47 protein-coding genes and 2 pseudogenes (1 of these 49 running past the window's edge) are annotated in these 57,671 nt (G+C 65.2%); 22 read left to right on the top strand and 27 right to left on the bottom strand.

Annotated features, from left to right (window positions below; translation table 11 throughout):
• The 13 genes from ABD705_RS13345 to ABD705_RS16120 all read right to left on the bottom strand — a co-directional run.
• Nucleotides 1-10 carry the 5' end (the start) of a LeuD/DmdB family oxidoreductase small subunit gene (locus ABD705_RS13345; protein WP_344784392.1) on the bottom strand. The gene continues 512 nt to the left of window position 1, outside the view, so 10 of the gene's 522 nt are visible here — the first part of the coding sequence; it begins with the start codon at nt 8-10; its stop codon lies beyond the left edge, outside the window.
• A complete protein-coding gene (locus tag ABD705_RS13340) occupies nt 7-1,287 on the bottom strand; it encodes an aconitase family protein (RefSeq protein ID WP_344784390.1) in 1,281 nt (426 codons plus the stop codon). The genes ABD705_RS13345 and ABD705_RS13340 overlap by 4 nt, the downstream gene beginning before the upstream one ends.
• Nucleotides 1,288-1,315: 28 nt before the next feature.
• Nucleotides 1,316-2,578: a 3-isopropylmalate dehydratase large subunit gene (locus tag ABD705_RS13335; protein WP_344784388.1), complete on the bottom strand. Its 1,263-nt coding sequence runs from the start codon at nt 2,576-2,578 to the stop codon at nt 1,316-1,318.
• Entirely contained in the window at nt 2,578-3,093 is a 516-nt protein-coding gene (locus ABD705_RS13330) for a LeuD/DmdB family oxidoreductase small subunit (RefSeq protein ID WP_344784386.1), read from the bottom strand. Before ABD705_RS13330 ends, ABD705_RS13335 begins: the two co-directional genes overlap by 1 nt.
• Nucleotides 3,090-4,169, bottom strand: a complete 1,080-nt coding sequence (locus tag ABD705_RS13325; RefSeq protein ID WP_344784384.1) for an ornithine cyclodeaminase family protein — start codon at nt 4,167-4,169, stop codon at nt 3,090-3,092. The genes ABD705_RS13330 and ABD705_RS13325 overlap by 4 nt, the downstream gene beginning before the upstream one ends.
• A 40-nt stretch (nt 4,170-4,209) precedes the next feature.
• Nucleotides 4,210-5,247 carry an aminopeptidase P family N-terminal domain-containing protein gene (locus tag ABD705_RS13320; RefSeq protein WP_344784382.1) on the bottom strand — a complete coding sequence of 346 codons (1,038 nt, stop codon included), beginning with the start codon at nt 5,245-5,247 and terminating at the stop codon, nt 4,210-4,212.
• Nucleotides 5,244-6,395: a M24 family metallopeptidase gene (locus ABD705_RS13315; RefSeq protein WP_344784380.1), complete on the bottom strand. Its 1,152-nt coding sequence runs from the start codon at nt 6,393-6,395 to the stop codon at nt 5,244-5,246. The genes ABD705_RS13320 and ABD705_RS13315 overlap by 4 nt, the downstream gene beginning before the upstream one ends.
• Before the next feature lie 211 nt (nt 6,396-6,606).
• Nucleotides 6,607-7,680: a carbon-nitrogen hydrolase family protein gene (locus ABD705_RS13310; protein WP_344784378.1), complete on the bottom strand. Its 1,074-nt coding sequence runs from the start codon at nt 7,678-7,680 to the stop codon at nt 6,607-6,609.
• A 40-nt stretch (nt 7,681-7,720) separates the two neighbouring features.
• Complete coding sequence (locus tag ABD705_RS13305; RefSeq protein WP_344784376.1) at nt 7,721-8,497, bottom strand: ABC transporter ATP-binding protein; 777 nt, start codon at nt 8,495-8,497, stop codon at nt 7,721-7,723.
• 1 nt (nt 8,498) lies between these two features.
• Nucleotides 8,499-9,341: an ABC transporter permease gene (locus ABD705_RS13300; protein ID WP_344784374.1), complete on the bottom strand. Its 843-nt coding sequence runs from the start codon at nt 9,339-9,341 to the stop codon at nt 8,499-8,501.
• Nucleotides 9,342-9,366: 25 nt separating this feature from the next.
• Complete coding sequence (locus ABD705_RS13295) at nt 9,367-9,819, bottom strand: MarR family winged helix-turn-helix transcriptional regulator (RefSeq protein WP_344784372.1); 453 nt, start codon at nt 9,817-9,819, stop codon at nt 9,367-9,369.
• A gap of 53 nt (nt 9,820-9,872) precedes the next feature.
• Entirely contained in the window at nt 9,873-11,006 is a 1,134-nt protein-coding gene (locus ABD705_RS13290; RefSeq protein ID WP_344784370.1) for an ABC transporter substrate-binding protein, read from the bottom strand.
• Nucleotides 11,007-11,092: 86 nt separating this feature from the next.
• The gene (locus ABD705_RS16120; RefSeq protein WP_425562086.1) at nt 11,093-11,578 is read right to left on the bottom strand and encodes a nitroreductase family deazaflavin-dependent oxidoreductase; all 486 of its coding nucleotides are present in this window, start codon (nt 11,576-11,578) and stop codon (nt 11,093-11,095) included.
• A 233-nt stretch (nt 11,579-11,811) separates the two neighbouring features.
• Between ABD705_RS16120 and ABD705_RS13285 the strand changes: the two genes are divergently transcribed.
• Both ABD705_RS13285 and ABD705_RS13280 read left to right on the top strand, forming a co-directional pair.
• The gene (locus tag ABD705_RS13285) at nt 11,812-12,540 is read left to right on the top strand and encodes an SDR family NAD(P)-dependent oxidoreductase (RefSeq protein ID WP_344784368.1); all 729 of its coding nucleotides are present in this window, start codon (nt 11,812-11,814) and stop codon (nt 12,538-12,540) included.
• A 47-nt stretch (nt 12,541-12,587) separates the two neighbouring features.
• Nucleotides 12,588-12,944, top strand: a complete 357-nt coding sequence (locus tag ABD705_RS13280) for a RidA family protein (protein WP_344784366.1) — start codon at nt 12,588-12,590, stop codon at nt 12,942-12,944.
• A 256-nt stretch (nt 12,945-13,200) separates the two neighbouring features.
• Here the strand turns inward: ABD705_RS13280 and ABD705_RS13275 are convergent, their stop codons facing one another.
• From ABD705_RS13275 to ABD705_RS13250, 6 genes are all read right to left on the bottom strand, one after another.
• Complete coding sequence (locus tag ABD705_RS13275; RefSeq protein ID WP_344784364.1) at nt 13,201-14,427, bottom strand: glucuronyl esterase domain-containing protein; 1,227 nt, start codon at nt 14,425-14,427, stop codon at nt 13,201-13,203.
• Nucleotides 14,420-16,744: an arylsulfatase gene (locus ABD705_RS13270; protein WP_344784362.1), complete on the bottom strand. Its 2,325-nt coding sequence runs from the start codon at nt 16,742-16,744 to the stop codon at nt 14,420-14,422. Before ABD705_RS13270 ends, ABD705_RS13275 begins: the two co-directional genes overlap by 8 nt.
• 46 nt (nt 16,745-16,790) lie before the next feature.
• Entirely contained in the window at nt 16,791-17,819 is a 1,029-nt protein-coding gene (locus ABD705_RS13265) for an L-idonate 5-dehydrogenase (RefSeq protein ID WP_344784360.1), read from the bottom strand.
• A 19-nt stretch (nt 17,820-17,838) separates the two neighbouring features.
• A complete protein-coding gene (locus ABD705_RS13260; protein WP_344784358.1) occupies nt 17,839-18,615 on the bottom strand; it encodes an SDR family oxidoreductase in 777 nt (258 codons plus the stop codon).
• Between the two features lie 72 nt (nt 18,616-18,687).
• Entirely contained in the window at nt 18,688-19,233 is a 546-nt protein-coding gene (locus ABD705_RS13255; protein WP_344784356.1) for a gluconokinase, read from the bottom strand.
• A 135-nt stretch (nt 19,234-19,368) separates the two neighbouring features.
• Nucleotides 19,369-20,133 carry a FadR/GntR family transcriptional regulator gene (locus ABD705_RS13250; protein ID WP_344784354.1) on the bottom strand — a complete coding sequence of 255 codons (765 nt, stop codon included), beginning with the start codon at nt 20,131-20,133 and terminating at the stop codon, nt 19,369-19,371.
• A gap of 228 nt (nt 20,134-20,361) precedes the next feature.
• Between ABD705_RS13250 and ABD705_RS13245 the strand changes: the two genes are divergently transcribed.
• From ABD705_RS13245 to ABD705_RS13230, 4 genes are all read left to right on the top strand, one after another.
• Nucleotides 20,362-21,225: a carbohydrate ABC transporter permease gene (locus ABD705_RS13245; protein ID WP_344784352.1), complete on the top strand. Its 864-nt coding sequence runs from the start codon at nt 20,362-20,364 to the stop codon at nt 21,223-21,225.
• A 32-nt stretch (nt 21,226-21,257) separates the two neighbouring features.
• A complete protein-coding gene (locus ABD705_RS13240) occupies nt 21,258-22,043 on the top strand; it encodes a carbohydrate ABC transporter permease (RefSeq protein WP_344784350.1) in 786 nt (261 codons plus the stop codon).
• Nucleotides 22,044-22,093: 50 nt separating this feature from the next.
• Nucleotides 22,094-23,350 carry an ABC transporter substrate-binding protein gene (locus ABD705_RS13235; RefSeq protein WP_344784348.1) on the top strand — a complete coding sequence of 419 codons (1,257 nt, stop codon included), beginning with the start codon at nt 22,094-22,096 and terminating at the stop codon, nt 23,348-23,350.
• A 69-nt stretch (nt 23,351-23,419) separates the two neighbouring features.
• On the top strand, nt 23,420-24,478 hold the full coding sequence (locus ABD705_RS13230) for a D-2-hydroxyacid dehydrogenase (protein WP_344784346.1): 1,059 nt from the start codon (nt 23,420-23,422) through the stop codon (nt 24,476-24,478).
• A 423-nt stretch (nt 24,479-24,901) separates the two neighbouring features.
• Here the strand turns inward: ABD705_RS13230 and ABD705_RS13225 are convergent, their stop codons facing one another.
• Complete coding sequence (locus ABD705_RS13225) at nt 24,902-25,813, bottom strand: LysR family transcriptional regulator (RefSeq protein ID WP_344784344.1); 912 nt, start codon at nt 25,811-25,813, stop codon at nt 24,902-24,904.
• A gap of 98 nt (nt 25,814-25,911) precedes the next feature.
• Between ABD705_RS13225 and ABD705_RS13220 the strand changes: the two genes are divergently transcribed.
• The 9 genes and pseudogenes from ABD705_RS13220 to ABD705_RS13180 all read left to right on the top strand — a co-directional run.
• Entirely contained in the window at nt 25,912-26,946 is a 1,035-nt protein-coding gene (locus ABD705_RS13220) for an MBL fold metallo-hydrolase (protein WP_344784342.1), read from the top strand.
• Between the two features lie 230 nt (nt 26,947-27,176).
• Nucleotides 27,177-28,988, top strand: a complete 1,812-nt coding sequence (locus ABD705_RS13215) for an ABC transporter permease (protein ID WP_344784340.1) — start codon at nt 27,177-27,179, stop codon at nt 28,986-28,988.
• On the top strand, nt 28,989-30,089 hold the full coding sequence (locus ABD705_RS13210; RefSeq protein ID WP_344784338.1) for an ABC transporter ATP-binding protein: 1,101 nt from the start codon (nt 28,989-28,991) through the stop codon (nt 30,087-30,089).
• Between the two features lie 17 nt (nt 30,090-30,106).
• On the top strand, nt 30,107-31,210 hold the full coding sequence (locus ABD705_RS13205; protein WP_344784336.1) for an ABC transporter substrate-binding protein: 1,104 nt from the start codon (nt 30,107-30,109) through the stop codon (nt 31,208-31,210).
• A 7-nt stretch (nt 31,211-31,217) separates the two neighbouring features.
• Complete coding sequence (locus ABD705_RS13200) at nt 31,218-32,612, top strand: amidase (protein ID WP_344784726.1); 1,395 nt, start codon at nt 31,218-31,220, stop codon at nt 32,610-32,612.
• A 484-nt stretch (nt 32,613-33,096) separates the two neighbouring features.
• Nucleotides 33,097-33,396: pseudogene (locus ABD705_RS13195) on the top strand (transposase); the annotation flags it as partial.
• 134 nt (nt 33,397-33,530) lie between these two features.
• A complete protein-coding gene (locus ABD705_RS13190; RefSeq protein ID WP_344784332.1) occupies nt 33,531-33,920 on the top strand; it encodes an IS3 family transposase in 390 nt (129 codons plus the stop codon).
• A gap of 219 nt (nt 33,921-34,139) precedes the next feature.
• A complete protein-coding gene (locus ABD705_RS13185; RefSeq protein WP_344784330.1) occupies nt 34,140-35,210 on the top strand; it encodes an IS110 family RNA-guided transposase in 1,071 nt (356 codons plus the stop codon).
• A gap of 16 nt (nt 35,211-35,226) precedes the next feature.
• A pseudogene (locus ABD705_RS13180) lies at nt 35,227-35,460 on the top strand (IS3 family transposase); the annotation flags it as partial.
• 126 nt (nt 35,461-35,586) lie between these two features.
• Here the strand turns inward: ABD705_RS13180 and ABD705_RS13175 are convergent.
• From ABD705_RS13175 to ABD705_RS13165, 3 genes are all read right to left on the bottom strand, one after another.
• Complete coding sequence (locus ABD705_RS13175) at nt 35,587-37,281, bottom strand: APC family permease (protein WP_344784328.1); 1,695 nt, start codon at nt 37,279-37,281, stop codon at nt 35,587-35,589.
• Between the two features lie 270 nt (nt 37,282-37,551).
• On the bottom strand, nt 37,552-37,977 hold the full coding sequence (locus tag ABD705_RS13170) for a hypothetical protein (RefSeq protein ID WP_344784326.1): 426 nt from the start codon (nt 37,975-37,977) through the stop codon (nt 37,552-37,554).
• Between the two features lie 216 nt (nt 37,978-38,193).
• On the bottom strand, nt 38,194-38,850 hold the full coding sequence (locus ABD705_RS13165) for a fasciclin domain-containing protein (protein WP_344784324.1): 657 nt from the start codon (nt 38,848-38,850) through the stop codon (nt 38,194-38,196).
• A 144-nt stretch (nt 38,851-38,994) separates the two neighbouring features.
• Between ABD705_RS13165 and ABD705_RS13160 the strand changes: the two genes are divergently transcribed.
• The 3 genes from ABD705_RS13160 to ABD705_RS13150 are packed head-to-tail and all read left to right on the top strand — an operon-like array spanning nt 38,995 to nt 42,092.
• Nucleotides 38,995-40,707, top strand: a complete 1,713-nt coding sequence (locus ABD705_RS13160) for a cytochrome c biogenesis protein CcdA (protein WP_344784322.1) — start codon at nt 38,995-38,997, stop codon at nt 40,705-40,707.
• 30 nt (nt 40,708-40,737) lie between these two features.
• On the top strand, nt 40,738-41,340 hold the full coding sequence (gene sigK, locus ABD705_RS13155; protein ID WP_344784320.1) for an ECF RNA polymerase sigma factor SigK: 603 nt from the start codon (nt 40,738-40,740) through the stop codon (nt 41,338-41,340).
• Complete coding sequence (locus tag ABD705_RS13150) at nt 41,337-42,092, top strand: anti-sigma factor (protein ID WP_344784318.1); 756 nt, start codon at nt 41,337-41,339, stop codon at nt 42,090-42,092. Before sigK ends, ABD705_RS13150 begins: the two co-directional genes overlap by 4 nt.
• A 21-nt stretch (nt 42,093-42,113) precedes the next feature.
• Here the strand turns inward: ABD705_RS13150 and ABD705_RS13145 are convergent, their stop codons facing one another.
• Nucleotides 42,114-45,284, bottom strand: coding sequence for an MFS transporter (locus tag ABD705_RS13145; protein WP_344784316.1), 3,171 nt, complete (start codon nt 45,282-45,284; stop codon nt 42,114-42,116).
• 115 nt (nt 45,285-45,399) lie between these two features.
• Between ABD705_RS13145 and ABD705_RS13140 the strand changes: the two genes are divergently transcribed.
• Nucleotides 45,400-46,386 carry a hypothetical protein gene (locus ABD705_RS13140; protein ID WP_344784314.1) on the top strand — a complete coding sequence of 329 codons (987 nt, stop codon included), beginning with the start codon at nt 45,400-45,402 and terminating at the stop codon, nt 46,384-46,386.
• 35 nt (nt 46,387-46,421) lie between these two features.
• On the opposite strand, the gene ABD705_RS13135 is transcribed toward ABD705_RS13140, so the two are convergent.
• On the bottom strand, nt 46,422-50,252 hold the full coding sequence (locus ABD705_RS13135; protein ID WP_344784312.1) for an adenylate/guanylate cyclase domain-containing protein: 3,831 nt from the start codon (nt 50,250-50,252) through the stop codon (nt 46,422-46,424).
• Nucleotides 50,253-50,308: 56 nt separating this feature from the next.
• Between ABD705_RS13135 and ABD705_RS13130 the strand changes: the two genes are divergently transcribed.
• Nucleotides 50,309-53,155, top strand: coding sequence for a helix-turn-helix transcriptional regulator (locus tag ABD705_RS13130; protein ID WP_344784310.1), 2,847 nt, complete (start codon nt 50,309-50,311; stop codon nt 53,153-53,155).
• A gap of 254 nt (nt 53,156-53,409) precedes the next feature.
• Here ABD705_RS13130 and ABD705_RS13125 read toward each other — a convergent pair whose 3' ends face one another.
• On the bottom strand, nt 53,410-55,110 hold the full coding sequence (locus ABD705_RS13125) for an MFS transporter (protein ID WP_344784308.1): 1,701 nt from the start codon (nt 55,108-55,110) through the stop codon (nt 53,410-53,412).
• 356 nt (nt 55,111-55,466) lie between these two features.
• A complete protein-coding gene (locus ABD705_RS13120) occupies nt 55,467-55,694 on the bottom strand; it encodes a hypothetical protein (protein WP_344784306.1) in 228 nt (75 codons plus the stop codon).
• 263 nt (nt 55,695-55,957) lie between these two features.
• Here ABD705_RS13120 and ABD705_RS13115 point away from each other — a divergent pair, with 263 nt between their 5' ends.
• Together ABD705_RS13115 and ABD705_RS13110 are read left to right on the top strand one after the other, a co-directional pair.
• Nucleotides 55,958-56,356: a hypothetical protein gene (locus ABD705_RS13115; RefSeq protein ID WP_344784304.1), complete on the top strand. Its 399-nt coding sequence runs from the start codon at nt 55,958-55,960 to the stop codon at nt 56,354-56,356.
• On the top strand, nt 56,353-57,084 hold the full coding sequence (locus ABD705_RS13110; protein ID WP_344784302.1) for an RES family NAD+ phosphorylase: 732 nt from the start codon (nt 56,353-56,355) through the stop codon (nt 57,082-57,084). Before ABD705_RS13115 ends, ABD705_RS13110 begins: the two co-directional genes overlap by 4 nt.
• Nucleotides 57,085-57,671: the final 587 nt, after the last annotated feature.

The following is a 57,671-nucleotide window of genomic DNA, read 5'->3' as shown; positions in this document are numbered from 1 at the left end:
CGCTCATCATGCCTCTTTCTCCTTGACAGCGTTTTCGACGATGTTGCGCGGATCCGCGATGGTGCCCACGAGCGCGGATGCGGCGACCGTGTGCGCAGCGGCGAGATACATCGACGAGTGCGTGCTGCCATTGCGGCCTGGGAAGTTGCGGGCGTGGGTCGAGATCATCGCCTCACCCGCTGACATCGCGCCCATGTTGACCATCTGGTTCGAGCCCGTGCTGGGAGGGAACCAGGTGCCGCCGGCCTCGTGCAGTTCGGCGACCAGGCCTAGCTCAAGAACCTGGCGGAACACCTCGCGGCTGCCTGGAACGAGGTTCAGCTTCACGTCAGGATGGATGTGGCGGCCACGCAGCACCTCCGCTGCGAGCACGAAGTCCTTGACGCGCCCGCCGCTGTGGCCCCCGAGCTCAGCCCACTGGACGGGAGTACCGGCCAGTTCGTCGACGCCGTGGACGTTTCCGACGGTGGGCGGGGCCGCGACCTGCGGTGCCACGGCGCCAACATCGAACCGACGGATGTCTGAGGCGGGGTCGCCGTCACCGTTGACCAGTCCGTCCAGGCTGCCGCCGGGCAACGACTGCACGAAACTACGGGTTACCGCATCAGGTTCGATATAGCCGCACTTCGCGCCGAGATCCACGCATAGCACCGGGAACAGCCATCGGTCCCAGAAGTCCAGATTCTTGATGAACGGGCCGGTGAACTCCAGTGCCTTGTAGATGACGGACCCCTCGCCGAGCTCCTTCACCAGCCAGAGTGCCACATCGCGGGGTGTAACACCCGGCTGCAGCTGTCCCGAAAGTTCAATTTGGACGAGCTCGGGCACCCGAAACCAGGCTTTGCCAAACGGCATCACAGTGCCCGCGTGCGAGTCGTTGCCCAGTGCCACTGCCAGCGCCCCAACTGCTCCGTGCACGGGGGTGTGGCTATCCGAGCCGACCACGATCTGGCCGGGAAGGGCCAGTCCGGACTGCATCAGAACGTTGTGAATGTTCCCGTTACCACAATCGAACAGCCGAGTGCCACGCCGCTTACTCCATGCGCGGTTCCAGTTCAAAACATCAGCCTGATGTTCGGTTGGCGGCGAAAAGTGGTGGTCGAACACAGTCACCACTCGATCCGGGTACGGCAGCTCCGTGCCGATTCGTTCCTCATACACCTTGCTCGTCAGGTAGGCGCTGAGGTCGTGCATGACGAGCCGGTCGACATCTGCGACCACGACATCGCCCGCAGCGACTGACTCCTTGCCGCTGGCGCGCGCCAGGATCTTCTCAACGAGGTTCATTGGATCGCTTCCTTGTTCTTGAGGCTGCTCATCCGAGGACCAACCGTGGATCAGTGATCACACCACTGACTGCGGATGCCGCGGCAACAGCGGGACTTGACAGGTAGATGCCGGAGTCGTAGCTGCCCATTCGCCCACGGAAGTTGCGGTTGGCAGTCGACAGTGTGACCTCGCCATCTGCCATGGCCCCGCCGCTGCCGGCGCATGCGCCACATCCCGGGTTGGTCAACATCGCGCCCGCCTCGATGAGCGTTGTCACGATGCCATCCGTTGCGGCTCTGGCCATGATGTCGGCAGATGCCGGCGTCACGACGAGTCGAACGCCCGGTGCGACCTTCTTTCCCTTCAGGAATTGCGCCGCGATGGCGAGATCGTCGTATTTCGCATTGGCGCAGGAGCCGATGAATACTTGATCGACCTTGGTGCCGGCGACCTCACTGATCGGCACGACATTGTCGACCGTGTGCGGCACGGCGATCTGCGGCTCTAGAACAGTGCCATCGAGATCGACACGCAGGTCGTAGTCGGCATCGAGGTCAGGGAGAATCGGTGCGACCGTGTCCAGATCGACCCCATGTGCGGCGAGGTAGCGGTGGGTCTCGGCATCCGGCGGCACGAACGCGTTCTTGGCTCCCATCTCCATGGCGAGGTTGCACAGTGTCATGCGTTCCGAGACAGAGAGCGATTCAACCCAGGAGCCGTGGAACTCGACCGAATAATAAGTCGCCCCATCCGCGGTGAGGTCCCCGATCAGCTTCAGCATGACGTCCTTCGGGTAGACGCCCTCCGGTAGCGGGCCGGCCACCTCGATTCGCATCGACTTGGGCACCTTCATCCACAGCTTTCCAGTCACCCAGGCCGCGGTGATCTCGCTGAAGCCGACGCCGGTGCCTAGGGCGCCAAGCGCCCCGTAGATGGTTGAGTGCGAATCGGTCCCGATGATCAGGTTCCCTGGCTTGACCAGGCCGTGCTCCATCAGCACGATATGTGCGATGCCGGCGTTGACATCGAAGAAGTTCTTGATACCCATTCGATCAGCGAATTGGCGGGACAGTCGATGATCCCCGGCGATCTTCGCCGTGGCCGCGGGCGAGATGTGGTCCATCACCATGGCGATGCGGTCCGGATGACACAGGTCGGGCCACCCCATCCGCTCAAGAGTCTTGATACAACGCCAAGTTGCGGTGTGACTCATGTAGAGGTCAGGGTACGCGTCCACGATCTGGCCCGGAACCAACCCGGTTTCACCCGAAGCGCGCTCCAGCGCCTTGACCGCGAATGTTTTGCTCATCAGCTCTTCTCCTTGGCGAACTTGCTCATCAGGTGGGCCACGAGGCCACCTGCTTCGAGGATCTCTTTGAGCACATCGGGGAACGGGGCGAAGGGATGAGCCACGCCACCGACGGTAACCGTCCCCGCCGTGTAGTCGACCCAGACCTCGTCGCCCTCGGTGATCGCATCGACCGCAGCGGGGCACTCAACTGCGACCAAACCCGTGTTGATCGCATTGCGGAAGAACACCCGTGAGTACGACCGGGCGACGACGGCCTTCACCCCGGCACCGATGAGGCAAGTGGCAGCCTGTTCACGTGCGCTGCCGCATCCGAAGTTCTTGCCGGCGACAACGACCGGGCTCTGGTACAGCCGGGCCTGGATGTCGGGCCCCAGCGGCTCGAACGCGTGCTTCGCCAGCTCTTCCGGGTCGATGCTGATCAGGTAGCGGCCGGGGATGATGACGTCGGTGTTGATACTGTCGCCGAAGACGATGCTGCGGCCACCCAGTCTGTTCTCGGCGATGGTGGTCATGGCGTCGTCTCCTCGAGGAACCAGTCGGTGGGAATGACATGCCCGAGGTCGCGTTCCTCAGCGAGCTCGAGAATCCGCGCGCCCACCGCGGCGAATTGGATGCCCATGCCGGTGTTGTTCGCGAAGATTGTGATGTCGTCTTCGCTGGCGCGGGCTGGTTGCGGGTCGACCAGGATGTCGCCGAGTTCTTGAATGTCGTCCCAGCTCTTCAGACCGCGTTCGACGGGTCCGAGAATGTCGAACTGACTGTCGTGGTGTACCTGCTCGCGCGAGAACACGACGATGCGGTCGGCGCGGTCGAAGGCGGTGTCATCGAGCTCACGGCGTGTTGCCGTGCCATCCGGGCTGGTGATGCATGAGACGTGCGTCCCGGGCTCGATCCAGCTGCCGTCGAACACGGCATCCATTGCCGCGGTCGCCGCGGTGATGATGCCGCAGCCGACCACCGCCTGCTTTGGGTCATCGACGGCGATCACATTGCGGCCGGACTTTGCCGCCCAGTCAGCCGCGAACTGCTCTCGTCGCTGCCGGGTCGGGCTGAATACTCGGATCTCCTCGATCTCGGGGCGGACCAGCAACAGCGTCTCCAAGTGGGCGGCCGCTTGCCAGCCTGCACCGAACATGCCGGCGACTGTGACATCCTTGCGCGCCATCTCGCGGATTCCCAGCGAGGTGGTCGCACCCACCCGGTACTTCTGGATGACGGAATCGTGGATGATCGCCAACGGGGCGAGTTCGGTCAGACTGAACAGTGTCACCAGACCGACGTACTTGCCGCCTGGTGCGACCGGGAGCAGGCGACGGCGGCTTTCCCCCGTCGGCAGTGTCTCAACCCCGACCATGTCAGAGGTGATGCGCGTACCCCACACTCCGCTTGAGATGTTGCCTCCCTCCTGCGACTTGAATCGGAACCGGAACCCGGGATGATGTTCGTCTTCCACCGGGAAATAGGTGTGATTGCGCGGGCGGTTGCCACCGCGATTCTGCGCGAGTTCACGATAGGCGACCTCTAGTACGTCGATGACGTCTTGAGGACTGAGTAGTTGTTCAACGTCCGCGTTCGACAGGATTCTCATCTTCGACCTCCTTGGGTTGTAGGCACACAGGCAAAGCGGGTCACAGGGTCAGCGGATCAGCACCGGTCGCAGTGACGAGAACGGTGTCGGTCAAGACGCTGCGGACTCCTACCTCGTCCACAACCTCGATGACGAGTGCGGCGACTTCGCCGTCGGCAGGACCCCGGGTGGGCGGTGGTTGCAGCTCACCGCCTGTGGCGAAGTCCGCCTGGCTGATCCACCGGACGCTGACAACGGCATCCGAATTGACCTCACCGTGCGCATCGAGCGCATCAAGCGCCACCCTCTCCACATCCGCCCAGACCGCGTCGGAACGCAAAAGCGTCAGCGCGGCCGCTTGAGCCTGCTGGAGTGCCACGGCCAACGTGGCGTGGCCGAAGGTACGGCCGATCTGGAGCCATCCTTGGCGGTACTGTCCGGATGCCTCCATGGTGACATGCTCGCCGTCCTCAGCGATGCGCAACAAGATGTCAGCGAAGCCACCGCCCCGCGCGACCTTCTCCAATGCAGCGACGCGCTCCCGTGCATTCAGGCCCGAGGCCGCGGCGGTTTCGAGCGCATGGCGAAGAACCTCCGCGCCCCGCGTCAACAAGGCCACCTCCGTTGTCGAAGGGATTTTGCGTTGGTCGCGCACAATGGCCCCGAGTGACGCGATCTTCCAGTCCGGCGCGGCCACAGCGATCTCGTCGACGATTGCCGTCGGCCACAGCTCCGCGTCGATCAGTCCGATTGTGCCGGGGTCGCGGCCGTCGACATACGCGGCGACAAGCGCACCGATCGTGCGGCCGCTGCGCAGATCTGTCAACGTCGAGTTGCGCGTCATCCAGGGGAAGACTCGCGGCGAGATTTTGGTCAACAGCGTGAGATCACCCTCAGCGGGGATCGCGAGCACACCCTCGTTCCAGTAGATGACGAGGTTTGTGAGATAGCCGATATCGTCACCACGCGAGACGTCGTTGTACACGAGCGCAAGGTCCACCCCCTCGTCGACGATCCGCGCCTGCGCCCCCTGAGCGCGTTGCAGCCATTCGTCCTCGCTGGTTTCGTCATGGTCGAATACCACCAGCCCACGCTTCATGACAGGCTCCCTTCGTCGGAGGAGAACAATCGACGCTCGGTCTCTACCAGCCGTCGGGCGCCATCGGCCGTGACGACGACCTGGTCACCGAACACGTGATACCCGGCGATCGGAGTGTATGTGTTCGGGTGGATGATGAACGTCGCACCCTCGGGGATCACGGTGTGGTTGCCTTCAATGATCGGAAATTCATCCAGGTGCAGACCGAGTCCGTGGCCGCGGACGCGGGTCCACTTGTCCGAGCAGTACTCCCCGTAGCCGTGTTTGCGGAACACATCGTTCTCAGCGGTGGCCACCTCGTGGGCAGTGACACCAGGACGGACGGCTGCGACGCCCGCCTCGGCGGCCTCGTGGAACAACTCGAAGGACCGTTGCTGCGCATCAGAGGGCGGGCCTACCGTGACCGAGCGGCAGATCTGCAACCAGTATCCGCCGGTCTGCGGCGTCAACTCGGTTCGGACCATATCACCGACCTCGACACGCCGCCTGCTGGGGGGTGTCATCCCCAGGACCTCATCCTTACCGGAGGCAATCAACATGAAGTTGTCTTCCGCGCCGAGACGCTTGATCTCGCTTTCGACCGTCGCGACGATCTCATACTCGGCGAGGCCTGGTTCGAGTACGTCGACGAATGCCTTCCAAGCGGCGTCACAGACATGCGCTGCATCCTGCATCCTCCGCAGCTCCCACGGACTCTTCACCATGCGCACCGCATCGAACAACTTCGTAGCCGAGATCAGTTCGGCACCTGTGACGGCGCCACGGATCGCCCGCTCGAATCCGAGGGGAAGCAACTCGAGATGGCCAACACCGATCCTGCGAGCGCCGCTTCCACGCAGCGCGTCAGCAAGCGCGGCCGCATCCGGCAGCGCGATCACATCCGCTCGCGAGACCCATCCTGACTGTCGCAGCGGCGTCACATCGGCGAGCCTGGTGGAAAATGCGCGGATGTCGTCCGCGGTCACCAGCACGAATGCAGCGGCTGCGCCGATAGTCGTATCGGTGAGATATCGCACGTTCTCACGCCGCCACGCGGGGGCATATGCCAAGAGCGCGTCCAGACCCCGTTCAGCCATAGCTGTACGCAGCTTTGCATGACGGAAGTCGACTTCGGCGACATCCTCTATCGAGAGAACCTTGTCGCTCACGTCAACACCAGCCTTCTTCATGCCGCTCGGCAGACATCGCTTCTGCGGTGCGCTGCAATGCTCGGAACAGTAGGTTTGAATACATACTATGGGGTCCTGACTTTCTGGTCACTTATATGTATAGCGAGAAAACTCGGCTCTGTCATCCTCCGGGGTGCCATTCATCTCGACGACGCAAGCTGTGATCGCTGCAAAGGTGTCGAGGGCGATCTCATGTACCTCTCAAAGGAGGTGCCGAAATGCCGATGCCGGCCTCGTCGAGGCCTTCTTGTTCGTCACCTATCCGCTCCGGACTGTGCACGCGATGCTCGATGTCTCCGATGACGTCGTACAGTTTGCGGTCAGTTCGGTCCACGCGAAGCGAGAACACGTCAGGGCGGTTGTAGTGGCCTGCGACATCTGCAACGAATTTCGCGCGCACTGCAGTTTTCAGATCGGCCTCTGCCAACACGATCTGCTCTCCCCCGTCGTCACTCGCCTGCGCCATCACCTCTGCGGTGGGGGACACGATCACCGATCCTCCTGTTGCATTGGGCGACCGCAAGAATGCGGCGTGCTCATCGGTGATGTCCAGCGCTGATATCGTCGCTTCGTCGACCACGCCGCAGGCTGCGACGACGAACGTCTTCGCCATCTGCGCAAACGCGATTGCGGCGTTCTGTACCCGCGCGCGGATCGGCTGACCAGTTGGTCCGAACGTTGGCGGCCAGCTCATTCCGTGGACTTGCGTTCCTTCGGCGATGAGTGCGAACACCGCGAGCGGATTCGAGTTCTCGCCGCAGATCAGCGAACTGACCTGTCCGTACCGACTCGGACGCGCGCCAAAGGTGGCCGCACTCCCGGGGCCGTGTACCAGTCTCTCGGTCACCGTCGGAACCAGCTTCTGATGCTTTCCGAGGTATTCGCCGTCCGGTCCGAAGTAGACCTGCGTGTTGTATAGAGTTCCGGTCCTTCCGGGCGTCCGCTCGCACACGCCAACGACGACAAACGCACCGGCCGCCCGCGCCGCCTCAGCAATCGCCGCTAGATGCGGCCCGGGTACTTCTACGGCATTCGCGAAGAGTTCCACGCTGAGCCCGGTCGCTTCCGGACTCATGGCGGGGTGGTACTGGTACCAGATCGGGTGTGCAGGAATAAACCCCTCGGGGAACACGATGAACTCGGCGCCCGCTTTGCCTGCCTCTCGGATCAGTTCCGCCGCACGGGCGACCGAGGCCTGACGGTCCAAGAACACCGACGCGGCCTGGATCGCGGCCAGTCTGATCACCGGATACGAGTCGCCCATGGTTTCCTCAGCCGAATTCCGCATGCTGATGAGAGTTTCATCACGCGACGCTCCCGCCTTCCATCTCCAGGAATTCGCCGGTGATCCTTTTCTCTAGCGCGAACAGCTCGTCGTCATCAGGGTTCCGCATGTGCGGAACGTCGACGTCGAGTTCCAAGTGCACTCGTGCCGGGCGAGTCGTGATCATCAGCACTTTCGTGGACAAGAACACCGCCTCGCGGATGTTGTGGGTGACGAAGAGGATCGTCTTTCCGGTCTCGGCCCAAATTCGCACGAACTCTTGCCGCAGTCGCCGTGCCGAGAACTCGTCAAGTGCTGAGAACGGCTCGTCCGCCAAGAGCAGATCGGGCTCAATCGCCAGCCCGCGCGCCAGTGAAACTCGCTGTTGCATTCCACCCGACAGCTGCAACGGGAAGTAGTCGGCGAACTCATCAAGTCCGACGAGCTTCAGATACTTCTCGGTCCGCTCACGGATCTCGGCGGCATGCAGATGCATCTCTTGCAACGGCAATGCGACGTTCTGTCGGACCGTCTGCCAGGGCAGGAGTCTGGGCTGCTGGAAGACGACCGAGATCTTGACATCTGATCGGGTCTGTGTCGTGACCTCGATACCAGCGAGTGTCACGCTGCCGTTCGTGGCGTTGTCGAGTCCGTTGATGATATTCAGCAGTGTCGACTTGCCGCATCCGGACGGGCCCAGAATCGACAGGAGCGCGCCCTCCTCCACCTTTGTGTTCAGGCCCGATAGCACTTCGAGCGGTGCGGCCCCCGCCCGCGGGAAACTCTTTTTCAAGCCTGCGATCTCCAAATACGCCATCTCAGACTCCTCCCTGCGCTTGAGATACCGGTCGCCACCGGGTCAGATAGGCCTCCACTGGTTTGAGGATGCCGTACTCGATGATCAACAGCGTGATCGTGAACAGCAGGGTCCAGGCCATCACTTGCACCATGCTGAAGTTCCCGAACCAGTAGTTCAGTGTGTAGCCGACGCCGCTGGACAGGCCGAGCAGTTCCACGACCGTGACGATCTTCCACGAAAGGCCGAGTCCATACCGGAATGCCGCGAGTATGTACGGAATGAGCTGAGGAAGAACCACGCGCAGCACGATGGATCGTCGAGAGAAGCGGAACGATCTGGCCATATGGATGAGGTCTCGGTCGATCGCCTTCGTACCCTGCCACATGTTGATCGCGATTGCGGGCAGCACACCGACGCCCACCGCGATGATGGCGGCCCAGTCATTCAGGCCGAACCACAGGAGGCACAGCATCGCGTACACGATCGCGGGAACGGTGAACAGCGAAAGCACCCACACGTCCAGCAGTTCCTCACCCAAGCGAGACAGGCCCATAATGATGCCCGCGATGATGCCGCTGGTCACGCCGAGTGCCATACCCAGCAGCACTCGCACAATCGTGATGTACAGCTGGTAGTAGGTGTTGCCTTCACCGAGGTTCTTGCCCAGCTGTACGACGACGTCGATCGGGCTGGGCAGCACCGACGACTTCATCACCATAGATACGAGTTGCCAGACCACCAGCAGGACGATCATGGAGAGCACTCGGTTGCGCGTGCCGCGCACGAAGCGCGCACGCCGTTCCTTGGCCATCGTCGTGTTGTCGACGACGACCGCATCCCCATTCCGGGTGCCCGCTCCCATCGAAATATCTGACATGCGTGTATCCCTAAATCGCTTTCTCGCTGGTTCCGGGCTTGTAGAAGTCGGTTGCCCGCCAATAGAGGCGCTCTAGCACGTCGTAGATGGCGTCGCACTCCTCGGTTCCGGCTTCGATCGCGGCGATGCCGGCTGGTGTGGCTTCCAATACGACTGTGCGCCGATCTTCAACGCCGGCTTGCGTTCGAAGAAGATCTCGTTTGACGAGGGCGAAGACACCTTCTGAGACAGCTGCCATGGTCAGATTTGCCCGTGCTGCCAACTGGCTCATCGACGAGTAACCAGAGGCGACTCGAGAGATGGTGCGATATTGCCGAAACGTCAGCGGCACCTCAAGCCGTTGAAGGATGATGCTGTGGATCCGGCTCAGCCTGGCCGGAAGTGCCAGGAGGACATCCTGTCCGCGATGAGCGCCCCGCTCTATGCCCGTGGTGCTATCCATCACACCATCAACCTTCTTCACGGTCTGCCTCCCATTCTGTCGAGCCAATGTGCCAAGCCAGCGCGATCTTCACGTCACTGATCGAAGGGAAGATAGTCAAGGGAGAACAGCGCCGGGTCCACGGACTTCGGGAAGGAAGGATCCAGGTACGGTGTGATTGCTTCCATCAGCTTCTTCATGCCGTCCACCTGCGCCGGGCCGTACGACGTCACAAGAGAATGCGTATAGGCATTCTGGAAGGCCGCTCCCTTGCCGTCCTGTCCGACCGCCTTCGCATACTCCGTCCACACATCAGGCTTGGTGGTGATCTCGACCAGGGCGTCATGCAGAGCGCTCGTGAAGGCTCGCACCTCGCCGCAATGCGACGACGCGTAAGACTCCGTTGTGACCGGCGCAAGATACACACCGGCGAACCCGAACTGGTCAGGGAAGTCCTTCCCCAGGTCGGTGATCATCCGGTACTTGCCGGAAGCGCGCTGAAGAGCACTACCGTCAGCGCCCAGCACAGCGACATCGAGCTGGTTGTTATCCATCAAGCCAAGGAGTGCAGCATCCGGTGCGACGTGCACCTTGCCGTCTGCATCGCTGAATAGGTTGAAACCATAAGCCTTTTCGGTATAGGCCTGCACGATCGAGCCGATGGCCCCATTGGTCGGCGAGAATGACCCGACTCGTTTGCCCTTCAGATCCTTGAGGTCGTGATAGGGCGAATCCTTCTTCACGAATACACCGTTATTGGCAGTGGCGAGCGCGCCGATGACGATCACGTCGGCACCGGTTGCTCGAGCCTGGACCATCGTGGTCAGCCCGCCAAATCCCAGGTCGACCGCCTTCTGCACGATCGCCGGCGCCGTCGCCGTCGGGTTCTGGAACGACTTTACGTCGAGGTCCAGGTTGTACTTGGTGTCAAGCCCGGCGCTCTTGACATACTTGACCACGAAGTCCTGCATTCCGGGACCGGTGGCGATCGTTGCTTTCGTCACTTTGCCGGGCATCGGGCAGTCGCCAGACGCGGACGCCCCTGGCGACGCTGCCCCCTGCTGGCCGGATGGCGTATCGGCGCCGCTGGAACACGCAGCAAGGCCCGATACTGCCAGCAAAGTGATCCCGATCGCGGCGATCGACCTGTTGAGTCTCATCAGTAGTCCAATCTGTCGTTTTGCCGGTGATGGGATCACCGATCTGCTTCTTTGCAACACCCGGATCATCTTCGATCCATCGCCCGACTCAAAAGCTGTTAGGGCCCTTGAAAGTCAACGAGCTATAGCATGTCTAATCGATACTCCATGACCTGTCAAGCGTCGGTGACGCAGCCACCCGGACCCCCGCCGGCCACCGGTTGCGTGTCGGCCGCTGCCGGGCCGCTGAGCAGCTCAGCACGCGCCGCATCGCTCGCTCCGCCCGGCGGTGCGGGGGCAATCCGAGTCAACCTCAACACCGGGATGGTGCGAGTCGTTCGCGTCTCGTATCGCCGAAACCGAGAACTTTTCGCCAGGAACCGGGCCCATGCTACGTTCCGGGCCTCGGCATGCAGCTCGGTTGCTCGTACCGGGATCGCGCCTTCACCAGGCGCCTCTATGACTACTTCGGGATGGGCGATCGCGTTGAAGTACCACGCCGGGCTTCTATCCGAACCAGCCTTCGCTGCGGATACGAGCCACCCGTCATCACCCTGGCGAATTCCGGTTACCGGCGTCACGTGCGTCGCGCCGGTTCGGGCACCCACAGTGTGAATGAGCAGGAGGCTGGCTCCACGACCGCGTACCTGCCCGTCGTTCATCCGGAACTCATGGATGATCGCGCCATCCCTGGCCTGGCGCGATTCCTGGCTGATGGTTCGCGGACTCTCCTGAGCTGCTGGGCGAGGGTCATCATCGGGTCGTCTCATAAAGCTGCCTCCTTACGCCCTTGCGCCATGCGCGATGCATTAGGTAGGGTACCAAACTAGTAGGGTACCGAACTAGAGTCCCTCAAGATCGAGCCGACATGGAGATCTCAAAGAGGAGAGTTGCGATGGCATTCGATTTCACCGGCAAGGTGATCGTGATCACTGGAGGAGCGAGCGGCATCGGTGCCGCTACTGCCAGGGCAACGGCGGCTTCCGGCGCGCGCGTTGCGGTGCTCGATGTGAACGATGAGCTGGGCCAAGCTGTCGCCGACGAGCACGAGAACATTACCTTCTATCACGCAGACGTCGCGGACCACGACGAAACGACGACGGCGATCGCAAAGATCGTGGATCGGACGGGTCGTCTCGATGGCCTGGTGTGCTGCGCAATCGTGCAACCGTTGATCCCGGTGATCGACATGACACCGGACCGACTGCGAAGGGTGCTCGCGATCAACGTCGAAGGCGTCTTCTGGGCCTGCAAGGCTGCGGCGCCGGTGATGATGCGTCAGCAGAGTGGATCAATAGTGCTCTTCGTCTCCGGAACGGCAGAGATGGGCAAGCCGAATTCGTCCCCCTATACCGCATCCAAGGGTGCAGTCGCGGGTTTTGCACACACGTTCGCGAAGGAGGTTCAACCATACGGCGTCCGGGTCAACATGCTGCGGCCAGGAATCATCGACACACCGCAGTTCCGCGGCTCGAACCCGGATGCCGATTACACGACGCTCGACAAGCCAGAAGATGTCGTCGGGCCTGCGATGTTCCTGCTGTCCGACTTCGCGACCATGACGAACTCACTCTTGACCAGAGAAGGATCAGTTCCCAAATCACCGGCACAGGTTACTGTATGAGCTCGCGTCGTGGAATCTCCACTGTCTTGCAGTCGGACACTATCCGGATGCCCACACCACTGACGACTGCATACAGCGTGCCGCCCGGTACGAGAATCGTCTTCTTCAGTGGGCTCACCGCCAAAGATTCCGACTCTCAAACCGTCGCGAAGGGTGACGCCACGGGGCAGACCGAGCACATCCTGAACGCCATCGACGAGACGCTGCGCCAAGCCGGCGGGAGCCTTGACGATGTCATCAAACTGACGATCTACCTTCAAAAGCGTGAGGATGCGCCAGCTGTCGGGCAAGTGCGCGCTCGGCGTTTCGTGACCGGCCCACCGCCGGCGTCGACAATGATCATCGCGCAGCTGATGTCCGATGATCAGCTCGTGGAGATTGAAGCGGTCGCAGCTCTCTCTTGACGGCAGCTGTCGGTGAGGCTCGCCGGACCAGAAGTCGCCCGGAGTTGCAACCTCGCCAAAGGCTGGTTCGCGTCCGCAGTCCGACGCGCACAAGCCGCAGGCCCGTTCTTGCCGCGGGTCACTCCCCACGATCTTCGTCACACGGTGGCCGGCCCCTGCTTCTCGGGACGGTCCGCGGCGCGGCGCAACGTTAGGAACAGGGTCAAGACGGATCGGTAGCTCCCCCGTCGAGATCGGTCCTTCGTCCCCCTACCCCCTACGCGAGCACGTTTTCATCAGCGAAGTCGAGGAAGTGAGACCAGTCGTCGGCGATCACATCGTGTTCACCGAATCGCAAATGATAAGAGAGACGACCACCGACTCTCCTCCCAACCGCCGGCTCGTGCAGGTTGGCCACGACACAAGGGAGGACGTCCGTCCCAGGCACGTGCAATTGAGTAAGCAAAGTGCCGGAACCGCCGAACAGGGAAAAGATCGGACTGGCGTGCAAAGTGCTCAGATACTCTCCACGGGGGTCGGCATGGAAGTCCAGTGTCGCACTGGCCACATGGACCGGGCGCGGGGCGATGGCAGCGAGGAGGAGATGCTGGTCGACGGGTAGCTGATCGACGTCTGTTGCGAATTGGCGGAAGCCCCCCGCAAACCAGTGCGGGAACGCGTCGGTGATCATGGCGATGGTCTCGCCGGCGCTGTGGCGGAACAGCGATGCTCCCGCGCAGCCGGACTCGTTGCTGACGACGGCTGCGAAGCGCTGATCTTGGGCGGCAGCCCACAGCGCCGCCTTGCCAAGCCTGGAGTGTCCATGCGCGATGGCTGCGGCAGCGTCGACGGTCGGCATCGTCTCGAGTACGTCCAGGATGCGCGACAGGCCCCATGCCCACGCGCCGATGGCGCCCCAGGATCGTGAATCGGGCCGTTCGAGCTCAGCCTCGCCGTGGAAGAGCCCGCGGACGCCGCCACTGGCGTGACCGGGGAGATCCGCCTCCAGCTCGCAATAGTGCATCGTGGCGATCGCGTAGCCGCGTTCGAGGATCATTGACAGGGGCCAGCGCCGTTCGTCCGTGCCCCTCTCGGCGATTTCGGGCATCGGGGCCTGAGACAGCGCGATCGCCGCGTCCGCGCTGACGGAGTGGTTGCCGTTGAAGTTCAGCCCGACGAAGACCGGCGCGGGATCGGACGCAGTCGCCTCGCGGGGTACGTAGAGGAGCAGAGATACGTGCCGCGTGCCGAGCGGACCGGTGAGGGTGACGGTCCACTCGGTTCGCTCTGCAAGACCGTCCAGCGCTGCGGCGTCGCGAGAGATCCGCCGGATGTTCGCGACCCCACCGCCCTCGGGGGTTCGTCCGTACACATGGTCGCGGAACAGTTCGAGCAGTTGCGGCCGTCGGTGCGATGACCACGCCTCCGGCGTGTGCGGCACCTCGTCGGGCCCCCAAAGATCAGGAAGACGCGCGTGTTTTAACGGTCGCGGAGAGTCACTCATAGATGCGGCTCACCTCAGCCTCGACGTTGATGATCGTCTCAGGGTCGTAGCCCGCCTTCTTGCCGGGAAGATACGTGACTCGGTCGAGGCGCCCCGAATAGCGGAATGAGCGCTTCCGCATCCAGAGGTCCCAATCCACCGGCCCGCCCCGGTCGATGCCGATGCTGATACCCGTGAAGGGCGCCATCCCCACGAGTTGAAGAAGCCGCTCCGCACCGAAAAGCTCCTGCCCGTCCACCGTGGCGTGGAAGGCCCATTGCACGTCTTCCACGGCAGAGAACGAGAGACGCACCGCCATTGGACCGGTCCCCGGCCACGGAGCGGACATTCGATGCATGCGACCGTACTCGTTGTACGAGAAGCAGATCCGATCGCGTTCTGCGAAGAGCACGTAGCCGCCGCCCTGATCGCCGTGCGAGAGGAGCACTCCTTCATCACCCGCCTGCCGGTCGACGTCCACCACGATCTCGAACGAGCGGAAGGCGATGAGGCGACTGGAGCGATAGCGCTCCAGAGTAGGGACGCCCGGGAGGATGGTGAGCGGGGCTGCCAGCATCTCCTCCGTCGAGGGCCGCTGGCGGTACAGCGAGTTGTCGTCGTTGAGTGGGAAAACAGTATTGTTCCAGGCGGAGCTCCGCCACTGATCGGCGAGCTCGCGTACCAGGTCGGGCTGGAATGTGGCGAGGTCCTGTGTCTCGGTGGGGTCCGCACGGATGTCGTACAGCTCCCACTGATCGTCGGAGATCGTGTCGCCGGTATCGTGCCCGGTGAGGAGCTTCCACCTGCCGGACAGCATCCCCCGCCGACCGTTGTTCTCCCAGTACTGGCTGTGATGGACACCCGCATGATGTGGCTCACGCAGGATGGGGGTGAATGGTATTCCATCCGTGTCTCGTGCCGGAACTCCGTACCGGGACCGGAGATGCTCGACGCCGGCGAGTTGGAGCACGGTCATGCCGAGGTCTGTGACGAATGCGAACTGGTCACGCAGCCCGAAGTCTCCTGGCTGCTTCGGCAAGCCCTGGGGCCACGAGATGATCAGCGGCACGCGCACCCCCCCGGAGAACGTGTGAGCCTTGAAGCGGCGGAACGGCGTGTTCGCCACCGCCGCCCATCCGCGAGGATGGACCATGAACGACTGCGGTCCGCCGATCAGCTCAGGATCGCGTTCCATGTTGCGGGTCCACGCCGCAGCAGGCCCGACAGCGTTCGCGAATCGGCTGAGATAGCTCTGCGAGCCCTTGAGGCCGCCCTCGGACGTGCCTCCGTTGTCGGAGGTGACCACGATGATGGTGTTCTCGTATTCGCCCATATCCTTGAGTTGCTGGATGAGCCGTCGCAGATTCTGGTCGACGTTGTCGATGGTGGCGGCGTATGCCTCCATATATCTGGCGGCGGCTACCCGCTCATCATCGGTCAGTTCACTCCACGACGCGACCGCAGCAGAGCCATCGGTGTCGACCTGGCCCAGGACGGTGTCTGGAGGCAGGATGCCGAGTTCGATCTGACGACGAAGGCGCCCTTCCCGGATGACCTCCCATCCCATCTCGTACCTGCCGCGGTAGTCGGCCATGTCGACATCCTTCGCCTGGATGGGGGCGTGGACGGCCTGGTGTGCGAGGTAGAGGAAGAACGGCTTGTGCGGATCGTTGGATCGCAGCGTCGTGATCATGCCGAGCGCCTGGTCGGTCAGGTCGTCCGTGAGGTAGTAGTCCTCGGGAAAGTCGTCGATGGTGAGCGGGCTGTTGTCCGACACGAGACGGTGCGGGTTGAACTGGGTGGTGAAGCCGTCCAGGCAGCCGTAGTAGCGATCGAATCCGCGCTGGACAGGCCATGATCCTTTGTCGGCGCCATCGTGCATATGCGCTTCTTTGGTGAGGTGCCATTTGCCCGTGAGGAATGTCGCGTAGCCGGCCGCCCGGAAACTCTCAGCAATCGTCGGGATGTCGTCCGCGATCTCGTTGACGTATCCGGGGAAGCCCGGGTCGTAGTTCGCGACCGTGGCGAAGCCGGCGCGGTGCGGATTCAGCCCAGTCAGGAACGCGGCGCGCGCCGGTGAACAGACGGGAGTGCTCTGATAGTTGGTGAGTGTGTATCCCTCGGCAGCGAGTTCGTCGACGCCGGGAGTGCGGATCTCTGAGCCATACGGCGCCAAATCACTGAAGCCGAGGTCATCGAGCATCACGACGATGACGTTCGGAGCGTCGGGTGCGGGCTGCACCGGCACGGCCCACGACGGGGTGGACTCCGAGGCCAGCTCGCGCACGATGCCTCGGAAGCCGTCATACCCTCGTGACGGCAGTTGGTCGTCGGTCATTGTTCGGTTCCTCCCGTTGTGATGTCTCGTCTCTCGATCACCGTGGTCAGCGGCTGTCTCCCCACAACCGCAGAACCACCTTGCTGGACTCGGCGCCGTTGCTCGCCACCCGGAGCGCTTCGATCACCTGATCGGCGGCGAACTCGTGGGTGATGACGCTATCGAAGGCGGGATCGCGTTCGAGCAGCACAATGGCATCGTCCAATTCGGTGTCGAACCGGAACGAGCCGCGCACATCGATCTCCCGGGAGACAAGCTCGGCCAGGGCGTACGGAGCCGGCGCACCGGGAAGCATCCCGACCTGCACGATGGTGCCTCCGCTCGCGACGGCTCGGATCGCCTGCGTCAGCGCGGCCGTCGCACCCGACGCCTCGATGACGACGTCAAACGACTGGGCGGGGATCTCATCGACGCCAACCCGGTAGGTCGCATCCGCGCCGAGCGCCTCGGCCCGCGCGAGCGGTTCCGCCAGTACGTCGCATGACGACACCGAGATGACGCCACGGGAGAGTGCGGCTCGGGCGGCGAGGAGGCCGATCGAGCCGGCGCCGCTGACCAGGACGCGCGCTCCGGTCAGGTCACCCGCGCGCGCCAGTGCATGCAGAGCCACCGCGAGCGGCTCGGCCAGGACGGCACGCCGCAGTGGCAGACCGCTGGGCAGCGGCCGCACCTGCCCGACGTCGACGATGAGTCGTTCGCTGAAGGCGCCCTGAGTGTGTGGCATGCTCGCGGCGCTGCCAAGATAGCGAACCCCACCGCTGATGTTCGGCCTGTCTCGCCGGAACGATGCGCTGGCGGTGTCGTAGGCCGCCGGATGAACCGCTACGGGTGTGCCCGGCACAAGACCGCCGACTTCCCGGGTATCGGTCGCGACGATGCCGACAACTTCATGGCCGAGGACGAGCGGCTCTGTGAGCACGTAGGGCCCTACCCTGCCTTCACGGTAGTAATGCAGGTCGGAACCGCATATGCCGCCATACGCAGGCACGATCGAGACCTGCCCGCGACCGGGAATCGCTTCCCCCACACTGTCGAGCCGGACATCGTTTGCTGCATGCGCGACGATCGCCTTCATCGTTTCGAATCCTTCCTGATCAGACAACCGCGGTCATGCCGCCGTCAACGTAGATGACCTGGCCGTTCACAAAGTCCGAGGCCGGCGAGGCGAGGAACAGCAGCGCCCCGACTAGGTCCTCGACGCGCCCCCATCTTCCTGCCGGCGTGCGCTGCTGGACCCATCTGCTGAACTCCGGATCATCCACCAGTGCCTGGGTGAGCTCGGTCGCGAAATAACCCGGTGCGATCGAGTTCACCTGAATGCCCCTCGGTGCAAGATCCGCGCACATCCCCTTTGTCAGCATGGCGATCGCGCCCTTGGTCGCCGCATACGCGGCGATACCGGGCCGCCCGAGCATGCTCTGCACAGAGCCGATGTTGATCACCTTTCCCGAGCCTCGACGCTCCATGCTCGCGGCCACTCTCCGGCCGACCAGGAAGGCGCTGGTCAGGTTGGAGGCGAGGAGGTCAGTCCAGTCCTGGTCTGTGAACTCAGTGAAGTGAGCACGACGCTGAATGCCTGCGTTGTTCACCAGGATGTCGATCGGACCGACCCACTCCTCAATCCGGTCGATCCCGGCAGCCACGCCGTCCGGGCTAGTGACATCGAAGGCTGCCGCGCACACATCGCAGCCCGACTTCTCCAACATCGCACACGTGTCGGCTACCGCTTGCGGATCGCGGCCATTGATCGCAACCCGGGCACCTGCCTGGGCGAGTCCTCGTGCAAGGACCGAGCCAATGCCACGAGACGAGCCAGTGACAAGTGCTACCCGCCCGCGGACATCGAACAAGGGTGACGGGATGGTGGTCATCGGGGGTTCCTCATCGTTCGGCGCAGGCGGTAACGAACATCATTCGTCCGCATTGTCGTGGTGTTCCGGCCGTCATCGACCGGGCATGAGATCGGTCGGGCAAACAGTACTGCTGGCCGCATCCAGGATTGCGTCGACTAGATCCTCAGGCTTGCGGCCAAGATCGCAAGTGAACCCCCACTCATCCGCGCCCAAGGGTTCAAGGCTCGCGAGTTGTGAGCCGAGGAGGTCGGGCGACATAAACTCGTGCTGGCGCGCCAGAAGGCGTTTGGTGATTGTCTGGCCCGACCCGGCCAGATGTGCAAAGAAGACCATGGGCGCCCGCGAGCGGAGGACGTCCCGGTAGCGTCTCTTGAGCGCAGAGCAAGCGAGGACCGGCGCTGGCTGGCGCGTCAGCTCGTGACTGAGATCGACCAACCACGGCGCGCGGTCTCGGTCATCGAGAGGCAGTCCGCGAGACATCTTCAACTTGTTGCCGTCGGAGTGAAAATCGTCTGCATCGACGAATGGCCTCGACTGGCGTGTGGCGAGAATCCTCGCGATCGTGCTCTTTCCTGAACCCGCTACGCCCATCACGACTATGGGGGCAGCCCCTGACATCATGGATGACTCGTGCATCGTTGCAACCCCGACCGCTCGAATAAGTAGGACATATTCAGCGTAGCATGGCACTTGGGCGACGGCGCATTCGGCGTGTTCCGCCCTCAGACCTGCCGCCCCGCGACTTCAACCGCACGGACCAACCGCGCAACGCTACCTGTCGCGAGACTCCGGCTCGGTGTCCCGATGCACCCGTCGATGGCCCGTCGCCCATCGTGGTCTACTCGCGGGGTTCTTGGCCACCTCGTAGCTTGTGCGGTCGATCACCTTTTGAGCCGCCATTCGAGCGGCCGCTGGGTCTCGGACGTTGATCGCGCGAGCTATTTCGATGTGTTGCTGGAGTGCCTCTTCTTGGGGGTGGTCGGGCATCAACCCCTCCCGGGTCCTCCCAGAAAGCACCTCTCCAACAGCGACTCCCAGCTTGGCGAACATTTCATTCGCGGAACCTTCGAGGATCGCGGTGTGGAATCGAATATCGAACTCGAGAAACGTCTCCAAGTCGCCGCTTCGACCGATCTCCCTCATCTGCCCAGCCAGAATAAGCAGCGTCGACGCGTCTTGAGTGGGCATGTTCAGTGCAGAGAGTGCGGCGGCGGGTGGCTCGATAGCGCTACGCAACTCAGTCAGAGACCACAGTTGCGCGCCGCGCTCGCCCGGCAGCGCGAGACGCCAGCGGATAATCAGCGGGTCGAACACGTTCCATTGTGGACGTGGCAGTACTCGGATACCTAGGCGCTTGACCGACTTCACGAGGCCCAGGGATTCAAGAGCACGAACGACCTCTCGGATCACCGAACGCGACACGCTGAACTGGTGGCCGAGGTGCTCGGCGAGGAGCACCGCGCCCTCCGGGTACTCACCACCAACGATTCGTCGGCCAATGTCCGCGAGGACCGTCTCATGAAGTTGTTCCGCCACGCTCCGAATGATACGGGACCACCAATTTCCATCGACGACTTGACGAGAGCATAAGTATGATATGTTTGCTCGAGTTTGGGCGAGGGTGCCCGGAGTACACGACGAGGTGGAGAGCACATGGTAGCCCAAATAGCGCTTTCGACGTCCGGCATGGACGGGTCCAGGGCGGCGGCATCCGGAGCACCCATTCAGACAGGGAAGGTTCGCCGGCGACGTCGGCTCGGCGCTGTGCCCACAGGCACGCTTCTCTTCGCGGTACCCGCTCTGCTCCTGTACCTCTTCGTCCTTCTTGTGCCGTCGATCCGCGGGACCATCTATGCGTTCACGGACTGGAACGGCCTCGACGCCTCGTTCGACTTCATCGGCATCAAGAACTTTCTGACCGTTCTCGATTCTCCTTCCAACGTCCACGCGATCCAGATCACCGTGACGATCGCGATCGTCGTCACCGTCCTGCAGAATGTGATCGGACTCCTCCTGGCGTTGGGCGTGAACTCCCGGATCAAGAGCCGGAACGTTCTCCGGGTTCTCTTATTCGCACCAGCGGTGATCACGCCCGTGGTAGCGGCCTACCTCTTCCAGTACATGTTCGCGCCGAACGGTCCCATCAACGGCGCCCTATCCGCTGCTGGCCTCGGCGGACTTCAGCAGAACTGGCTCGGCGATCCGGATCTCGCTCTCGTGTCGATCTTGATCCTGATGCTCTGGCGAGGTTCCGGCTACTCGATGGTGATCTTCCTCGCCGGCCTGCAGGGCATCCCGGACGAGGTTCTCGAGGCGGCCTCGATCGACGGCGCAGGACCTATCCGCAGGTTCTGGTCGGTCGTGCGTCCGCTGCTCGCGCCCGCGCTCACCATCAACGTCATGCTCACCCTGCTGCACGGATTGATGGTGTTCGGCGAAGTGTGGATCATGACCGCTGGTGGACCCGGCACAGCAACCGACACGCTGTCTACCTCCATCTACAAGAACGCGTTCATCTTCGGGGACTACAGCGTCGGGATCACGCAGGCGCTGATCCTCTTCATCCTCGTCGCGGCCATCTCCATCTTCCAATACCGGTCCCTGTTGAAGCAGGAGAAGAAGAATTGAAGCGCTACACAGTCAGGACCTTCTCTCTCGAGATGGCGATGGGAGTCGTCGCCCTCATCTTCGCGTTCCCGCTTTACATCCTCGTGAATCTCGCGCTCTCGTTGCCTAACGAAGCGGCAAATCCCTTGATACCGACCGCGAATCCAACGTTCGACAACTTTGCGCGAGCATGGGAGCAGGCAAGCCTCGGCGGCGCGATCATGAACAGCGCGATCGTCACCATCTCGAGCGTCCTCGTCATCGTGTTCGTCTCGGCCATGGCTTCGTATCCGCTCAGTCGAATCACCTCAAGGCTGTCGTCCGCGATGTTCTGGACGCTCATGGTAGGTCTGCTGCTGCCATTCCAGCTCGCAATGATCCCGCTGTACCAAACTGTTCGCGACATCGGGCTGCTGGGCTCCGTCTGGTCCCTCGTCCTGTTCTATTCCGGCGCGCAGGTCCCATTCACAGTCTTCCTCTATACGGGATTCCTCCGCGCGCTACCGCGCGAGTACGAAGAGGCGGCCTGGATGGACGGAGCGACGGCGCTGTCCGCGTTCTGGCGCGTCGTCTTCCCGATGCTGCGTCCCATCACAGGTACGGTGGTCATCCTGAATGCGATCCACATATGGAATGACTTCTTCACCCCGCTGCTCTACTTGAGTGGAAGCGGGAGCCAGACCCTGCCAGTCGCGTTGTACGCCTTCGTGGGCGAGTTTTCCGCCGATTGGCCGCTCATCTTCGCTGGTCTGGTGATCGGCATCATCCCAATCCTGCTCTGCTACTTCCTGATGCAGAAAACCATCATCCAAGGCTTCGCAGGCGGGCTCAAAGGTTGAGCCACCGCTATCCCTACCAATTCCGCACACCACGACAAAGGAGACAGCCAGTGCACACAAAGAAGTACGTGTTCCTTGGGATCACCGCGATCACCGCCATCGCGATGCTCGCCGGATGTTCCACCAACGCCGGCGCGACCGGCGCACCCGACACCTTGACCGTCAGCGCGGTGAGCGGCGAGAAGCCGGGCCTCGACCCTGCGATCGCGTCGTTTGAGAAAAAGACCGGAATCACGGTCAAGGTGACCTACGCGGACAACCCCCAGTTCCAGACGACCATCCGGACTCAGCTGTCCGCCGGGACCGGTCCTGACGTCTTCACCGTATGGCCTGGAAACGGAAACACCGCCGCGCTTGAAGAACTAGCGCCCGGCAATTTCCTCACGGACCTGTCGGACATGGACTGGAACAGCAAGGTCCCGGAGCAGTTCACTCAGGTCACCGAGGTCAACGGCAAGCGCCTGATCCTGCCCATGGCAATAGGGGCCTACGGTGTCCTCTACAACGAGGCAGCTGTCAAGGACGCCGGCACGACTGTGCCCACGACATGGTCGGAAGTGCTTTCGTTCTGCGACGCCGCAAAGTCAGCTGGGAAGGTCGCATTTGCCCTCGGCGCTCAGACGGTGTCTGCAGCACAGGTCATCGCGATGGAACTCGCTGCAACCCTCGTGTACCAGGCTGACCCAAACTTCCAGAAAGACCAGGACGCTGGGCGGACCAACTTTGCCAGCTCGCATTGGGTAGAGGCCTTCAACAAGTACCTCGAAATGCAGAAGCGCGGTTGCTTCAACAAGAACCCCGTTGGAACGAGTGTCGACATCTCGAACCAGATGGTCGCCAGTGGTGACGCCCTGGCGCAGGCCCAACACACGGCACGCGTTCCGTCAGTGCAGACCCTCGCACCGAAGGGAGCAAAGTTCGGCTTCTTCGCGCTCCCCGCTACCGACAACCCGGATGACACGTGGATGCCGGCGGGCGCGGCCGACGGGTTCGCCATCAACTCAAAGGCCAAGAACCCTGAGGCAGCCCAGCAATTCATTGAGTGGCTTGCGAGCGATAGCGTCCGCTCCGACTACGCGACCAAGACTGGCGCCCTGCCGGCGCTCCCTGTCGACGGCTTCCAGCCGACACCAGCCGGCGCTGTACTTGACCAATACTTCACGGACGGCCGGACCGCGACGTTCATGGACCAGCTCTGGCCGAACGGCAAGGTGACCAATGAACTCAAGGTAGGCGTCCAGAACGTCCTCACCGGCCAGGCCAGCGTGGCAGACACCATGAAGGCCATGGACAGCGTCTACAAGTGAGACCCCCACAGAGGCGCCGGACACGTTGTTGTCCGGCGCCTCTGCCAACGCAGCGATGAAAGGACGACCATGCAGTACGGCGCCGACCGCCTCCGTGTCGCAGTGGCAGCTCCCCTGTCCCGCGACCTTGCTCCTCTACTGACCCAGCTCGAGAACCGCATCGAACTTGATTACCAGCCCGACCTGCTTCCACCAATGCGGTTTCCCGCTGATTTCTCGGGTGACCCCGCCTACCGCAGGACCGCCAGCCAGCAGACCCGCTACGAGCTGATGGTCGACACCGCCGACGCCTTATACGGCATTCCGAATGGCGACCCCCGTGCCTTGAGACGCACTATCGATGCAAATCCCGGACTCCGCTGGGTTCACACCATGGCCGCTGGCGGAGGCGGACAAGTTCGCGCGGCGAACCTGTCCCCGATGCAGCTGGAACAGGTCGTTTTCAGCACGTCGGCTGGTGTGCATGGCGGTCCGCTCGCCGAGTTCGCCCTGCTGGGCCTGCTCGCTGGGGCGAAATCACTTACCCGACTGCGACAACAGCATCGGAACCACGTGTGGTCCGATCGATGGGCAATGGGGCAGATCGCTGAACAGGACATCCTGCTGATCGGACTCGGCGGCATCGGGCGAGTGATCGCACAATACCTCAACGCACTAGGCGCGCACGTTATGGGTATGAGCCGCCGCAACGCGCCCGTTGCCGGCGTACACGAGCTTATCGAGCCCACCGAGTTGGCGTCAGCGATCCGGCGGGCTGACGGCATCGTCCTGTCGCTTCCCGGAACGGATCAAACCAACGGTCTACTCGGCGCCGAACTTCTGTCGGCCGTCACACCCGGCGTGACGATCGTCAATGTCGGTCGCGGCACGGTTGTCGACGAGCCTGCACTAATCGAGGCACTCGAAGATGGTCGCGTTGGATTCGCCGCCCTCGACGTGTTCGCCATCGAACCACTCCCCGCCAGTAGCGCCCTCTGGCTGAGAGAAGACGTCCTCATTAGTCCTCACACCGCGGGGCTAAGCACGCAGGAAGAAGAGCGAATCGTCCGACTCTTCGCTTCCAACGCGACCGCACTCCTCGACGGACACCCCCTACGCAGCGCGATGGATCCCGACCACTTCTATTGACTACACGAGTCAAGGCGGGCCCAGCCCAGCCCCTGCGACCAGATCGGCGCATGCACCGGCAACGGCACGGAGCTCGTTGGGCAACGTGGGTGGTTTCCATGTCGACGGCGCTCGATTCGACCCGTCATCGCACAAATCTCGCGCACCCTCAGGGGCGACCGAGCGGCACGATCCACCCGCGATCCGTTCCCTGTCCTGACCGTGTTGTTCCCGCCAACCGAGTCGAGCGAAGACGTGGTGCAACCTGGCTCACTGCGGGATACCGATCTGAGTCTCGATCCACTTCCGGAGCATCTGAAATGTCGCGGTCTCGAGTCGCTCTGTCCGTTGCGCGATAGAAACGCCTTCAGACGTTGGTGTGCGCCGATCCGTGCAGGCGTGTGCGCTCCGTCGCCGGCAGTGCCTCACCCTCGGATGACTACATCAGCCGAACGACGCACGGAGTTCGTCAGTGGTCAACAGCTGCTCGACCGCCGCGAGGCGCGCGTTTGGCTGCTGCCCGCGCGGCAGCGCGAGGATGATCTCGTTCGCCGACACTTCGTCGGCGATCCGCAAGTACGCCACGCGACCTCCGTCGAACGTCTCGGTACTGATCGGACGCCCACTGAACACCGAGTACCCGAGTCCGCGGGCCACCATCGCCCGCACGGTTTCCGGGTTTGTGAACGACCAGCCGGGGTGGATGGCCACACCAGCCTCCGCGATCACGTTCTCGATTGCACGCCGTGATCCAGTAGCATCCACCAGGATCAGGGGCTCGTCGGCGAGTTCTCGCAAGGATGCTGATCCCCGCTCCGCGAGCCGATGGTCCGCGGCTACGACTATATATGGCTCAATGGTGTGAATCGAGTGGCCATCGAGCTCTGGAACCAGCTGGCGACGGTAGAGCAGACAAGCGTCCGCCTCGCCACGGAGCACCAACGACTGGACAGACTCGGCGAGACCATCGGTCAGTTGCAATGCAACGCGCGGATATCTGCGAGCACAGGCGGCGGCAAGCACCGGCAGTACCCGTGGCGACAGTGCTGACGTGCACGCCAGCCGCACGGGGCCGACCACATCGTCATGCTCGGCGCGGGCAAGTTCTTCGAGCTCGCTCGTGTCGCCCAGGATCCTCCGTGCGACACCAAGCACCCGGGCTCCGCTCGCCGTGAGAGTCACCCCTCTGGCTGTCCGTCTGACGAACAGCTGGACGGCTAGGCTCTTCTCCAGTTCACGCAAGGCTGTCGACACCGCCGCTTGTGACGCAGAACAACGCATGGCACCCCCGCTCACGGTGCCGGCGTCCGCCGTCGCCACGAAGTACTCGAGCTGACGGATCGTGGTATTGAGCATAACTTAACCTTATGCTCATCTTCGAGTTTTTCAGCTTTACAAAAGCTAGGGCCTCCTCAAATACTGGACACACGACAACCCCTGAGCGAGGAGGCTCCGTGGCTACGCCGCACATCGTCACACTGGGCACCGCAGGTGGACCCCGCTGGTGGAAGAGCGCAGAGTCCCCTCGTTTCGGCATCTCGACCGCCGTGGTCGTTGGCGACCGCAGTTACCTCGTCGATGTCGGGCTCGGAGCTGGACGCCAGTTCAGCCGGGCCGGTCTCGTGATGGAGCAGTTGGGCGGTGTGTTCCTTACACATCTGCATTCAGATCACACGACCGACCTCGCCAATTTAGCGTTGTTCGGGATGTTCGGGCTCACCAGCGGAACGGCACCTATCCCGATCCTCGGACCCGGCGATCGTGGAGCACTTCCACTTACCTCGCCGCGCGCCGCAACCGCTCCGCGACCCATCGCACCGCACCTGCCTACACCCGGCACCCGGGACATGTTCCGGCTACTGATAGAAGCGTACGCAACGGACCTGAACGATCGAGTCCTCGATGCGCTCCGACCTTCACCAGTAGACCTGTTCGATGTCCGCGACATCGTGATCCCACCCCACTTTGGGTATCACCCGAACAACGCACCCACGCCCGAAATGGCGCCGTTCACAGTGTTCGAAGACGACCGAGTCCGGGTGGAGGCGACCCTCGTCGAGCACCCACCAATCGCACCCGCGTTCGGCTACCGGTTCACCACAGACGAGGGATCGGTGGCGATCTCTGGAGACACCGCCAAGACCGCCAACATGGTCCGCCTGGCGGAGGACGTCGACCTGTTACTGCACGAGGCAATCAGCTTCGACTGGGTGGAAGACACGTACGGGAACCCGCAGAGCGACACGGCTCGCGCCTCCTACGACCATCACCACAAGTCGCACACCAGCGTGATCGAGGCGGCCGAGGTCGCCGCCGAGGCGGGCGCACGCGCTCTTGCGCTCCACCACCTCGTGCCGGGCAATCTCGACACCGCGGACTGGCGGCGTGCCGCCGCACGTGCTGCGGCCATTTCCAATACTTCGATGCTGGTGCCCGACGACCTCCAACGGATCGCTTTCGCTCGCGGTGCCACCCAGCTGGCGGGTTGACTCGGCCCGCCAAACACCACCCTCCAGTCCTCAGAAAGGTCGATGATGACCACCAGCACAACCAGGAGCGAACCGCCTCACCCTGGGCGACCTGCCGGCGCAGCATGCGGCGCTCAGATCCTCGGGCCATTGGAATAGCCGGAAGACGCTCGCCGCAACCACCCTCGCGTTCGCACCGCCGCCACGGTGCTGATCCCTCCGCCAAAGATCGCCCAAGGAACGTTACCGACATGACACATTCGATGATTTCGCCCGGCGTCGCGGGACAAATGATGCGACGCTTCCTGGGCTTACCTGCTCTGCTCGCTGTACTGGCAGCCTTCTACCTGCTGCCAATCGTGATGGTCGCCATCGGTGCTTTCCGCACAAGCGCCCCCGGGACACCGGGGGAATGGAGTGCCGACGGATTCCTCTCGGCCTTCTCAGACCCCCATACATACGAGTACTTCGGAAACTCGGCACTGCTGGCGATCCTGGTCGGGTTTTTCACGACACTCATCGCCGTCACGCTCTGCTGGATCGTGACGAGGACCACAGCGGCATTGAAGCGCATCGTCACGCCACTTATGATCCTCGTCCTTGCCACACCACCGCTGTTCTTCGCACTCAGCTGGGACCTGATGGGCACGCCCAACCTCGGCATCCTGAACACCTCAATGCATGCCATCGGACTGCCCGGCAACATCATCCAAGTAGGGGGCCTTGGCGGCACGGTATTCGTACTGACTCTGAAGCTTGTCTCGCTGTCGTACCTCATGATGATCGGTCGGTTCATGGCTATGGATCGTCGGCTGGAGGAAGCATCGCTGATCTCCGGCGCCGGCAAGTTCCGCACCTTCATCCGCGTCAATGTGCCCGTCATGGCACCATCCGTGATCGGGGCAGCCATCATCAGCATCGTGATCGGCCTCGTGTCCTTCGACGTTCCTCTGATCATCGGCGTCAAGAGCGGATTCCGCGTCTTCTCGACGCAGATTTACGCATTCATCAACGACGACACTCCACCGTCATACGCCGGGGCGAGCTCTCTCGCACTCGTCTTAGTAGTGATCGTGCTCCTGCTCGTGGTAGTGAAGTGGATGCTGCTCGATCGGCGCCAATTCACAACAATCGCGGGAAAGGGAGCCAAGCCGGAACCCTGGGATATCGGGCGCGGCACATGGATCTGCAATCTCCTCATCGCCGTGTACATGCTGCTCGCACTCATCCTGCCGGCGCTCCAGCTGATCCTCGGATCGCTGCAGCCGATCTTCGGCGCCGGCAGCGGGCTGAGCCTGGAAAACTATTCCACCATCCTGTCCGATCCGACGACCATCTCGACGATCATGAACACGCTTCTAGTGGCCGGGCTCGGAGGTGTGATCACCGTGGTCGTCGCGCTGGTGATCGGGCTCGTGGCACGCGGCGTCGGGCGCGCGCTACGGCGCGTCATGGAACTGTCAACGTGGCTTCCGTGGGCGGCACACGGCGTCGTTCTCGGCCTCGGACTGGTATGGGCATTTCTCACGTTGCCGATGCTCACGCCGCTGTTCGGAACAGTCTGGATTGTTCTGATTGGGCTCGTCGTGGCATCCACACCTCTGGCAAGCCGCACCACCGACGGCGCACTGAGCGCCGTGTCGGCAGAGCTTACCGAAGCTGCCCAGGTTGCGGGCGCGGGCCCGGTGCGGGCAGCGGTGGGCATCGTCGGTCGTCTCGTCGTGCCGAGCCTACTGGCCGCCTTCGTGATCTCGGCGATCAACATCGCCGGCAACCTCGACGTGCCTATCCTTCTGTCGTCGCCCACCAACCAGGTGGTCTCCGTGGCGGTGTTCCAGCTGTACACCCTTGGTTCCACCGCCGAGGCCGCCGCACTGTTCTGTTTGGTGCTGCTCTTTGCGGCCGTTATCGCAATCGCCGGCTACGCGATTGCATGGTGGGTGTCGCGGGGCGTCGCGCAACGTTCGGGCGACGAATCCCCTGCAGACCTCAGCGACGGGGTCTTCCCACCCCCGGCTGAAGTGTCACTGACAACTTCGAACATGTTCGTGAAAGGACAGTAGATGGCTACCGTAACCATTCGCTCGCTGCGCAAGGTCTATGACGGTCACGTCGCCGTCGACAACATCGATCTGACAATCGGAGAGGGTGAGTTCGTCACTTTGCTTGGCCCGAGCGGCTGCGGCAAAACGACCACCTTGCGGTGCGTCGCCGGTCTGGAAAAGCCGGACGGCGGTGAGATCGAGATCGCCGGGCGTGTAGTCAGTTCAGCAAAACGTAACGTGGATCCCAACCGTCGCGGCCTAGGGATGGTCTTCCAGAGCTACTCACTGTGGCCCCATATGACGGTGTTCGGGAACGTGGCCTACCCGTTGCGGATGCGCCGCGAATCACGCCACGTGATCGCTCCTCGCGTCCGTGCGGCGCTGGAGATGGTCGGCTTGGAGCGGCTCGCAAAACGCTCCGTCGGAGCTCTTTCAGGCGGACAGCAGCAGCGAGTCGCGCTAGCACGAGCACTCGTCTCCGAGCCGCAGCTACTCCTCTTCGATGAACCGCTATCGAACCTCGATGCGCAACTGCGGGCCTCGATGCGCTCCGAACTGCACGAATTGCACCGACGCATCGCCACGACATCGATCTACGTCACCCATGACCAGCTCGAAGCGCTCACGCTATCCGATCGCATTGTCGTAATGAACCAGGGATCAATCCAGCAGATCGGGACCCCGCACGAGATCTATTCCAAACCGGCGAACTCCTTCGTGGCCAGATTCCTCGGCTTCGAGAACGTCGTTGCCGCCACATTGTCTACTGCAGATGGTAACCACGTTGCGCGACTGCGCGGGTTCGACGGCACAGTTGTCGTGACCACACCGCGCGATGTTGCGACCGCCGGCGAAGTCGACATCGCGATCCGCGCGAACGCGATCACGCTGTGCCCCCCGGGGCAGGGCGACGGCGATGCCACAGTGTCCGATGCCGCATACCTCGGCGACGAGAACGAATACCGGATCCGGCTCGACGATGGCAGCGAACTGGTTGCTCGGGCCCCGTTCATCAATGACCACGCCATTGCACGTCCGGGCGACCGAGTCGGCATCCTCGTCGCACCAGGTACAGCAGTCGCATTCCCCCGCGAGATCGCCACACTGGCGGCCGCGTAGCCTACGGAGGTAGTTCCATGAAAGCACGACGCTTGATCATTCCGCTCACACTGGCCGCGGCGCTCGCAGTTACGGGCTGTGCTGCAGGCGGCAGCTCAGATACCGCCACCGTAAAGACTGATCCTGCCGTTGCGTTCGGTTCGGCCGACAACGCGAAGCAGATGCAGGTGCTGTACGAGGCGGCGAAGAAGGGGAACGAGACGACAATCGTCACCTACGGTCCCGGTGAGAGCATCTATAAGCCGGTATACCAGCAGTTCTCGAAGCGTTTCCCCGGAATCCGAGTCACCAGTCAAACGATCTTCGGCGCGGAACTCGACACTCGGCTCACCCAGGAATTCACGAGCAACAAGCATGTCGGCTCCCTCCAGATCGGAGGCGCACCAGTAACCCTGCTGACAGCCGGCAAGGATCGTTGCGAGGCCTACGCACCGTTCACCTCTGACTACGAGGACTCGTCCCTGATCGCACCAGACGGCACTTACCGGGCAGTTGTGGGCTGGCCGTATGGGATCGAGTACAACACTGACAAGCTGACCGAAGCTGAAGCGCCCAAGAGCTGGAAGGAGCTCACTGAGCCGAAGTGGAAGGGCAAAATCGCGATGCAGGACCCGACCCGCATATCCGGAACGGCCAACACGATCACCCGGATGCTGTATGACGGACGTTACGACGAGTCGTTCCTGCGCGGACTCGCCGCCAACGACCCCCTCATCATCGCGGATAGTGGACCCACCGAGCAGGCAGTTGCATCCGGGCAGCGCGAGGTGAACTTCGTAGCGCAATACATAGAGTATCTGCGCACGAAAGCAAAGGGCCTTCCGATTGGCATCATCTTCCCCACGGAAGACGGCACAACGCTCGAGTACCATTACACGTGCCTGCTCAAAGATTCTCCGGTTCCCCATGCCTCTAAGCTGCTTGTGAACTGGCTATTCACCCCCGAAGGCCAGAAGGCGATGGCTTCCATCGGTGTCTACGGCGTCTTGGAAGGTGCGCAGCCCAAGGGCCTGCCCACAATGGGCGAACTGGCGCCGAAGCTCCTCAAGGCGATTCCCGTTGAGGAGCAATCCGCACTGACGAAGAACGCGCTCGCACTCTCGAAGGAGATCTTCCGCTGAGCCGGTGATGCAGGAGAGCGGCGTGAACGCACAAGACACCATCCCAGATGTCGTCGCAAGCATCCAACGTGGCGAGAACGCGGCGCTTGGGTTCGCGGAAGACGCGCTGGCCCGGATCGAATCATGGAATTCGACCGGGCCAGGCCTCCATGCGCTGATCGCGATAGCCGACGATCTTGAGGCGCAAGTATCCGAACGAGACGCCTCCCCCGTGCGGGGGGCATTACATGGCGTGCCAGTCGTGTTAAAGGACAACATCCAGACTACGTTCGCCCCCACTACCGCGGGATCAGTGCTCTTAGACGGATACCGCCCACGACACAACGCACCGATCGTCGATCGCCTCAGGTCCGCAGGAGCGATCATCATCGGTAAAGCAAACCTGCACGAGTTCTCTTTCGGTCTATCTACCGAAAGTTCAAAGGGTGGATCGACCCGCAACCCATTTGACGTGACACGCAATCCCGGCGGGTCAAGCGGCGGCACCGCCGTCGCCGTGGCCGTAGGCTTCGCCGTTGCAGGCGTAGGAACCGACACTGGGGGGTCGGTGCGGTTTCCTGCCGCTCATACCAGCCTGTGCGGACTGCGCCCAACCGCCGGTGCTTTGGACAGTTCCGGTATCGTGCCGATCTCACACCTCATGGACACCCCCGGCCCGATCGCGCGAACTGTGGGTGATTTGGCCATACTCTTCGACGTCATGCTCGGAATGGCGCACCCTCGAAACCTGGCGGCTCGCGATCCAGACAGCATTCGGTTGGGGATCCTGCGGGACCGATTCGGTGACGGCGAAGACGAACTTCCCACGACGTCCGCACTCGAAGCGGCACTCACGACGCTAGGAGACTACGGCGTACAACTAGTCGAAGTCGACGGCCGCGGGTTCGACGAGCGTGCCGCGGACACCGTGCAATTCGAGTTCGCTGCGACAATGGATCGCTACCTGCAGGCGGCTACTCCAAGAACCGGTATCCGCGATGCCTGGCAGATTGCCAACGACCCGCGGGTCGAGGCGCGCGCCCGAGCACGAATGATGCAGGCACTCCGAGGAGCAGATGACTCGCGCGGCCTTGCTCGCGCCACCCGGCACCGGGAGATCGTCCGTTACCGTGTGGAACAGATGCTGAACGAAAAGCGACTCGACGCGCTCATCTACCCGACGTTTCGCACACCCGCTGCGCCACTCGGCGAGGACCGTTGGGAAGCGGGCAACGGCCTTCTCGCATCGGTCGCTGGGCTGCCCGCGGTGTCCGTTCCCGCCGCATGGGCTGACAATCTGCCCATTGGGATGGATCTCCTCGGCCGCAGACATGCAGACCGCCAGTTACTCGCCACCGCCGCCACAATCGAATGGGTCCTCGACGCACGTCGCGTACCGGAGTTCGTGCAGGCCAGTTCATGACGCCAACCCCTTCAGGCCTGGCCCTAGTCCCATCTCAGGCGACATGACGACCAAGGCAAAGTCCGATGCGTGGCCCACTCCTCTGAGGCGTCGCGTCACCCGGCGCACTTCATGCGTACATCGATCAAAATAGTTGTTCCCCGACCCGTCTCGCGGTGGAGACAACGATCGGCGCCATTCGACGTGTCACCTTTGCTGACATGACCGATGCCGGGCCTGCAAGTGAAATTCCACCTACGACACCGCCCTTAGCGTCAACTAAGGGAGAGCCGAGCGCCACTCTCTCCGAAGCGCCCGGGTTTCGTGGAGGGCGAGTTCTCCCAGCGCCGGCTGGCGCTGGGGGTTGTTCTCACGGTAGTACTCGTTCTCCTTCTCGACGGGTGTGAGGTCTCCGATCGAGGAGTGCAACCGGTTCTCGTTGAACCAGTGCGCCCAGGAGTGATTCGCCCTGGGTTTGGTTCCGCTTCTTTTGGGAGGATGAATCATGCCCCGTCAGTTTCCGCCGGAGTTCCGGCAGCGGGCGTTGCGGATGCTCGAGGAGGCGTTGCCTGAGCACGAGACCGAGTACGCGGCGATCCGGCATGTGGGCGCGAAGCTCGGCGTCGGTCCGGAAACGCTACGCAAGTGGCGTCGCCGCGCTGAGGTCGATGCCGGCACGCGCCCCGGCGTGACCAGCGACGAGCTCGCGGAGATCAAACGGTTGAAGCGGGAGAACGCTGAGCTGCGCCGCGCGAACGAGATCCTGAAGGCCGCGTCCGCGTTTTTCGCGGCGGAACCAGGCCGCCCCACGACGAGATGATCCGGTTCGTTGACATGTTCCGGGATCGTTTCGGGGTCGAGGCCGTCTGCCGCACGATCGGTGCGACAGGATGTGGGTTCCTCACCGCCCGCGGGTACCGGGCCGCGAAGACCAGACCCGTGTCCGCGCGGATGTTGCACGACCAGCTGCTGGTACCCGAGATCGTCCGCCTGCACGCCGAGAACTACGGCGTCTACGGGGTGCGGAAGATGCACGCCCTGATGCGCCGGCAAGGGTGGGAGATCGGCCGCGACCAGACCGGCCGGCTGATGCGGCTCGCCGGAGTGCGCGGGGTGAAGCGATCCAAGAAGGTGTTCACCACCAAGACCGACCCTGCCTTGGAACGGCCCACGGACCTCGTAAACCGCCGGTTCACTGCGGATCGAACTACATGTCGCTGGTCTACACAGATCGCATCGTCGAGCTTGGTGCGAAACCGTCGACCGGGACTGCCGGTGACAGCTACGACTGTCAGTTTGTTTCTGCGGGGTCGAGACTCGATTCCGTAGTCCCGACCGGTGCGGTCTGACCCTTGCTTACGATCGGCCCGAGTGGTGCCTTTGCGTTGATCTGTCGACCGTCCGGCCGGGCTTGCAGTGAGGGCTGCCGCCGGTCGGGCGTGACCTGATAGGAGCCTGGAGCAGACTTTGAGAGCGTCCCCGTGACAGTCCTGTCCACCCACCGGCGACAGCGTGATTCCACGCTAACGGGCAGAAGGACAGGACACGATGACAGATCTCACCTCGACGCGATCAGGCGACGTGGTGGTCGGCGTTGACACGCATAAACACATCCACGTCGCCGCGGTTATGGACACGATCGGCGGCATCCTCGCGACGCTGACGATCCCCACCGACACCGGCGGGTTCCGGCAGCTGCTGGCCTGGGCGGAGGGGTTCGGCCGTATCCTCGCGTTCGGGATCGAAGGGACCGGCTCTTACGGAGCGACGTTGACATCGTTCCTGCGACGCCACGACATCAAGGTCGTCGAAGCCGGCCGCCCCGACCGGCGTCTACGACGCGCAAACGGCAAGTCCGACACGCTCGACGCGGAGAACGCTGCCAGAGCCGTCCTCGCCGGGTTCGCGACCGCGATCCCGAAGACAGCTGACGGCACCGTCGAGATGATTCGGCAGCTGAAAGTCGTGCATGATTCCGCGGTCCTAAGCCGCTCGTCGGCGATGATCATGATGAAAGCGATGCTCGTCCACAGCTCGGACGAGATGCGCCGCGAGACGAACAAAATGTCACGACCCAAGCTCGCACGCCACCTCGCTGGCCTGCGTCCACGCAGTCTGGAGACACCCGACGACGCGTTGCGCCACTCGGTCCGCACCCTGGCGCGGCGATGGCTGACCCTCGACACGGAAGCGAAAGAGCTCGAGGCTCTGATCGAGGACGCTGTTCGACGCACCGCACCGCAGCTGCTCGAACAGTTCGGAATCGGCGTTGACACCGCCGCGGAGATCCTCATCGTCGCCGGCGATAACCCGGAGCGGATCCGTTCCGAGGCCGCGTTCGCGAAACTTGCCGGCATCGCCCCCGTCCCGACCGGGTCCGGCATGACCAGCGGGAGGCATCGCATCAATCACGGCGGCCACCGACAACTCAACGCCGCGATCTATCGGACGGTGATCGTCAGGATGCGGTTCCATGAGCCGACCATCGCCTATGTTGCGCGTCGCACCGCCGAAGGCCGCAGCAAACGAGACATCATCCGCTGCCTCAAACGCTACGTCATCCGTGAGGTCTACCACCTCGTCAAAGCGAACCCGACCACCGGCGAAATCGGGAGTTGACAACTATAGGAGCTTCAACGCCCTCGCGGAGGCCGTGAACGGGCTCTACAAGACCGAGCTCATCCGCCGCCAGGGTCCTTGGCGCACGGTCGAGCAAGTCGAGCTCGCGACCCTCGAATAAGTGTGGTGGTGGAACAACTCCCGCCTCCACGGAGAGCTCGACCTCCGCACCCCCGCCGAAGTCGAGGCGGCGTACTACGCTGACCACGAATCACCCGGGCTGGCAATCACCAGCCACGGAAAACCCTAGGAACAAAACCCAGAGCGATTCAGCGCTTGACACCGCCCGCGATCGTCGCGCGACTGACCAGACTCCGGCATCCGCACACGGGCCACCAGAAGAGGCACGCCTGCCCACATGCGCCACCGCACCCCCTCAGCCGATGTGCCCACCTGCGACGGTCTCCTCCTCGACCTCGGATTCGCGGGTCGCGTCCTCGATGTACAGGTCGATCTGCTCCTTGGGCAGGCGCATGCGGACGGCCAGCCAGTAGACGAAGCCGGCAACGACGGCGTTGATCAGGAATACCCAGAAGAACATGATGTCGCCGAACGTGGTGCCACCGATCTTGAGGGACCCGATCGGGCTGTCGGCACTGAAGAAGAAGCTCACCAGGCCGTACAGGATGAACCAGGGGATCACCCACGAAGCGCCGAACGTGAAGAACAGCGGCGGCCTGTAACCCTTGCGGTTGGTCACCTGGAAGACGATCAGCAGCACGTAGCCGATGAGCAGCATGATCAGCAGCTTCGAGTTCGTGCCCCAGCCGGCCCAGAACATGATCATGTTGGCGCTCCAGAACGCCAGATACGGGATGACGTTTCCGCCGGGGAGCTTGAACGGCCTGGGCCGCTCAGGATGAGTCTTGCGCAGGATCGCAAGGACCAGAGGACCCGTGCCGAACGACATCACGGTCGCGCTGGTGATGAACCCGACCAGGGCCTGCCAGCTCGGGAACGGCAGTAGCAGCACGCATCCCGCCAAGAACGCGACCAGCAGGCTCCAGTGCGGCACACCATGCTTGTTGTTGGCGGCCAGCCACTTCGGCGCGTTGGCGTTGCGGCCCATGGCATAGGAGACGCGGGCGGTGATCGTCGTGTAGATAAGGCCGGTGTCGGCCGGCGAGACGATGGCGTCGAAGTACAGGATATACGCGAGCCAGATCAGTCCGCCGCCTGCGGCCAGCGCTGCGAGCGGGCCAGCGTCGTTGGTGAACGTGAGGTTGATCCAGCCGCCGGACTTCTTCAGCGCAGAGGTGGGCACCATGACGGTGAAGGCCACCTGCAGCAGCATGTAGAGGATGCCTGTGATGACCACGGATCCGACCAATGCGAGCGGAATGTTCCGCTTGGGGTTCTTGGTCTCACCGGCCAGTTCGATGCCCTGGCGGAAGCCGAGGAACGAGAACGTGATACCGGCGGTCGACACGGCGGTGAACACAGCGGCGAAGCCCTTGGGGGCGAAGCCGAAGTCCGTGAAGTTCGCGGCGCCGCCGGCGTGACCCCGCGCACCGTTGCTGACCATGGCGAACCCGGCGATCAGGAACACGACGATCACCAGGACGATGACGAACAGCTTCCACCACACCACGACATTGTTGATGCGCGCGAACAGCAAGACTCCGAAGTAGTTCAGCACGACGAACAGTGCCAGCGCCAGAACGGCGACCACCATGCCCACTGGGGTGAGGATGTGCTGCGTCGCGCCCTGGTATTGCACGGCCGTCGTGAACGGGAAGAACCTGCTGGCGTACTGCAGAGCGCCGGTGACCTCGATGGCCGGAACCGCGGCGGCGGCGATCCACGTCACGAAGCCCATGGAGTAACTGCCAAACGATCCCCACACCAGGTGCGGATAGCGCACGACACCGCCGGAGATCGGGAACATCGGACCCAGTTCGGCATATGTCAGGCCGATCAGGATGATCATGACCGCCGCGATCGCCCACGAGAAGATCGCGGCAGGACCGGCCAGCGCCGACGCATTGAACGCGCCGAACAGCCAGCCAGATCCGATGATCGACCCGATCGCGGCGAACATCAGCGCGATCGGGCCCAGAGACCGCTTCATCCTATGGACGGGTTGCGCTGCGGTCAGGAGGTCTCTCTCACTCATCACGGACATCGCGACTCCTTTGCCGTCTCACGCCTCACATTACGAACGTCCGTGGGCGCCCTGACAGGGAGCGGTCGCGCGGAATCCAAGCGAAAACTTACGCGCACGCATAAGGCGCAGAGACTCCGTCAACCCGATCCCGATGAGATGCAAAAGAGACACACAGCAAAGGCAGGTCCACCGTCGCGCCAAGTGCGGGAACACGTTGCATGCTTCGATAAGAGGTCAGACCGTGGGGGCTTTTCCTTCGATGGCTGTTCTGGACGACCCGGCCCCCAACGCCTCGATGGTGCCGCGGACTGTGAGCTTCTTGACGGTTGCGCCTTTGTCGACCTCCACGGTGACCACGCCGTCGCCGTGGGTGCGCAGCGATCCACCGATGGTGACCTCCTCGATGGTCCCGCCGGGCTTGACCGAGAACGCGATCGCCTTCAGCGACACCTGGACCCCCTTGACCAGGCTCATCCCCGCACCCCCGGTGGCCTCCACGTCCTGGTGCACGGTCAGCGTCTCCAGCGGCTTGGAGACCTGGATGCCGATCGACCCATCGCCCGCGGTCTTGACCGAATCGAACGCGGCTTCCCGCAGGGATCCGTCGTACAGGTTGAACCCGCGCGCCCCGGGCCCGGTGGTCAGGATCGGCGCATGCACCTCCAGACGGTCGATGTCACCGGTCAGCTCGAACACTTCGCCGAGCAGTATGCCCGCAACGCGAGCGCCCTGCAGTTGCGGCTGGCCGGAGAATGATGAGGATGTCCGTGTCGGTGCACGCATTTCCCGCATCACTCACGGACGTGACCCGCTCGCGACGCACGCGTCTTCGAGCGGGTCACGGACTCACCGCGGCACCAGGTTTGACAGCAGGCGCTACTGCGCGGGGGGCATCAGCACCGAGTCGATCAGGTAGACGGTGGCGTTGGCGGTGTGCACGCCGCCGCAGATGACCTTCGCGTCGCCCACCATCATGTTGTCGCCACTGCCGGTGACGGTGACGTCCTGTCCTTCGACGGTCTTGTGCGTGCCGTCGATGCTCGACGGCGGCAGCTGGCCGGGGATCACGTGGTAGGTGAGGATCTTCGTCAGCGTGGCGCCATCGGTCTTCAGGCTGTCGATGGTGGCGGCAGGGATCTTCTTGAACGCGTCGTCGACGGGCGCGAAAACGGTGAACTCCGATCCGTCCAGGGTGTCGACGAGATTCACCTTCGGGTTGAGCTTGCCGCTGACTGCGGCCACGAGGGTGGTCAGCAGCGGGTTGTTGGATGCCGCGACCGCGACCGGGTCCTGCGACATGCCCTGGATCGACCCGGCGCCATTGGGCACCGTGGAGGCATAGCCCGCACAGCCGGGCCCGACGAGGTCCGCAGCGGGGTCCATCGCCGACGGTTGGGAGGCGGCGGGCTGAGAGGCGGCCGGCGGGACCGCGCTCGGGGCGGTGTTGCCGTTTGCGCCCATCGAGCAGCCGCTGAGCGCCACCGCCGCGCCGATCACCAGCGGAACGGCCAGGTACATCTTCTTGCGGAACATCTCGTCCTCCTCGTGGTGCGTCCGGGAGCGTGTGCTCCCGGCATCCACCACCTGTTCGCGGCCCGGCGCCGAACGGATTGGATCGGATCCTGCGCAATCCGCTGCGGCCGCGACACCGAACAGACGGTGACGAATGGAGTACGGATGGAACTTGTCATCATCGGACTGCTCGGGGGCCTGATCACCGGGATCTCGCCGTGCATCCTGCCGGTGCTGCCGGTCATCTTCCTGACCGGCGGGGCGCAGTCGGCGCGGTTCGACGACGCCCCGGCGCCGGCGCCGCGGTCGCGTCCGTACTTCGTCATCCTGGGGCTGGTGACCAGCTTCACGCTGGTCACGCTCGCGGGTTCGCTCCTGCTCGGGCTGCTGCACCTGCCACAGGACGTCATCCGCTGGGTCGGCATCGGCGTGCTCGTGCTGATCGGCGCAGGTCTGATCGTGCCGCGCGTCGAGCAGCTCATCGAGCGCCCGTTCCAGCGCCTCGGACGGCGCAAGGATGTCGCCAACAGCGGGCGCGGGTACGGGGTGGGGCTGGCTCTCGGGGCTGTCTTCGTGCCGTGCGCGGGCCCGGTGCTGGCCGCGATCATCGTCGCCGGATCCACCGGCCGCATCGGCGGGGGCACTGTCCTGCTGACGGCATCCTTCGCGATCGGCGTCTCGGTGCCGCTGCTGGCGTTCGCCCTCGCCGGGCGGGGACTGGTCGAACGCATCCGCGCGTTCCGCGCGCACGAGCACGGCCTGCGCATCACCGCGGGAATCGCGATGATCGCCCTCGCGGCCGGGCTGGCGTTCAACCTGCCGCAGGCGCTGCAGCGACTCGTGCCGGACTACACGGCGCAGCTGCAGCGGTCGCTGACCGACAACCCCGGCGCGCAGAAGGCGCTGCAGCTGGGCGGGCTCGTCAACGACGAGAACAAGGACCTGTCCAAATGCACCGCCAACGCCGACCACCTGCAGTCGTGCGGCACCGCCCCGTCGTTGAAGGGCATCGCCGGGTGGCTGAACACCCCCGGCGGTGCGCCGGTCGACCTCGCCGCCGAGCGCAACAAGGTCGTGCTGGTCGACTTCTGGGCGTACTCCTGCATCAACTGTCAGCGCTCCATTCCGCACGTGGTCGCCTGGGACAAGGCATACCGCGCCCTGGGCCTCGAGGTGATCGGCGTGCACTCGCCGGAGTACGCCTTCGAGAAGGATGCCGGCAACGTGGCCGCCGGCGCGAAGGGCTTCGGCATCACCTACCCCATCGCGCTCGATGACAACCTGGCGACCTGGACCAACTACCGCAACCGGTACTGGCCCGCGGACTACCTGATCGATGCCACCGGGACCGTGCGGCACATCGGCTTCGGTGAAGGCGACTACGCGCAGACCGAGCAGATGATCCGGCAGCTGCTGACCGACGCGAACCCCGGGATGACGCTCCCCGCCCCCACGGAGGTCGCCGACCTCACCCCCGCCGCCGGATCGACCACTCCCGAAACGTTCCTCGGGTTCTCCAAGCAGCGCAACTTCGCCGGCTCCGCGTATCCCGACGGGACGTCGAGCTGGACTCTGCCGGCCAGCCAGCCCGCTGACACGTTCGCACTCGGCGGCCGGTGGACGATCGCGTCGCAGTCTGCGACCCCCGCCGGCGACACCGCACGAGTGCGGCTGCGCTTCCACGCGGCGACCGTGCGCATGGTGCTCGGCGGCACCGGCACGGTGCGGGTGCGGCAGGACGGCGGTTCGTGGCGGGATGTCGAGGTGTCGGGTGTGCCGCGGTCGTACGCGGTGGTCGCCGGCGCCGACGGATCGGACGCGGTGCTCGAGGCAGCGGTGCCCACGGGCGTGGATGTCTATTCGTTCACGTTCGGATAGCCGGTACCGGCCCGAGGAGAGGTGTGCGGCATGCTGGTGGACATGGTCATCGACGGAACGGACGTGCCCGCCGGCGGCACCGACCCCGTCGACCTGGTCGGGGAGCTGATCCGCCGCACCGCCACCGGCGATCGGGCCGCCTTCGCCGACCTGTACGACATGCTCTCGCCGCGCGTGTTCGGTCTCATCCTGCGGGTGCTCGTGAACCGTGCGCAGAGCGAAGAGGTCCTCCAGGAGGTGTTCCTGGAGGTCTGGCAATCCGCCGACCGGTTCGCTCCGAACAAGGGACAGGGACGGTCGTGGCTGCTGACCATCGCCCACCGCCGCGCCATCGACCGGGTGCGATCGTCAGAGGCCAGCAGTGACCGTGACATCCGGTCGGGGTTCCGGGACCTCGCCACGGTGCCCGCGGGTGTCGCCGAGCAGGTCGAGTTGCGGATCGAATCGCAGCGGGTCGCCGGTGCCCTCCGGCAGTTGCCGGACCGCCAGCGAGAGGCGATCATGTTGGCGTACTACGGGGGCTATTCACAGAGCGAGATCGCGGCGCTCACCGGGGCACCGCTGGGGACGGTGAAGACCCGCATGCGGGACGGATTGACACGACTGCGAGTGGAAATGGGGGTGACACGGTGACCGAGGAAGAGTTCGTGCAGCTCTCGGCCGGCGCGGCGCTGGGCGCACTGGGCACCGACGACCTGCGCGCGTACCACCGCGCACTCGCCGAGCACCCGGAATGGGCAGCACAGGCAGACGCAGACGCCGAGGCGGTCACCGGCCTCGCCGAGTTCGGCGACGAGGTCGCACCACCGCCCGCGCTGCGCGAGAGCATCCTCGCCCGCATCGACCAGACGCCGCAGCACTCCGTGGCAGAGGGCCGGCCGCACGCCGCACGGGCCAGCCGCCGGACACACCGATCGGGGCGCCGGGGATGGGGCCGCCGCCGGTGGTTTGCCCTGGCGGCATCCCTCGTCCTTCTCGCGGGTATCGGCACCGGAACCGTGATCGCCGTGCAACAGGCGAATCAGCCGGTCGCCGTGGTCGCGCTGAACCGCATCGAAGCAGCCCCCGACGCGCAGCAGGCGACCGCCCAGGTCGACGGCGGCGGCTCCGCCACGCTGCACTGGTCGGCATCGGCGGGACAAGCCGTGCTGGTCACCGGCGAGCTGCCCCTGTTGACCGACACCGAGACGTTCGAGCTCTGGTACATCCGCGGGAAGACCCCGATCGCCGCGGGCACATTCGACGCCACCGGAACCAGCACTTCGGCGCTGCTGGACAAGGGCATCCAACCCGGTGACGTCATCGCCATCACCGTAGAGCATGCCGGCGGTTCGCCCACCGGGCAACCCACCACGCAGCCGATCCTCACGATCCCGACCGCGTGAGAGCGGAGCATTGACACGACGTCACGCGCCGAGCAGCTCGTCACCCGCCTGATCCAGCAGGTCACGGGCAGCGGCACGCCCCGCCTCGACCATCCGATCGAACTGGTGGAACTCCAGCAGACCGACGCCCATCGAGTGCGGGGTGATCACCCAGGCGCCGAGACGCTGGGCCTCGGCCGCCCCGCCGCCGCCGATCATGAGCGTGCGCAGCATCGTCTCGCCGAGCGGCGGGATCCGCACCGGACGCGGCGCGGCACCCGGCGCAGGGCTGTGGCCACCGCCCATGGAGATGTTGACCGCGATCACCGGCCCCTCATCGCGCTCGACGAGCGCGTCGACCGGCAGATTGTCGAGCACTCCACCGTCGACGAGCAGCCGTCCCTCACTGGGAATCGGGGCGAACAGCACCGGCAGCCGGGCGGACGACTTGATCGCCTGGGTCATCGATCCCCGACGATGCACGACGGATGCGCGAGTGAGCAGGTCCGTGCTGACGCAGCGGAAACCGACCGGCAACTCCTCGATCTGCAGGTCGCCGAAGCACCGCACGAGCGCCCGGTGCACTCGTCGCCCCCGGGCGAGCGACGTGCGCGGCAGGCCGTAGTCGCCCAGCATGTCCTCACGGACGAACTCCCGATAGGTCACGTCGCCGAGCTCTGCGGCAGATGCCCCGGTGGCGTAGTAGCCGCTGACCACCGCGCCCATGCTCGACCCGGCGATGCGATCGATGCGCAGCCCCGCCTCTTCCAGTTCCATCAGCACGCCGACGTGGGTGAGCGCTCGCGCTCCTCCACCCCCGAGCACGAGCGCCAGCGAGCGACCCGCGAGCCGGTCGACCAGACCGCGGATGCCCTCCGGCAGCCGCCCCGGCGAGCCGGCATCGTTCATCGTGATCTCGCTCACCCGCCACGGGTCGACCGCATCCAGCCACACCTGCCTGGCCGCGCGCACCGGTGCACCCACCAGCACGAGCTCCGGGCGGGATGCCATCGTCGGAAGGGCTGCCGGCGGAGCCTCATCGGCCCGAGCGACCAGCACGACCGCATCCGCCTCCCGCGCGCACCGCGCGAGCCAGCCCTCGTCCGCGCCGTCGGCGACGAGCATCACGAGCTCGTTCTCCGCCTCGGCGCGATCGACCTGCTCGAGGGTGTGCGCACCGGCGAGCCGGGCGACCTGCAGATGCGCGGACAGGCCGCGCTGCAGCATCCCCGCGATGGCCTGCACCGGTGTGCCCGGACCCGCACCCACCACGGCGATCAGTCTCGGGCGTGACGCCGTCCGAGCGGCAGGCGGGCTGGCCTCCGCGAGCTGACCCGCCAGTGCGGTGACCAACGCCGACAGCGATGCTGCATCCTCGCCGATCGTGCGCTGCAGCAGCTCGCGCGACACCTCGAGCACCTGGCAGTCCCGGCGGGCACGGATCGACGCCGACCGGCGCCCGTCCGTGAACAGTGCGAGCTCGCCGACGACCGCACCGGGGCCGATCTCCCGCACCACCTCGTCGTCGATCACGACCTCGGCGCGACCCGAGATCACGACGAACATCGACTCGGCGCTCTCCCCCTGCCGCAGCAGCCACGACCCCGCCGGCATCGCACGGCGCGGTGCGTCGGCGCGCAGCCGCTCGCGGGCCCGCTCGGGCAGGCGTCCGAACAGCGACTCCTCGGGAGTCGGGATGGCCCGCCGCAGCACCACCGACCGCGCGGCATCCGGCGCCCGCAGCGGCGAGGGCCGCTCGTCGGTGTTGGCCGTGGCCACCTCGGCCCCGTGATTCACCCGCCCCAGGAACAGGGTGATCACCGCCCCCGCGGCGAACGCGAAGATACTCATCGTCCAGCCGTCGCGCAGATCCTGCACGACGGTCGCCGCCGTCGGCGTGCCGAGGATGACGACCAGCAGTGCGACGCCGATCGTGCCGCCGATCTGACGGGCGCTGGAGATCACGGCGGATGCTGTCGCGTACTTCCCGTCGGGCTGTGTCGCCAGTGTCGATGCCGCCAGCAGCGGCAGGGTCGCGCCCACCCCGATGCCGCTGATGATCTGGCCCGGAAGCCACTCCGCCAGGAAGTTCGGCGTCGTGCCGACCACGGTCACGTACCAGACATAGCCCAGCGCCCAGACGACGAACCCGGCCGAAATGATCCAGCGGTAGCCGACGCGGGCGGCGATCGGCTCGAGCAGACCCGCGACGAGGGCCGCGACCAGCGCCCCAGGCACCAGTGCGAGCCCCGCTTCGAGGATCGTGTACTGCCACACGTACTGCAGCCACAGCACATTGCCGAGCATGTACGCGAAGAAGCCGACGCCGGCGACCAGCGTGGCGACGTTCGCGACCAGGAACGGACGATTGCGCATCATCGCCAGATCGAGCACCGGTGAGCGGTGTCGCATCGAGCTCACGATGAAGCCGCCGAACAGCACCACGGCGCCCACGACCGCCGACCACAGGATCGGGCTGCCCCCACCCCAGTCCCCCGCCTTGATGATCACCGCGTTGATCAGGCCGAGTGAGCCCGCCAGCAGCAATGCGCCGCGAAGGTCCGGCATCCGGCGTCGGCCGGGCGCGCGGCTGTTCACCAGCTGACGCCGACCCAGCCACCAGGCGACTGCCCCCAGCGGCAGATTCACCCAGAACGCCCACTGCCAGCCGCCCGCCTCGACCAGCGCGCCCCCGATCGGTGGGCCGAGCCCCGAGGCGACCGCTGCGGCCGCCGACCACAGCCCCACCGCCCGCGCCCGCCGAGCCGCCGGGAACCCGTCGATCACCACCGCGAGCGAGGCGGGCACGAGCATCGCGGCGCCCAGCGCCTGCACGATCCTCGCCCCCACCAGCACGCCGAGCGAAGGCGCCAGCGCGCAGACCAGCGACGACAGCGTGAAGACGGCCACCCCCAGCAGGTAGACCCGACGCCGTCCCAGCAGGTCGCACAATCGACCGAACACGATCATGAATGCCGCGAACACGATGTTGTACGCGTTCAGCACCCAGGAAATGTCACTGATCGATTCACCCGGGAATGACTCCCGGATGCTGGGGAAGGCGATGTTCACGATGGTCGCGTCCAGGAACGCCAGCAGCGCCCCGAACGATGCCACCAGCAGCACAGTCCGCTCCGGTACCCGTCCCCGGCGCACGACGACCCCCGGCGCACGCACATCGGGAACACGATTGTGAGCAGACTCCAGCACCATGGACTCAGCATCTCGGGATGCGGCGGGGGAAACCTCAGTGAACTCACGGATCTTTTCCCGCACGCACCAGGACAGGCTGGGAACAACCCTGTCCCCCCGTCGAGGAGTCCGCATCATGTCGCACCGCCGCCTGCGAGCAGCCCGCTCGCTCATCGCCGTGACCGCACTCGCCCTGGCGGTGTTGATCGCCCCACAGGCGGCATCCGCCGACGCTCCGCCGCCACCACCCACGCCCACCGCGGTGACTGTCACCGCGCAGAGCGACCCGGCCTTAGCCGCCTCGATCGCAGGAGTCCCCGCGGGGGCGATCCCTGCGGTGCTCGCTGCGGTCCACGTCGACTTCGACATCCAGGTGACGCTGAAGGACAACACCGGCGCCGACGCGACCTGGGGTACGGATGCCACGGTGACCCTTCGCACGGATGGCGGCGGCACGCTGTCGACGACAACAAAGACGATCCCGGCCGGCACTTCGAGCATCCATATCCTCACCGCCTACTCGCAGGCGACCGCCGCGCTGACGGTCACGGCTGACGTGACGTCCCCGGTGGCTCCCGCCACCATTCTCACCGGCCCCGCCGCTCCGTTCCCCGTCGATCTTCATCTGACCGTCCTCGACGGGAACGACGCATCGCTGCTCAACGGCACCGCGGGGGCGGATGCCGCCGGCTGCGCCGTGGTCGATGCGACCCATCCGATGTGCGGCATCCTGTCGCTGCCGCGCGGGGCGCAGGGCACGACCGCCCTCACCCTGGGCGTCTGCCCAACCGGTGCGACCTGCGCACCCGGCGGCCTGGTCACGCAGTTCCTCGGTGACCTGACCGCACCGGGCGGTGCCGATCTCTACACCCGCACGGCACCGGCGAGCATGACGATCATCTGCGACAAGACGCTCTGCGGACAGCGCGGCGTCGCATCGTTCCGGGCGCAGTGGTCGGAGTCCGCGACTGGAGCACTGACCGTCGCACCGCCGTGCCTCGCCAAGGGTGTGATCGGAGCCGACCAGCGGTTCTGCACCGACCTCGCCTCAAGCAGCCGCACGAACGTCGGCGACCTGCGATTGGTCGTCCTGTTCTTGCACGACGTGCGAGGAACGATCTGATCCACGCGCCAGAGCATCCGCTCAGGCGATGACGCTCAGTCGATGACGCCGAGGTCGTGCAGCGCACGACGAGACTCGGCTCGCAGCGTCTCGTCGCCGGTGGCCTCGGCGAGAGCGAGGCGGAGCAGCGCCGGTTCGTAACCGCCGTAGCCGCCGGTGGTGCGGGCGAGTCCGTCGCGAGCGGCATCGGCAGCCCTGGCATCCTGCCCCTGCGCGACAAGCACCTGAGCACGGATGCGGTGCAGCCGGGCAAGGGTGTCGGCGGCCTTGGCCCGAGCCGCGCCGATGGTCGTATCGATCAGCTCCAGCGCCTGTGCAGCGTCGCCGGCAACGGTCATGACCTGCGCGCGTGCCGCATCGAGCAGGGCGACCTCGGTGGCCAACTCGAGGCCGGCGAGCACCGCACGCGCCTCGTCGAACAGCGGCCATGCACCCGTGGGATCACCGCTGCCGGCCGCAGCTCTGGCCTGCTCGCGCAGCACCAGGCCGACGAGCTCCTCATCATCGACTCGGCGGGCCAGGCGCAGGGCGGTCTGCAGCACCGGCAGCGCCGCATCATGCCGCCGCTGCGCGACGAGCACATCGGCGCGGTTGTACAGTGCGGTCGCCTCATTGGCCTCATCGCCGAGTCGGTGGAAGCTCTCGCCGGCGCGCCGGAAGGCGTCGATCGCGTCGTTCCAGGCCCCGCTGTTGTACGCGTCGATCGCGAGGTTGTTCAGAGTCAGCGCCTGCCCGCTCAGGTCATCGAGCCGCTCGTACAGGCCGAGGGCGATCTGCCCGTACGGCCGGTCCTCATCCAGCGGCGATGCGCCATAGACGAGGTGCAGCGCGTTGCAGGCGTGGGCGAGCACGGTCCGATCCCCCGACGCCTCGGCCCATTCCACACCGCGCCGCCCCCAGCGCACGGCTTCCCGCGCACGGCTCTGCAGATGCAGGCAGAACCCGTACCGGGTGGCGGCCTGCGCGCGCACCGCATCCGCGTCTGCACCGACGCTTCCCTCGAGCATCCGCAGCACCCGGGTCAGCTGGGCCAGCGCGGGCCGATACCTGCCCTGGCGCTGGATGATGCGCGCCTCGCGGTAGAGCAGCTCGGCGGTGGCGACCGGATCGCCGGCCAGTTCCCGCCGTGCACGCCGCAGCGCCGCCAGCGCACCTGTCGCATCACCCGCCATGTCGAGGCAGTCGCCGAGGGAGGAGGAGGCGGCCGCCCGTTCTGATCGCGGGATCTGCGGCAGGTGCGCCGCGGTGTCCAGGGCGCGGCCGAAGAAGTCCGCCGCCTGCGCATAGGCATACTTGCTGCGGGCCTGCTCGCCCGCACGCAGCGAGTGGATCCAGGCCTGCTCGTGCCGGCCCGCGGCGTGGAAGTGCAGACTCAGCAGCTCGGAGGATGCCGGCTGATCGGTCGCGCTCGCCAAGGCCACCGCCACCCGCTCATGGAGACTGCGCCGCAGCCGGAACGGCAGCCCGGCGTACGCGACGTCGCGCACCATCGCGTGCCGGAACTCCAGATCGCCGTCGTCGACCGGTCGCACGAACTCCGCCAGCCGGTCGGCGATGTCATCGGCCGACTGCGCGTCGCCGGTGTCGGGATGCGGGCCGCTCACGACCGGAGCGCCGTCGCGCAGCCGGGCCAGGAATCGCGGATCGAAGCGTGCGCCGAGTACCGCGGCCAGGCGCAGCAGCGCGCGATCGGCGGTATCGAGCCGGTCGATGTCGACCAGCAGCACCGCCTCCACCGTGCTGGGCAGCTCTTCGCCCGACGCCGAATCCGCCTGGCGGGCGGCAAGGGAGGTGAGGAACAGGGGGTTGCCGTGCCCGCGCTCCACGATCGCCTCGAGCGCGTGACGGCTGGGACGCACGGCTCCGGCCGCCTGCTCGACAAGTGCCAGCGCGAGCTCGTGCGACATCGCGGCGAGCGCGATGCGCCGGTCGGCGGGGTCCTGCAGCTGCGGCACGTGCCCGACCGGCACCTCGCGGCGGGTCGCGATCACGCACCACGGATGGTCATGGGCATCCGCCTCGAGTCGGTGCAGCAGCGAGTCGGATGCCTCGTCGAGCAGATGCGTGTCCTCGAAGATCAGCACGGTGGGGGTGGGCAGCAGCGATGCGAGAAGCGCGACGACCGCGTCCTCGATCCGGCTGCGGCGGAACCGAGGATCCAACTCGTCGACGTCGCGGGTCGATGGCAGCGCGATGCCCAGCGGCACACCGATCAGGGGCAGCCAGGGCAGCAGATCGGGCCGTTCGGCGCGCACGACCTGCACCAGGCGCGCGGTGACCACATCCACCTCTTCGTGCGGTGCGACTCCGAGGGCGGCACGGAGCAGGCCCCCGATGGCGGCGTAGGTCACCCCGGCCTCGTAGCCGCTGACACTCGTCACCAGCGATCGGATGCTGTCGGATTCCCCGGCCTCGGCGACGAGCCGGCTCTTGCCGATGCCCGGCTCGCCGACGACGTCGACGACGCTGCCGCGATGCGCGGATGCTGCGGCGAGCGCCGCGCGCAGCACGGCCAGCTCCTCGGCCCTGCCGACGAACGGCGCCTCGCCGAGGGCGCCCGTCACCTGGTCGCCGACGCGCTGCACGGTCAGGGCGTGCACGGGCGCGCGCTTGCCCTTCACCAGGAACGGCTCGATCGGGACGGCCTGCATCCGCACGCGCGCCGCGCCCACGGCATCCGCTGTCGCCACGACCTGACCGGGCTCGGCGCGCCCGAGCAGCCGGGCCGCGAGGTTCACGGCGTCGCCCTTGACGGAATAGGTGCGCCGAAGGGCGGGGCCCAGCTCGCCGGCGAAGACGTGACCGGTCGACACTCCGACCCGCACGCCGAGCGGCCCGGTGTGATCGGCGATCTCGCGTGCTGCCGACAGCATCCGCGCGGCATCGCGCCCGGCGCTGCGCGGTGCCCCCGCGATGAGCATGATCTTTCCGCCGTCGGCGGCGATGTCGGACTCGAAGAACGTCACGCCATGCCGCAGGCAGGCACGCTGCACGGTCTCCACCAGGGCCGCGACAGCATCCGCGGCCCGCTCCGGCTCACGAAGCAGGGCGTCGGTGCCGGTGAACTGCACGAACCCGATCGCGACCGGCCGGTGCTCGGGCTCGCCGGGACCTGCCCGGACGTGCGCGCGGATGACGGGCGGCAGCGTCTGCAGGACGGACCGGGTCTTCGCGGCCAGAGCGGTCGGTGCGGCCACCTGCGGCGGGATGTCGGAAACCGGCGGCACGGAGCGCAGCATCCGCCCTTCCCTTTCGGCCGCTGTGTCGCGCACCGCTGCGAGCGCCCCGTCCGGCAGCAGGTCTGCGGTATCGGTGCAGAGCAGGATCCGGCCCGCTTCGCAGGCCTGTTCGACTTCGACCAGGCGCGTGATGTCCGGGCCGCCGACGATCAGCTCCCGGTGGCTGGCCGGGTCACCGACGAAGAACAGATCGAACGTTCCGGTGCGGATGCCGATCGACATGCGCAGCGCCGCGGGCACCGGCAGGGTGCGCTCGCGGACCAGGGTGCGCAGCGCCGCCCGCATGCGATGCGCGATGCGGGCAGCGCGGGCAGCGTGCTGTGCACCCCGCACGAACAGCAGTACGGCGTCCCCGCCCCACTTCAGCAGGTCGGCGTCGTCCGCGAACGCGGGCGCGAGCAGCGTCGCGAAGGTCAGATCAAGGGTGTCGCTGAGCAGCTCTGCACCGACCCGGCCACGCCGTGCCAGCCGCTCGGTGAGTCGGGTGAACCCCGAGATGTCGGCGAAGATCATCGTTCCGGGCAGCCGCCGGTGGCGCTCGTCGGGCGTCTGCGCCAGCCATTCGGCGACGAGCCGCGGGGCGAAGGGGGCCGCAGAGTCGGCGTCATCGGGTGCATCTGGCCACATGGTCGCCTCCTTCGCTAGAATCCAGCTACCGGCGGCAGAGAGGCTGAGTCATCGCTATGCCTGCGTCTGCGCTTGCCCTCGTCCCGCCCGGAAGGCTCTTCCTCGGCCGGGATGCCGAGTTCGAGCGCCTCGCCGGTGCTGCGGCGGCCGGCTCGGCGAGCGGGCTGCTTCTCACCGTGCAGGGCGAGGTCGGCATCGGCAAGACCGCCCTGATCGACGCGGTGCTGAGCCGTGCGCCGCAGGGCCGACGGATCCTGCGCGGTGCGACGGATGCGATGGACCGGCGACGTCCGTTCGGACTGCTGCTCGATGCGCTGGCCACTGTTCTCGGCGCGGACGACCAGCGCATCGCCGCGGAGCAGAGCGAGCCGATCGCCGGTGAGCGCCTGCTGTCGGTCATCGAAGCGGTCGCGCGGGCACCCACCCTCCTGGTGCTCGAGGACCTGCACTGGGCCGATCCAGCGTCGCTGCGTCTGCTCACCCGACTCAGCCGCACCCTCGAGCAGCTGCCACTGGTGATCATCGGCTCGCTGCGCACACAGGCCCGGCACGAGACCGTCCCGGCACTCGATCGTCTGCTCAGCGTGCTCAGCGAGCGCGGGCTGCTTCGCGCAATCCCGCTCGAGCCGCTGCCGGCCCAGACCTGTCTCGCGATCGCCGAGCAGCTGACCGGCGCGCGCGTCGACGGCGCGCTGGCGCGCTACACGGCGGCGGCCGGCGGCAACCCGCTGTTCCTCACCGAGATGATCCGCGCGTTGCTGCGCGAGGGCGCCGTCACCCTCGGCGAGCACGGCGAGGCACTGCTGGATGCCCCGATCGGTCCGTCCCCATCGCTGGCGCTGATCATGATGCGCCACCTGAGCCACCTGAGCCACCAGACCCGCGAACTGCTCACCACCGCGGCCCTCCTGGGCACCCGTTTCTCGCCCTCGCAGTTGCGCCTGGTCGCCGATCGACCGATGAGCGAGCTCGTGCCCCTGCTGCGCGAATCGTTCGCCGCGGGGTTCATCGAGGAGATCGATGGCGACACCTTCGGTTTCCGACATCAGCTGATCCAGGACGTGCTGCTGCACGACCTGCCCGCCGCGGTTCGGGCCGAGCTGCACCGCGAGGTGGCGGTCACGCTGGACGCTGCGAAAGTCTCGCCCGCGACCGTGGCCGGGCACCTGCTGCGCGCGCCGACCTCGGGGGCCGACCTGCCCTGGGTGCTGCGACTCGCGCAGCGCACGGCAGCCGCCGCGCCCGTCACCGCCGTGGAGCTGTGGGAGCGCGTGGTCGCCGGCACCGACGCGGCCAATCCCCTGCACGTGCGGGCCACGGCGGGACTCGCCCGTGCCGCACTCAGTGCGGGCCGCGCACATGAGGCGGGTGAGCTCGCGGCGAGCGCACTGGTTCACGCCGGCGACGGCACGGCGGGCTCGATGCTGCGCGGCATCGAGTTGCGTGCGCTGCTGATGCAGCACGAGCACGCGGTGGCGCATGAGCGGGCGACGCGGTACTCCGCGCTCGAGCTGATCGAACCGGCCGAGCGGGCGGCGCACCTCGCCTTCGCCGGCTGGCCGCTGTTCATGCTCGGCGATGTGGCGGGAGCGCTGGAGCTGGCCCGTGCGGGTGCCACGCTGGCTGCGGAGCACGGCAACCATGGCGCTCAGACATACGCCCTCGCGCTGCAGGGTCAGATCGCCTCCTGCCGCGGCGATCTCGATGAGGCCGTCGCGGTGCAGACGGAGGCGGTGACGGTCGCCGACCGTCATCCGTCGCTGACCACTATCGAGGCTTTTCCGCATGCGCAGCTGGCCGTCGCCCTCGCCGATGTCGATCGCACGGCCGAGTCGATCGCCCAGGTGCAGCGCGGACTGCAGGTGTCGGAGCAGTTCGGGTACCGCACCGGCATCCTCGCCACCCACACCCTCGCCGCGCAGGCGCGCAGCCACAGCGCCCACCTGTCCGACATCGCCGCAGGCCTCGAGGCGCACCGCGCGATGCTCGGGTCGATGGAGATCCGGCTCGACCCGCCGGTGCGGGGTCTGCGCGCCCAGGTCATCGCGCAGCAGAGCGGACCGGATGCCGCGCTGGACGCGGCCGCACAGCTCGATCCGGTTCCCGGCCGGGAGCTGTGGGGCGGCCGCGGGCGCTCGTGGGTGTGGCTGGGACACAGTCAGATCGCGCGTGCGCACGGAGACATCGCGGGCACCGTCGAGGTGCTGTGGCGTGGATGGCAGGAGCTGCGCGCGGTCGAGATGGTCATGGACTGTGCCGAGCTGGCGCTCGATCTGGTGGAGCTGATGGGGCAGGTGCGCCGCGATCGAAGAGCGGATGCTGCGACGCGGGCGCGTTCGGCCGAAGGCGCCGAGGAGGTCATCGCGGTCGTCACGGCGTTGGCGGCGAGGAACCCGACGGTCGCCCACCTGCAGGCGACCGCACAGGCGACGGCTGGCGTGCACACGGGCGACGCCGCGCTGCTGATCGAGGCCGAGCAGCTGATGGCGACCACCCCGCGACTGCTGGATCATGCGCGCATCGCGGAGCTGGCCGCACTCGCGCTGCCGGCATCGGACCGGCGCAACAGGAGCCTCGCCGCTACCGCGCTGCACGCCTACGCCGAGGTCGGGGCGGATTATCAGCTGGCGCGGGCCCGGGCATCCTTTCGGCAGGCCGGCGTATCCGTGCCCGTGCAGCCGCGGTCTCGACCGACTTCGGGGTGGCAGGCGCTCACCCGCACCGAGGAGCGGATCGCCGGTCACGTGGCCACCGGAGCGACGAACCTGGAGATCGCGCAGGGCCTGTTCATCTCGCGTCGCACCGTGGAAACCCATGTCTCAAACATCCTCGCCAAGCTCGGGCTGCGATCGCGCACCGAGGTCGCCATCCTCTTCACGCATCGAGCCGAGCAATCGCGATAGGGCAGCCATCAGATCGATCCACCCGCGAAAGGGCAGTTCGTGGTCGTGACCGCCGACGCGGCCCGCAGGCGGATCCGTGCCGTCCAGCCAGATCTCGATGTGCACACCGCCAGCGTCCCATCGCAGGTGGCTGCGGGGATCCGTGAGTTCACTGATCTTCCGCCCGGCTCACACCGGGTAGTCAGGCGTCGAGTCTGTCGGCTCCGGGGGAGCCGGCCTCGCCGACCGTAATCCTTGTCTGCTCACCTGGGGACCTACTGGGCGGGATCCTGCACCGGTTCCGAAGGTGGCGAAGCCGATGAAGTACGAGACATGCGCACCCCGGCCCGACCGAGCATCGACGGCGACGGCACCGACGCCTCCAATGCGGCGGCAAACTCCTCGCCGGGTATGCGCAGGACGCGGCACGTCGTCTTCGCAGTGACCGTAGCAGAGCGCACGGTCCGATCGAGCAGTCCGAGTTCGCCGACATATCCTGGGGCTTCGACATCGGGCAGCGCCGTGATTGCACCGTCTCCCCGCACGGCATCCACCTCGAGGACGCCATCCTCGAGTACCCACAGAGCATCCGAGGGGTCACCCTGGCGGATGATCACCGCTCCGGCCGCCAGCGTGCGCTCCTCCGCGCTCTCAGCGAGATGCTCGATAAGGCTCCGCGGTGCTCCGGCGAACAGGTCGAGTCGGTCGAGTGTGCGCGTGATGGGTTCGAGGCGGATGGCCCGGTGTGCGACATCGGCGTCGAGGCGTCGCAGCAGGGGAAGCCCGAGAAGGCTCAAAAGCGGGAATCCCAGCCCGATCACGCCGAAAGCAACGGCCAGCCCAAAGGTCGCGTACAGGACGCTCGCGAGCACCGACGTCAGAACGGCACTGGTGAGGATGAGCACATCGAGCGTGCCGAGCACGCGCCCCAGCACCTCACGTGGCAGATCCCGTTGCAGCGTGGTGAATGCGAGCACGTCGACGATGACCATTCCCACACCCGAGAGCAGCTGAAGCGCTGCCCCGCCCAGGATCGACCCCGCGAAGACGCTCAACCAGAGCGGCACGCACTGCACGAACATCGCCACGGTGATGAGCACTGCCATCCGCTTCGTCGCGGCGAGCTTCTGCGCCAGCCCGGCGACCACGACACCACCGAGCGCATTCGCCGCCAGCAGGAGGGTGTACCCCACCGAATTGCCGTGCAGATGCTCTGAAAGTGCAGGCAGCAGTACATTCGCAGCGTTGGCCGCGGCGGAGTCGAGAATCAGGAAGACGGTCAGCACCAGCGCCTTGTGGTGCTGACCGAGTGTGCGCACCCCCGACATCCACTGCGCGAAGGCGCCACCACCCACTTCAGCGCTGCCTCGCGAGCGCACCCGTAACGCGTTGTACACGAGGGCCGCGAAAACGAAGCTCGCCGCATTGACCAGCACTCCGTACACCGGCGCACCCATCAACAGCAGCACTCCCCCGACCCCCGGCCCGATGACAACGATGACGCTTTCCAGCAGTGCGAACAGCGCGTTCGCGGCGACGAGGTCGGACTCCGGAACGACCTCGGGGATGAGCGCTCCCGATGCGGGACGCATCGGCGTGCAGACCGCCGTGAGAACGGCAGCGGCCACCAGCAGCATCCACAGTGGCGCGTCAACCCAGACGATGGCGGCGATGCCGACTGTCACGATCGATGCGATCCAGGCGCTGACCGTGAGTACGAGACGGCGATCGTAGCGATCGGCGAGCACGCCGGCATAGCCCCCGCAGAGCACGCCGACCACCCAGCGCACGGTGACGAGCGCGGTCACCCACCCGGCGGACTGCGTGCGGGTGAAGACATACGCGATGAGAACCACGTTGTACGACCAGGATGCACCGCCGTCGACGATGAAAGCGATGGTGAGCAGCCGCAGGTCACGGTGCTTGAGCGCCGCGATGAAGCGCGGCTTCGCCTGTACAACTTCCCCAGCGGCCATCTTCGCTCCACAGCGAGTCGGCACCCAGATCCGGATGATGAATGTCCGTGCAGGTACATCGGACTACGCAGACTCTAGACTCGAGGATCGTCGCGAAACATCCGTGGATCCACGTATGTCCGACGATCAACGCGGGGCCTTCAGCCTGCCTCCGAGAACCCTGGATCCACCAGCCCGCAGGCGCCCAATTCAACGCCCATCGGGCATCAAATGAGAAAGAAGTCCGTTCCCAACTCCTTCTCACGAGCAACAACCTGAAATCCGCGGAAACACGCGGCAATCCGGGCCATCGCACGGAGCACACCGCGCGGACTCTTTCTCACTCCCGTTCAACGGAAATTAGAAATACCTCCTTATCAGGGGTTTATGGCGGTGACGGTGGGATTTGAACTATTCTGCGATACCACGTGCACAGCACCGTCAGTCACGGCTTGGTTGATTTCATGCGGGTTCAGATCGGCGGCCAGCGTGGTTGGATTCGATTCGAGCAGGTTCGCCGGCAAGCGTCTGAGTTCGCTTGTTCCCACGACATGTATTCCTTCAGTGCCACCACCCTCGGGCAGCACGCCGATGAATATTCGCATAAGACTACGGCAGCATCCATCAAGACCACGACATAGAGCCAAGCCGCCGACCGGTATCACGCAAGTCCTCACGCGACTGATCGATCGCTGCGTGCACGCACCCTCGCGGAAGCGCGCGGCCAGGGCGTCTGCGGCGTGGAATCGCGTGACCGGCCTGCCGGCCAAGACGGGACCGAGGTTTCCCACGAGTCTGCGATCTGACGTGCATTTTCACATGCACTTCGGGGTGCATTCGGATGCGGTTTCCGACGTACACTAGCGGTATGGCTACCACCGTTCGACACGACCAGCGGCCAGGGCTGCGTGCACACGAAGACTCGATCCGCCTCCCTTTCGCTGAGCTCGTCTCGCAGCTGCGAGACATCCTCGGCGTGCGTGCCGTCGCCTACATCGGCGGTGTGAAGTCGTCACGGTCGGTGTCGACGTGGGCCGAGGGCGCAAGCACGCCGGGCGAAACGGACCAGCAGCGACTGCGTAACGCGTTCTACGCCGCGTCTCTGCTACGCGAGAGCTATGACGCAACGACGGTACAGTCCTGGTTCCGTGGGATGAACCCCGCGCTGAACGACCAAGCGCCGGCGCAGGTGCTGCGCGAGGGCGACCAGATGAAGGCGGCACGCGACGTGATCACCGCGGCGAAGTCGTTCGCGCACATCGGATGACGCAACCCGATCTCGAGATCGAGTCCTCCGACGATCTCGGCGGCGTCTGGCGGGTCGGCTTCGGCCCCGACATGTGGGCATGGACGCCCTGGAGCTACGCCGACGACGCCGGCCGCTTCTCTGGTCGGTGGGACGACCAGAGCGGCGAGTTCCGGACGCTCTACACCGCCGACAGCCTCCTGGGCTGCTTCCTCGAACTGCTGGCGCAGTTCCGGCCCAGTCGATCCCTGCTCAACGAGCTCGACCAGATCGAAGATGACGACGGCAGCGTGGAGAAATTCCACGAGGCCGCCATCGGGGCAGTGGGATACCGCTGGGTCGAGAACCGACAGTTCGGTTCAGCTCGGCAGACCGGCCGCTACTGCTACACCACCCACTCGCGAACAATCGCAGCCCTCATCGCACACTACCCGTTCGCCGATCACGGCCTCGCAGCAAGGGACGTCGACTCTGCGCTGCTGAAGGAAGCGCGTGACCGCGTGCTGACGCGTTCGATCGCACGATGGTTATTCAACCTCAGCGACAACGGAGATGACCTTGTCGACGGTGTGCGGTTCAACTCCCGCCATGGTGATGAGATCCACATGTGGGCGCTGTTCGAGCGCCCGGACGACCCGCCACGCAGCCCCAAACTCGAGCCCACCAGCGAGCCAACGCAGGTAACCCCCGAGCTCAGCGAGCTGCAGGAGGTCTTCCGCCGGTTCGGCCTGCACTGGGACGAGAGCTGACCCGCGGCTGGCGCGCGTCCAGATGCCGGCTACCGACTCGGCATCAAGGGGCTTGACCAAAACCAGCCGGGCTGAGGGAGCACCCACTCGATGCATTGTCGCACCCAGCTTCGGTTGCGCGCACACCGCCGACAGGCGACACGACCGGGACCTCTGCCCAGGGATGGTCCGTACCGTAGTACGCGCGAGGATTGCTCGGGATCCAAGTCGCGGATGTGGATGGTACAACGGCGGAGCATAGGAGCACACCAGCGCGGTTGGCCTGCTCCAAGATGAGGCCATGGTGGATGAGCGTGACGGTGCACGATTCCAACAGTCGGCGCATGCGGCCCAGCAGTTGGTGCGGCAGTGCCGGGCCCACGTCACCAAGGTGAACTCACGCTTACCCGAGTGGACCGCGCACGCTTCAATGACTTCGCCGCTCGGCATCGACTACGCCGCAGCAAAGGAGGGAGAACACGTCACTTCCTTCTCTCAGAGGATCAGACGGTGACGTCCCCTGGGGTGGTGTAGTTCTCGGTGCTGAGTGTCACGTCGTTGACGTGGTGAGCCATCGTGCGATGGTCAGTGAGAACCGACTAAAGCTA

Origin of the sequence: Microbacterium kribbense, assembly GCF_039537285.1 — a bacterium.
Classification (GTDB): Bacteria; Actinomycetota; Actinomycetes; order Actinomycetales; family Microbacteriaceae; genus Microbacterium; species Microbacterium kribbense.
Note: the sequence above shows the minus strand (reverse complement) of the source record. Positions and strands in the feature narration are given on the sequence as shown.

What these genes read in the sequence shown, in the direction of transcription:
- ABD705_RS13125 (WP_344784308.1), bottom strand. Translation starts at nt 55,110, where the DNA reads ATGGCCGCTGGGGAAGTTGTACAGGCGAAGCCGCGCTTCATCGCGGCG.
- ABD705_RS13305 (WP_344784376.1), bottom strand. Translation starts at nt 8,497, where the DNA reads ATGGCGTATTTGGAGATCGCAGGCTTGAAAAAGAGTTTCCCGCGGGCG.
- ABD705_RS13165 (WP_344784324.1), bottom strand. Translation starts at nt 38,850, where the DNA reads ATGTTCCGCAAGAAGATGTACCTGGCCGTTCCGCTGGTGATCGGCGCG.
- ABD705_RS13340 (WP_344784390.1), bottom strand. Translation starts at nt 1,287, where the DNA reads ATGAACCTCGTTGAGAAGATCCTGGCGCGCGCCAGCGGCAAGGAGTCA.
- ABD705_RS13140 (WP_344784314.1), top strand. Translation starts at nt 45,400, where the DNA reads ATGTCGCACCGCCGCCTGCGAGCAGCCCGCTCGCTCATCGCCGTGACC.
- ABD705_RS13115 (WP_344784304.1), top strand. Translation starts at nt 55,958, where the DNA reads ATGGCTACCACCGTTCGACACGACCAGCGGCCAGGGCTGCGTGCACAC.
- ABD705_RS13265 (WP_344784360.1), bottom strand. Translation starts at nt 17,819, where the DNA reads ATGAAGGCGATCGTCGCGCATGCAGCAAACGATGTCCGGCTCGACAGT.
- ABD705_RS13300 (WP_344784374.1), bottom strand. Translation starts at nt 9,341, where the DNA reads ATGGGAGCGGGCACCCGGAATGGGGATGCGGTCGTCGTCGACAACACG.
- ABD705_RS13225 (WP_344784344.1), bottom strand. Translation starts at nt 25,813, where the DNA reads ATGCTCAATACCACGATCCGTCAGCTCGAGTACTTCGTGGCGACGGCG.
- ABD705_RS13130 (WP_344784310.1), top strand. Translation starts at nt 50,309, where the DNA reads ATGCCTGCGTCTGCGCTTGCCCTCGTCCCGCCCGGAAGGCTCTTCCTC.
- sigK (WP_344784320.1), top strand. Translation starts at nt 40,738, where the DNA reads ATGCTGGTGGACATGGTCATCGACGGAACGGACGTGCCCGCCGGCGGC.
- ABD705_RS13175 (WP_344784328.1), bottom strand. Translation starts at nt 37,281, where the DNA reads ATGAAGCGGTCTCTGGGCCCGATCGCGCTGATGTTCGCCGCGATCGGG.
- ABD705_RS13335 (WP_344784388.1), bottom strand. Translation starts at nt 2,578, where the DNA reads ATGAGCAAAACATTCGCGGTCAAGGCGCTGGAGCGCGCTTCGGGTGAA.
- ABD705_RS13230 (WP_344784346.1), top strand. Translation starts at nt 23,420, where the DNA reads ATGCAGTACGGCGCCGACCGCCTCCGTGTCGCAGTGGCAGCTCCCCTG.
- ABD705_RS13330 (WP_344784386.1), bottom strand. Translation starts at nt 3,093, where the DNA reads ATGACCACCATCGCCGAGAACAGACTGGGTGGCCGCAGCATCGTCTTC.
- ABD705_RS13135 (WP_344784312.1), bottom strand. Translation starts at nt 50,252, where the DNA reads ATGTGGCCAGATGCACCCGATGACGCCGACTCTGCGGCCCCCTTCGCC.
- ABD705_RS13200 (WP_344784726.1), top strand. Translation starts at nt 31,218, where the DNA reads ATGCAGGAGAGCGGCGTGAACGCACAAGACACCATCCCAGATGTCGTC.
- ABD705_RS13280 (WP_344784366.1), top strand. Translation starts at nt 12,588, where the DNA reads ATGCCCACACCACTGACGACTGCATACAGCGTGCCGCCCGGTACGAGA.
- ABD705_RS13120 (WP_344784306.1), bottom strand. Translation starts at nt 55,694, where the DNA reads ATGCGAATATTCATCGGCGTGCTGCCCGAGGGTGGTGGCACTGAAGGA.
- ABD705_RS13325 (WP_344784384.1), bottom strand. Translation starts at nt 4,169, where the DNA reads ATGAGAATCCTGTCGAACGCGGACGTTGAACAACTACTCAGTCCTCAA.
- ABD705_RS13290 (WP_344784370.1), bottom strand. Translation starts at nt 11,006, where the DNA reads ATGATCCGGGTGTTGCAAAGAAGCAGATCGGTGATCCCATCACCGGCA.
- ABD705_RS13285 (WP_344784368.1), top strand. Translation starts at nt 11,812, where the DNA reads ATGGCATTCGATTTCACCGGCAAGGTGATCGTGATCACTGGAGGAGCG.
- ABD705_RS13160 (WP_344784322.1), top strand. Translation starts at nt 38,995, where the DNA reads ATGGAACTTGTCATCATCGGACTGCTCGGGGGCCTGATCACCGGGATC.
- ABD705_RS13240 (WP_344784350.1), top strand. Translation starts at nt 21,258, where the DNA reads ATGGCGATGGGAGTCGTCGCCCTCATCTTCGCGTTCCCGCTTTACATC.
- ABD705_RS13275 (WP_344784364.1), bottom strand. Translation starts at nt 14,427, where the DNA reads ATGAGTGACTCTCCGCGACCGTTAAAACACGCGCGTCTTCCTGATCTT.
- ABD705_RS16120 (WP_425562086.1), bottom strand. Translation starts at nt 11,578, where the DNA reads ATGAACGACGGGCAGGTACGCGGTCGTGGAGCCAGCCTCCTGCTCATT.
- ABD705_RS13215 (WP_344784340.1), top strand. Translation starts at nt 27,177, where the DNA reads ATGACACATTCGATGATTTCGCCCGGCGTCGCGGGACAAATGATGCGA.
- ABD705_RS13145 (WP_344784316.1), bottom strand. Translation starts at nt 45,284, where the DNA reads ATGGTGCTGGAGTCTGCTCACAATCGTGTTCCCGATGTGCGTGCGCCG.
- ABD705_RS13210 (WP_344784338.1), top strand. Translation starts at nt 28,989, where the DNA reads ATGGCTACCGTAACCATTCGCTCGCTGCGCAAGGTCTATGACGGTCAC.
- ABD705_RS13185 (WP_344784330.1), top strand. Translation starts at nt 34,140, where the DNA reads ATGACAGATCTCACCTCGACGCGATCAGGCGACGTGGTGGTCGGCGTT.
- ABD705_RS13270 (WP_344784362.1), bottom strand. Translation starts at nt 16,744, where the DNA reads ATGACCGACGACCAACTGCCGTCACGAGGGTATGACGGCTTCCGAGGC.
- ABD705_RS13255 (WP_344784356.1), bottom strand. Translation starts at nt 19,233, where the DNA reads ATGCACGAGTCATCCATGATGTCAGGGGCTGCCCCCATAGTCGTGATG.
- ABD705_RS13260 (WP_344784358.1), bottom strand. Translation starts at nt 18,615, where the DNA reads ATGACCACCATCCCGTCACCCTTGTTCGATGTCCGCGGGCGGGTAGCA.
- ABD705_RS13320 (WP_344784382.1), bottom strand. Translation starts at nt 5,247, where the DNA reads ATGAAGCGTGGGCTGGTGGTATTCGACCATGACGAAACCAGCGAGGAC.
- ABD705_RS13310 (WP_344784378.1), bottom strand. Translation starts at nt 7,680, where the DNA reads ATGGGCGACTCGTATCCGGTGATCAGACTGGCCGCGATCCAGGCCGCG.
- ABD705_RS13110 (WP_344784302.1), top strand. Translation starts at nt 56,353, where the DNA reads ATGACGCAACCCGATCTCGAGATCGAGTCCTCCGACGATCTCGGCGGC.
- ABD705_RS13205 (WP_344784336.1), top strand. Translation starts at nt 30,107, where the DNA reads ATGAAAGCACGACGCTTGATCATTCCGCTCACACTGGCCGCGGCGCTC.